Source organism: Rhizobium bangladeshense, from assembly GCF_017357245.1.
Taxonomy (GTDB): Bacteria; Pseudomonadota; Alphaproteobacteria; order Rhizobiales; family Rhizobiaceae; genus Rhizobium; species Rhizobium bangladeshense.
In genome coordinates this window covers 1,590,917-1,647,672 of record NZ_CP071612.1, presented here as the reverse complement: position 1 = coordinate 1,647,672, position 56,756 = coordinate 1,590,917, and the positions used below count along the sequence as shown (strand labels likewise).

Annotated in this window: 51 protein-coding genes, 1 tRNA gene, 1 pseudogene and 1 riboswitch (2 of these 54 running past the window's edge); of the genes and pseudogenes, 26 read left to right on the top strand and 27 right to left on the bottom strand. The window is 60.1% G+C overall.

Features of this window, described 5'->3' with window-relative positions:
* Positions 1-248, top strand: the 3' portion of a protein-coding gene (locus J2J98_RS07940; protein WP_138395127.1) for a class I SAM-dependent methyltransferase. Its footprint begins 358 nt before the window's first position; 248 of the gene's 606 nt are visible here — the last part of the coding sequence; its start codon lies off the left edge, out of view; it ends in the stop codon at positions 246-248.
* Positions 249-253: 5 nt separating this feature from the next.
* Here J2J98_RS07940 and J2J98_RS07935 read toward each other — a convergent pair whose 3' ends face one another.
* Positions 254-655 carry a (R)-mandelonitrile lyase gene (locus J2J98_RS07935; RefSeq protein WP_064706919.1) on the bottom strand — a complete coding sequence of 134 codons (402 nt, stop codon included), beginning with the start codon at positions 653-655 and terminating at the stop codon, positions 254-256.
* 145 nt (positions 656-800) lie between these two features.
* On the opposite strand from J2J98_RS07935, the gene J2J98_RS07930 reads away from it, so the two are divergent.
* Positions 801-1,787 (top strand): aldo/keto reductase, encoded by a 987-nt coding sequence (locus J2J98_RS07930; RefSeq protein WP_064707081.1) that lies wholly within the window; start codon positions 801-803, stop codon positions 1,785-1,787.
* A 71-nt stretch (positions 1,788-1,858) separates the two neighbouring features.
* Here the strand turns inward: J2J98_RS07930 and J2J98_RS07925 are convergent, their stop codons facing one another.
* Entirely contained in the window at positions 1,859-2,848 is a 990-nt protein-coding gene (locus J2J98_RS07925) for a zinc-dependent alcohol dehydrogenase family protein (protein ID WP_207602810.1), read from the bottom strand.
* 104 nt (positions 2,849-2,952) lie between these two features.
* On the opposite strand from J2J98_RS07925, the gene J2J98_RS07920 reads away from it, so the two are divergent.
* Complete coding sequence (locus tag J2J98_RS07920; protein ID WP_207602809.1) at positions 2,953-3,852, top strand: LysR family transcriptional regulator; 900 nt, start codon at positions 2,953-2,955, stop codon at positions 3,850-3,852.
* Between the two features lie 81 nt (positions 3,853-3,933).
* Here the strand turns inward: J2J98_RS07920 and J2J98_RS07915 are convergent, their stop codons facing one another.
* From J2J98_RS07915 to clpP, 6 genes are all read right to left on the bottom strand, one after another.
* On the bottom strand, positions 3,934-6,132 hold the full coding sequence (locus tag J2J98_RS07915; RefSeq protein WP_207602808.1) for an esterase-like activity of phytase family protein: 2,199 nt from the start codon (positions 6,130-6,132) through the stop codon (positions 3,934-3,936).
* 93 nt (positions 6,133-6,225) lie between these two features.
* Positions 6,226-7,134 (bottom strand): DMT family transporter, encoded by a 909-nt coding sequence (locus J2J98_RS07910; protein ID WP_425504996.1) that lies wholly within the window; start codon positions 7,132-7,134, stop codon positions 6,226-6,228.
* 80 nt (positions 7,135-7,214) lie between these two features.
* A riboswitch (FMN riboswitch) is annotated at positions 7,215-7,366 on the bottom strand.
* A 116-nt stretch (positions 7,367-7,482) separates the two neighbouring features.
* Positions 7,483-7,758 carry a DNA-binding protein HupB gene (gene hupB / locus J2J98_RS07905; protein WP_003558438.1) on the bottom strand — a complete coding sequence of 92 codons (276 nt, stop codon included), beginning with the start codon at positions 7,756-7,758 and terminating at the stop codon, positions 7,483-7,485.
* A 205-nt stretch (positions 7,759-7,963) separates the two neighbouring features.
* Positions 7,964-10,381 (bottom strand): endopeptidase La, encoded by a 2,418-nt coding sequence (lon, locus tag J2J98_RS07900; RefSeq protein ID WP_138395123.1) that lies wholly within the window; start codon positions 10,379-10,381, stop codon positions 7,964-7,966.
* A gap of 403 nt (positions 10,382-10,784) precedes the next feature.
* Positions 10,785-12,062 (bottom strand): ATP-dependent Clp protease ATP-binding subunit ClpX, encoded by a 1,278-nt coding sequence (gene clpX / locus J2J98_RS07895; protein ID WP_004680013.1) that lies wholly within the window; start codon positions 12,060-12,062, stop codon positions 10,785-10,787.
* 301 nt (positions 12,063-12,363) lie between these two features.
* Positions 12,364-12,993, bottom strand: coding sequence for an ATP-dependent Clp endopeptidase proteolytic subunit ClpP (gene clpP, locus J2J98_RS07890; protein WP_038688182.1), 630 nt, complete (start codon positions 12,991-12,993; stop codon positions 12,364-12,366).
* A 394-nt stretch (positions 12,994-13,387) separates the two neighbouring features.
* Here clpP and J2J98_RS07885 point away from each other — a divergent pair, with 394 nt between their 5' ends.
* Entirely contained in the window at positions 13,388-14,641 is a 1,254-nt protein-coding gene (locus J2J98_RS07885) for a GGDEF domain-containing protein (protein WP_207602807.1), read from the top strand.
* A gap of 147 nt (positions 14,642-14,788) precedes the next feature.
* Complete coding sequence (locus J2J98_RS07880) at positions 14,789-16,033, top strand: cytochrome P450 (protein WP_207602806.1); 1,245 nt, start codon at positions 14,789-14,791, stop codon at positions 16,031-16,033.
* 121 nt (positions 16,034-16,154) lie between these two features.
* On the opposite strand, the gene J2J98_RS07875 is transcribed toward J2J98_RS07880, so the two are convergent.
* The 6 genes from J2J98_RS07875 to J2J98_RS07850 all read right to left on the bottom strand — a co-directional run bounded on the left by J2J98_RS07875 (position 16,155) and on the right by J2J98_RS07850 (position 24,621).
* Positions 16,155-18,281: a bifunctional diguanylate cyclase/phosphodiesterase gene (locus J2J98_RS07875; protein WP_207602805.1), complete on the bottom strand. Its 2,127-nt coding sequence runs from the start codon at positions 18,279-18,281 to the stop codon at positions 16,155-16,157.
* A gap of 234 nt (positions 18,282-18,515) precedes the next feature.
* Positions 18,516-18,869 (bottom strand): cupin domain-containing protein, encoded by a 354-nt coding sequence (locus tag J2J98_RS07870; protein WP_064711203.1) that lies wholly within the window; start codon positions 18,867-18,869, stop codon positions 18,516-18,518.
* A gap of 292 nt (positions 18,870-19,161) precedes the next feature.
* Positions 19,162-19,614, bottom strand: a complete 453-nt coding sequence (locus tag J2J98_RS07865) for a DUF411 domain-containing protein (protein ID WP_207602804.1) — start codon at positions 19,612-19,614, stop codon at positions 19,162-19,164.
* Positions 19,611-22,784, bottom strand: a complete 3,174-nt coding sequence (locus J2J98_RS07860; protein WP_207602803.1) for an efflux RND transporter permease subunit — start codon at positions 22,782-22,784, stop codon at positions 19,611-19,613. Before J2J98_RS07860 ends, J2J98_RS07865 begins: the two co-directional genes overlap by 4 nt.
* On the bottom strand, positions 22,781-24,220 hold the full coding sequence (locus J2J98_RS07855; protein ID WP_246569399.1) for an efflux RND transporter periplasmic adaptor subunit: 1,440 nt from the start codon (positions 24,218-24,220) through the stop codon (positions 22,781-22,783). Before J2J98_RS07855 ends, J2J98_RS07860 begins: the two co-directional genes overlap by 4 nt.
* On the bottom strand, positions 24,217-24,621 hold the full coding sequence (locus J2J98_RS07850; RefSeq protein ID WP_138395117.1) for a FixH family protein: 405 nt from the start codon (positions 24,619-24,621) through the stop codon (positions 24,217-24,219). The genes J2J98_RS07855 and J2J98_RS07850 overlap by 4 nt, the downstream gene beginning before the upstream one ends.
* A gap of 179 nt (positions 24,622-24,800) precedes the next feature.
* On the opposite strand from J2J98_RS07850, the gene J2J98_RS07845 reads away from it, so the two are divergent.
* Complete coding sequence (locus tag J2J98_RS07845; RefSeq protein WP_207602802.1) at positions 24,801-25,181, top strand: hypothetical protein; 381 nt, start codon at positions 24,801-24,803, stop codon at positions 25,179-25,181.
* Positions 25,182-25,548: 367 nt separating this feature from the next.
* Here J2J98_RS07845 and J2J98_RS07840 read toward each other — a convergent pair whose 3' ends face one another.
* Together J2J98_RS07840 and J2J98_RS07835 are read right to left on the bottom strand one after the other, a co-directional pair.
* On the bottom strand, positions 25,549-26,832 hold the full coding sequence (locus J2J98_RS07840) for an O-acetylhomoserine aminocarboxypropyltransferase (protein ID WP_138395115.1): 1,284 nt from the start codon (positions 26,830-26,832) through the stop codon (positions 25,549-25,551).
* A 117-nt stretch (positions 26,833-26,949) separates the two neighbouring features.
* Positions 26,950-27,378 (bottom strand): CoA-binding protein, encoded by a 429-nt coding sequence (locus tag J2J98_RS07835; RefSeq protein ID WP_138395114.1) that lies wholly within the window; start codon positions 27,376-27,378, stop codon positions 26,950-26,952.
* A gap of 116 nt (positions 27,379-27,494) precedes the next feature.
* On the opposite strand from J2J98_RS07835, the pseudogene J2J98_RS30270 reads away from it, so the two are divergent.
* A pseudogene (locus J2J98_RS30270) lies at positions 27,495-27,704 on the top strand (hypothetical protein).
* A 473-nt stretch (positions 27,705-28,177) separates the two neighbouring features.
* Entirely contained in the window at positions 28,178-29,014 is an 837-nt protein-coding gene (locus J2J98_RS07825) for an EamA family transporter (RefSeq protein ID WP_064707078.1), read from the top strand.
* On the opposite strand, the gene J2J98_RS07820 is transcribed toward J2J98_RS07825, so the two are convergent.
* Positions 29,015-29,842, bottom strand: coding sequence for an enoyl-CoA hydratase (locus tag J2J98_RS07820; RefSeq protein ID WP_207602801.1), 828 nt, complete (start codon positions 29,840-29,842; stop codon positions 29,015-29,017). It lies immediately after the preceding gene.
* A gap of 97 nt (positions 29,843-29,939) precedes the next feature.
* Entirely contained in the window at positions 29,940-30,170 is a 231-nt protein-coding gene (locus J2J98_RS07815; RefSeq protein WP_138395111.1) for a YjiS-like domain-containing protein, read from the bottom strand.
* Between the two features lie 72 nt (positions 30,171-30,242).
* On the opposite strand from J2J98_RS07815, the gene J2J98_RS07810 reads away from it, so the two are divergent.
* The 7 genes from J2J98_RS07810 to J2J98_RS07780 all read left to right on the top strand — a co-directional run bounded on the left by J2J98_RS07810 (position 30,243) and on the right by J2J98_RS07780 (position 36,860).
* Positions 30,243-31,142, top strand: coding sequence for a LysR family transcriptional regulator (locus tag J2J98_RS07810; RefSeq protein ID WP_207602800.1), 900 nt, complete (start codon positions 30,243-30,245; stop codon positions 31,140-31,142).
* Between the two features lie 313 nt (positions 31,143-31,455).
* Complete coding sequence (gene rplM, locus J2J98_RS07805; RefSeq protein WP_012483399.1) at positions 31,456-31,920, top strand: 50S ribosomal protein L13; 465 nt, start codon at positions 31,456-31,458, stop codon at positions 31,918-31,920.
* Positions 31,921-31,922: 2 nt separating this feature from the next.
* On the top strand, positions 31,923-32,390 hold the full coding sequence (gene rpsI, locus J2J98_RS07800; protein WP_047616469.1) for a 30S ribosomal protein S9: 468 nt from the start codon (positions 31,923-31,925) through the stop codon (positions 32,388-32,390).
* Positions 32,391-32,692: 302 nt separating this feature from the next.
* On the top strand, positions 32,693-33,883 hold the full coding sequence (gene cml / locus J2J98_RS07795; protein WP_207602799.1) for a CmlA/FloR family chloramphenicol efflux MFS transporter: 1,191 nt from the start codon (positions 32,693-32,695) through the stop codon (positions 33,881-33,883).
* A gap of 223 nt (positions 33,884-34,106) precedes the next feature.
* Positions 34,107-35,069: an agmatinase gene (gene speB / locus J2J98_RS07790; protein WP_064711195.1), complete on the top strand. Its 963-nt coding sequence runs from the start codon at positions 34,107-34,109 to the stop codon at positions 35,067-35,069.
* Positions 35,070-35,131: 62 nt separating this feature from the next.
* A complete protein-coding gene (argC, locus tag J2J98_RS07785; protein WP_207602798.1) occupies positions 35,132-36,064 on the top strand; it encodes an N-acetyl-gamma-glutamyl-phosphate reductase in 933 nt (310 codons plus the stop codon).
* A 4-nt stretch (positions 36,065-36,068) separates the two neighbouring features.
* A complete protein-coding gene (locus J2J98_RS07780) occupies positions 36,069-36,860 on the top strand; it encodes a sulfite exporter TauE/SafE family protein (RefSeq protein ID WP_207602797.1) in 792 nt (263 codons plus the stop codon).
* A 22-nt stretch (positions 36,861-36,882) separates the two neighbouring features.
* Here J2J98_RS07780 and J2J98_RS07775 read toward each other — a convergent pair whose 3' ends face one another.
* A complete protein-coding gene (locus J2J98_RS07775) occupies positions 36,883-37,986 on the bottom strand; it encodes a COX15/CtaA family protein (protein WP_064706897.1) in 1,104 nt (367 codons plus the stop codon).
* A 114-nt stretch (positions 37,987-38,100) separates the two neighbouring features.
* Here J2J98_RS07775 and J2J98_RS07770 point away from each other — a divergent pair, with 114 nt between their 5' ends.
* Both J2J98_RS07770 and J2J98_RS07765 read left to right on the top strand, forming a co-directional pair.
* Complete coding sequence (locus tag J2J98_RS07770; RefSeq protein ID WP_064706896.1) at positions 38,101-38,310, top strand: DUF2842 domain-containing protein; 210 nt, start codon at positions 38,101-38,103, stop codon at positions 38,308-38,310.
* Between the two features lie 118 nt (positions 38,311-38,428).
* A complete protein-coding gene (locus tag J2J98_RS07765; protein ID WP_207602796.1) occupies positions 38,429-39,670 on the top strand; it encodes a GNAT family N-acetyltransferase in 1,242 nt (413 codons plus the stop codon).
* A 27-nt stretch (positions 39,671-39,697) separates the two neighbouring features.
* Here J2J98_RS07765 and J2J98_RS07760 read toward each other — a convergent pair whose 3' ends face one another.
* Positions 39,698-41,872, bottom strand: a complete 2,175-nt coding sequence (locus J2J98_RS07760) for a GumC family protein (RefSeq protein ID WP_207602795.1) — start codon at positions 41,870-41,872, stop codon at positions 39,698-39,700.
* 189 nt (positions 41,873-42,061) lie between these two features.
* Here J2J98_RS07760 and J2J98_RS07755 point away from each other — a divergent pair, with 189 nt between their 5' ends.
* Genes J2J98_RS07755 through J2J98_RS07740 form a run of 4 tightly spaced genes read left to right on the top strand, consistent with a single transcriptional unit; the run spans position 42,062 to position 46,670 of the window.
* Positions 42,062-42,637 (top strand): polysaccharide biosynthesis/export family protein, encoded by a 576-nt coding sequence (locus J2J98_RS07755; protein WP_207602794.1) that lies wholly within the window; start codon positions 42,062-42,064, stop codon positions 42,635-42,637.
* Between the two features lie 3 nt (positions 42,638-42,640).
* Complete coding sequence (locus tag J2J98_RS07750) at positions 42,641-43,810, top strand: glycosyltransferase (RefSeq protein WP_207602793.1); 1,170 nt, start codon at positions 42,641-42,643, stop codon at positions 43,808-43,810.
* 56 nt (positions 43,811-43,866) lie between these two features.
* On the top strand, positions 43,867-45,429 hold the full coding sequence (locus J2J98_RS07745; RefSeq protein WP_207602792.1) for an undecaprenyl-phosphate glucose phosphotransferase: 1,563 nt from the start codon (positions 43,867-43,869) through the stop codon (positions 45,427-45,429).
* Positions 45,426-46,670 carry an O-antigen ligase family protein gene (locus tag J2J98_RS07740; protein ID WP_207602791.1) on the top strand — a complete coding sequence of 415 codons (1,245 nt, stop codon included), beginning with the start codon at positions 45,426-45,428 and terminating at the stop codon, positions 46,668-46,670. The genes J2J98_RS07745 and J2J98_RS07740 overlap by 4 nt, the downstream gene beginning before the upstream one ends.
* Positions 46,671-46,695: 25 nt before the next feature.
* Here J2J98_RS07740 and J2J98_RS07735 read toward each other — a convergent pair whose 3' ends face one another.
* The 3 genes from J2J98_RS07735 to J2J98_RS07725 all read right to left on the bottom strand — a co-directional run bounded on the left by J2J98_RS07735 (position 46,696) and on the right by J2J98_RS07725 (position 49,887).
* Entirely contained in the window at positions 46,696-47,529 is an 834-nt protein-coding gene (locus tag J2J98_RS07735) for a carbohydrate ABC transporter permease (RefSeq protein ID WP_064706889.1), read from the bottom strand.
* Positions 47,529-48,422, bottom strand: a complete 894-nt coding sequence (locus J2J98_RS07730) for a carbohydrate ABC transporter permease (RefSeq protein WP_207603097.1) — start codon at positions 48,420-48,422, stop codon at positions 47,529-47,531. The genes J2J98_RS07735 and J2J98_RS07730 overlap by 1 nt, the downstream gene beginning before the upstream one ends.
* Positions 48,423-48,552: 130 nt before the next feature.
* A complete protein-coding gene (locus J2J98_RS07725; RefSeq protein ID WP_064711191.1) occupies positions 48,553-49,887 on the bottom strand; it encodes an extracellular solute-binding protein in 1,335 nt (444 codons plus the stop codon).
* A 177-nt stretch (positions 49,888-50,064) separates the two neighbouring features.
* Here J2J98_RS07725 and J2J98_RS07720 point away from each other — a divergent pair, with 177 nt between their 5' ends.
* Positions 50,065-50,679, top strand: coding sequence for a GNAT family N-acetyltransferase (locus J2J98_RS07720; protein WP_138395172.1), 615 nt, complete (start codon positions 50,065-50,067; stop codon positions 50,677-50,679).
* 20 nt (positions 50,680-50,699) lie between these two features.
* Here the strand turns inward: J2J98_RS07720 and J2J98_RS07715 are convergent, their stop codons facing one another.
* Complete coding sequence (locus tag J2J98_RS07715; RefSeq protein ID WP_207602790.1) at positions 50,700-52,457, bottom strand: glucosidase family protein; 1,758 nt, start codon at positions 52,455-52,457, stop codon at positions 50,700-50,702.
* A 359-nt stretch (positions 52,458-52,816) separates the two neighbouring features.
* Between J2J98_RS07715 and J2J98_RS07710 the strand changes: the two genes are divergently transcribed.
* On the top strand, positions 52,817-53,998 hold the full coding sequence (locus tag J2J98_RS07710) for an ROK family transcriptional regulator (protein ID WP_207602789.1): 1,182 nt from the start codon (positions 52,817-52,819) through the stop codon (positions 53,996-53,998).
* A 155-nt stretch (positions 53,999-54,153) separates the two neighbouring features.
* Positions 54,154-54,447 carry a helix-turn-helix domain-containing protein gene (locus J2J98_RS07705; RefSeq protein ID WP_064706884.1) on the top strand — a complete coding sequence of 98 codons (294 nt, stop codon included), beginning with the start codon at positions 54,154-54,156 and terminating at the stop codon, positions 54,445-54,447.
* Between the two features lie 60 nt (positions 54,448-54,507).
* Here J2J98_RS07705 and J2J98_RS07700 read toward each other — a convergent pair whose 3' ends face one another.
* Positions 54,508-54,720 carry a hypothetical protein gene (locus tag J2J98_RS07700; RefSeq protein WP_207602788.1) on the bottom strand — a complete coding sequence of 71 codons (213 nt, stop codon included), beginning with the start codon at positions 54,718-54,720 and terminating at the stop codon, positions 54,508-54,510.
* Between the two features lie 184 nt (positions 54,721-54,904).
* Here J2J98_RS07700 and J2J98_RS07695 point away from each other — a divergent pair, with 184 nt between their 5' ends.
* Positions 54,905-55,138 (top strand): DUF982 domain-containing protein, encoded by a 234-nt coding sequence (locus J2J98_RS07695; protein WP_207602787.1) that lies wholly within the window; start codon positions 54,905-54,907, stop codon positions 55,136-55,138.
* An 85-nt stretch (positions 55,139-55,223) separates the two neighbouring features.
* On the opposite strand, the gene J2J98_RS07690 is transcribed toward J2J98_RS07695, so the two are convergent.
* A complete protein-coding gene (locus tag J2J98_RS07690) occupies positions 55,224-55,436 on the bottom strand; it encodes a hypothetical protein (RefSeq protein WP_207602786.1) in 213 nt (70 codons plus the stop codon).
* 555 nt (positions 55,437-55,991) lie between these two features.
* Between J2J98_RS07690 and J2J98_RS07685 the strand changes: the two genes are divergently transcribed.
* Positions 55,992-56,624: a class I SAM-dependent methyltransferase gene (locus J2J98_RS07685; RefSeq protein WP_207602785.1), complete on the top strand. Its 633-nt coding sequence runs from the start codon at positions 55,992-55,994 to the stop codon at positions 56,622-56,624.
* Between the two features lie 81 nt (positions 56,625-56,705).
* On the opposite strand, the gene J2J98_RS07680 is transcribed toward J2J98_RS07685, so the two are convergent.
* Positions 56,706-56,756 (bottom strand) — tRNA-Pro (locus J2J98_RS07680); it runs 26 nt beyond the window's last position.

Below are 56,756 nucleotides of genomic sequence, written 5' to 3'. Positions count from 1 at the left end.
ACTGGGCCTATATCGACACCGACCATTCGTTCGAGCTCACCTGGCAGGAGCTCCTGCTCTGCGATAAGAAGGTGAAGCGGACAGGACGCATTGCCGGCCATGATTTCTGCACCGGCAACACGGTCAAGCCAATCGTCTACGGCGTCGTCGAGGCGGTTACGAAATTCTGCAAGGATTATGGCTGGCAATTCGAATTCCTGACGGTCGAATCGCATGCGCATTTTTCCTATTGCCTGAAGCGCCTTTGATCAGCTTACGGCTTGCCGGAATATTGTTCGTCGCTGACTTTTTCCATCCAGGCGACATGGCTGCCGTCCAATGCCTCGTGAATGGCGATGTGCGTCATCGCCGTGTCCGGGCCAGCGCCGTGCCAGTGTTTTTCGCCCGGCGCAAACCACACGGTGTCGCCGGCGCGGATCTCGCGAATGTCGCCGCCCCAGCTCTGGGCGAGGCCCTTGCCTGAGGTGACGATCAGCGTCTGGCCGAGCGGATGCGTGTGCCAGGCCGTGCGAGCGCCCGGTTCGAAGGTGACAGAGGTTGCCCTCACCCGGGCCGGCGCCGGCGGCTCGATCAGCGGATCCTGGCGCACGGCGCCGGTGAAATAGTCGGCGGGCGGTTTCATCGAGGGGCTGGAGCCGGCGGGTTTGATCTCCATGATCGTTCCTTTCCTTCCATGCTGTTGAAGCTCTGCGGTACGACGATATTTGATCGAGGCGACACGTCAAAGCCGGATCGGCAATTGCCGCACGGCCGCCCGCCTGATAGGCCAGCATTTCTTCATAACCTGGGGAGATTTTTTCATGAGACACCATGCTTTCGGCCGCATGCCTTTCACCGTCACCAATATCGGCTTCGGCGCCTGGCAGATCGGCGGCTCCTGGGGCGATATCAGCGAGGCGGACGGGCGGGCGGCGCTGAATGCCGCACTCGATGCCGGAATGACGTTCATCGACACGGCGGATGTTTACGGCGATGGTCGCTCGGAAAAGATCATTGCCGATGTGTTGAAGACGCGCGGCGGCGAGCGCCCGATGGTCGCGACCAAGGCAGGCCGCCGCCTCAACCCACATGTCGCGGAAGGCTATAGCAAGGCCAATCTCGAAGGCTTCATCGACCGCAGCCTCAAGAATCTTGCGGTCGACAGTCTCGATCTCGTACAGTTGCACTGCCCGCCGCGCGAAGTGCTTTACCAGCCCGAGGTCTTCGAGGGCCTCGACGCGCTACAGAAGGCCGGCAAGATCAAGGGTTACGGCGTCAGCGTCGAAAAGGTCGAGGACGGGCTGAAGGCGATCGAATATCCTGGCGTCGTTAGCACCCAGATCATCTACAACATCTTCCGCCAGCGCCCCGACCATCTGTTCTTCACGGAAGCGCGCCGCAGGAACGTGGCGATCATCGCCCGCGTACCGCTGGCAAGCGGCCTTCTCTCCGGCAAGATAAGTCGCGAGACGCAGTTTGCCAGCGACGACCACCGCAATTTCAACCGCCACGGCGAAGCTTTCGATGTCGGCGAGACCTTTGCGGGCGTACCTCTCGAGGTCGGGCTGCAGGCAGTCGAGGAAGTGCGCAAGCTGGTGCCTCAGGGCGCCACCATGGCCGCCTTTGCGCTACGCTGGATCCTTATGGCTGAAGCCGTCACTGTCGTCATCCCAGGCGCCCGCAATGCCGAACAGGCGAGAGCCAATGCGGCGGCCGCGGATCTCGCGCCGCTCTCGGCTGACGTCATGGCGGCGACACGCGAGATTTACGAGCGACTGATCGCGCCGCATGTGCATCAGCGCTGGTAAGCCCTGACAGCCCGTTCAAGCCCGGCTGTCCGCCTGGCCGGGCTTGAGACATTTTCCCAAGTAGGACGGAATCAGACCGTCACGACAATCTTGCCGAACTGCTCGTTCGATTCCAGGAAGCGGTGTGCCTCGACGATCTGCTCGAAGGGGAATGTCCTTGATATGACAGGCTCCAGCGCGCCGGACGCGAGCCCTTCGAGAATAAAGGTCTTTGCAGCCTGCAGCCGCGCCGGATCGCGGACAATCTCATGGACGAGATAACCGCGTAGGGTCAGGCCTTTGCCGAGCACCGCACGGAGCGGAAACGGCGTCGGCTCGGGGTCCAATCCGCCATATTCGATGACAATGCCGCCCGATGACATTGCCGCGCTCAGCGGCTCGAAGATGGGGCCGGCGACGGCATCGAAGACGACCCGCACGCCATCCGGGCCGGCGACGGCCTTCAGCTTCATTTGCAGATCTTCCTCCTGTGAAGCGAGGACATGCGCAGCACCGGCATCTTGCAATGCCTGACGCTTGACGGAGGTCCTGGTAATCGCAATCGGCGTCGCACCGACCTTGTTGGCAATCTGGATCGCAGCAAGTCCCACGCTGCTCGATGCCGCGGTCACGGCGACGAAATCACCTTTGCTCAACCTCGCAATGTCGATGAGTGCGCCGTAGGCCGTCAAATATGGCATCCAGACGGCAGCGGCGGCTTCCCAGGACAGCGTCGGCGGATGCCTGACGACGAATTCGGCGGGAAAGGTTATGAGTTCCGCATAAGCCGGCCACCGGACCATAGAGATGGGCGGGATGATGCTGACATGGTCGCCGGGCACAAACCCATCCACCCCCTCGCCCACCGCCTCGATGATACCAGCCGCTTCGAGGCCGAGGCCCGAGGGCAGCGGCGCAGTTTCGATATAGGCGCCTGACCGCAACAAAGCTTCAGCGCGATTGATGCCCAGCGCCTTGACGCGGATCTGAACCAACCCCGGCTGGGGCGCGGGAATCACTACATCCTCGATGCGGAGAACCTCGGGACCGCCAAGCTCACGAAAGCGGATTACACGTGCCATTCGATATCAACTCCAAAATGATTGAACCGAATGATCTATGCCAAGCCGCCTCCAGAAGATAAATTGGCCAAAAGGCAAGACAGAAGAAACCACGAGTTTGCAATATGGATCGTCTCACCAGCATGGCCGTCTTCGTGAAGGCCGTCGATCTGGGCTCATTCGCAGCGGCGGCCGCGGCGCTTGGCCTGTCCGGACCGATGGTCGGCAAGCATATCCGCTTTCTTGAGGAGCGCCTGGGTGTGAGCCTCCTCAACCGGACGACGCGTCGCCAGAGCCTGACGGATTTCGGACGCGCCTATTACGAGCGCTGCCGGGTGATCCTTGCGGAGACCGAGGCTGCGGATGCGCTAGCAGTCGATCATCTTTCCGAACCCTGCGGAAGGCTGCGCGTCACCATGCCCGTTCATTTCGGTCGGCGCTGCGTGGTCCCGATCCTAATCGAACTCGCCCAGCGGCATCCGAACCTCGAACTTGATCTATCGCTCAGCGATCCTGTCATCGACCTCGCGGAGGGCGGCTACGATCTCGCGATCCGCACTGGCGAGTTGGAGGACAGGTCTGGCGTCATCGCGCGCCGTGTCGCGCGCCAGCGCATGGTGGTCTGCGCCTCGCCAGCCTATCTCGATGCCCAAGGCAGGCCCGAGCGGCTCGAGGATCTCGGCAGGCACGATGCAATCGTATATGCCCGCTCCGCCCGGCTCCGCCCGTGGCTTTTTCCGCGCGGCGACGAGCCACCGACTGAAATCAGGCCCAAGGGCCGTTTGAGGCTCGACGACCTCGATGCCATTGCTGATGCGGCAACGGCAGGCATGGGGCTCGCCTGGTTGCCCTCCTGGCTTATCCGGGACCGTGTGCAGGCAGGGATGCTGGTGGTGGTGCTGCCGGACGAGCCAGAATTCCCGTATGATTGTCATGCGCTGTGGCTGCAGACACCACATCTGCCGCTCAGAACTCGTCTTGCTGTCGACGCATTGGCGGCTGCATTGCCTAAACTCATGGCGTAGGCCAGGCTGTTCAGGGGCAAACCGGCAAATGAAACCGGCCGGGAGCTAAACCCGGCCTTTCATTTTCATGGGAACGCGAACTCAGTTAGTGGCGGTCAGGTTGACCGGGAAGAACAATGTTTCGCCGGAGGAGTCGCTCACACCGTCATTGTCGGTCACGCCATAGGCCTTGCCCGATGCGTCGAAGGCAAAACCTTCCAGCTTGTCGAGAACGTAGCCGTTGGTGGCCGACTTCAGGTCGCCTATGAAATCATGGGCTTCCGTCTTCCTGACGACAGGCAGTTCGCCACCGAGCTTGCCCGGCTTCAGGTCGGAGATTGCGACCTTGTAGAGCTTCTTCAGCTTGGCGGCGTCGCCGACCAGGTTGTCGCGCTCGATGATGTAGACGCTGTCGCCGTGGGCGGAAATCTCGGACAGTCCGACCCAGCCGCTTTCCGTCTTGTCGAGCGGATAGCGCACGGCGCCCCATTCCTTTTTCTTCGGATTGTAGGAGACGAGCTTCACGAAGCCCTTCTCGTCATCACCCCACTCGCGCTGGACGGCCATCCAGAGCGTGGCATCGTCGCCGGTGCCGACAATGGTGACGCCCTCGAAGCCGTAGCGGATTTCGTTGGCGGCAAATTCCTTCGGCAGGGCGATCTCGGCCTTGATGTCGCCCTTGGCATTGACGTTGTAGAGGGCATGCGGGACGAGGCGTTCGCTATACCCTTCCGAGGCCAGCCAGAAGGAACCGTCGGCGGCAGCCGCGATGCCTTCTATGTCGAGCTTCTGGGCCGGAGTGCCGTCACGCTTGACGACCAGCGCGTCGGTGATGACCGCCGGCTTCTTGCTGGCGTCGATCGTGTAGATCGTCGGCTGCGAGCCCAGAACGCTGTCGCTGACGGCGTAGAGCATGCCCGGTTTGCCGGGAACGGCGGCGAGACCCGAAAGCGCTGCGAAACCGATCGGATTGCCATCCTTCTCGGCGGAGACGATCTGCGGATAGGCTCTTTCGCCTTCCGAACGCTCGTAGATCATCACATGCGAGCGCGCGCCGCCATCCTTTCCGAGGTCGAGTTCATTTGCGGTGGCAAAGAGATTGCGCTGGGGAATCGCGATCGCGCCTTCCGGCGAAATACCTGACGGCAGCAGCTGGACGAGTTCGGGATCGGCGCCGGTATCCTTATAGACGCCGACGATCGAGGCGCGCTCGGCGAGCAGGAAGAAATAATTATCGTCGCCGAACTTGGCGACTTCGAGACCTTCCGGCTCGACACCTTTCGATCCCGAACGGCTTTCGGGATAATGGCCGATATGGGAAACGGCGCGTTCGAAGGATGCGCCCGATTCGTAGAGGACCTTGCCCGTCTTGTCGAAGATGGTGAAGCCGCGCGAGCCGCCCTGGTAATCGCCTTCATTGGCAACGACGAGGCGGTTGTCGTCCAGCCACTTCACGGCATCAGGCTCGCGCAGCACACCTTTCGATTCGCTTGAGAATTTCAGGGCGCCGTCGCGCTTCGTGTCAATGCCGGAGAGATCGGCGCTGCCGGCGGTAAAGTGGGTCTTCACCTGAGCCGTGTTGGCGTCGATGATGACGATCTCGTTATTTTCCTGCAGCGTCAGGGCAATTTCGTTCAGGCCGTTGAAAGCGACGAATTCCGGCTCCGGATCTTCGGGGGCGACACCGGCACGCCCGGTCAGCGCCACGTGCTTGGTGGTGCCGCAATCGACTGTGCCGTTCTTGACCTGGAAGACGACGAGGTCGCCGGCCGGCATCTGCGGGATCTTGCCGTCATTGACGTCTTCGTCGCGCTCGTTTTCGATCGCGATGGCACCGAGCGTCTTATCCTTGTTGAGGGCGATCGAATCCGGCTGGCCGCCGAGATCGCAGGTACTCTCGATCTTCTTCGTCGCCACGTCGACGATTGCGAGGCGGCCTGAGGGCTTGGTCTTGCTTTGGGAGGTGTTGACGGCAACCAGCGCCTTGCCGGCGCTCGAGGTGACCGATGTCGGCTCGCCATCCATCATAAGCGCGCCGGCGGCTCTCGGGGCCTTGGCGTCGGTGATGTCAATGAAGCCGATCGCACCGAGCGGGCTGTCGCTATAGATCAGGGTGTTGCCGTCGTCGGTCGCGGTGATGATTTCTGCCGATGTCACCGACAGCTTGTCCTTGTCACCAGGCAGGTTCTGGGCGACCGGGAAGGAGGCGACGCGGTTGAAGACCGGCTCAGCCGCAGCGGGAAAGGCAACAGATGCGAGAAGCACGGCAGCAAGCGCTGCCTTGCGGGATGAAATTGTCATGGAAACCCCCAATGTCGAAAGATCGAATAGAGGGGTTTTGCGGGACTGCCATGACAGACACATGACAGGCTGCAAGATTTCAGAGGCTTGGCGTCATGCGGTTTGCCTTTCCCGCCGCAGCTCGTTCCTCATGATGAAGAGCGATGCGGAAAGAATGAGTGCAGCGCCCAACCACAGATAGCCGGCGGGCGCGTAGCCGAAGAACAGCCAGCCGGCGAACACGTTGAGCGGCAGCTTCAGATCGTCGAACGGCTGGACGTAGGCGGCGTCGGCGCTGGCATAGGCAAGGGTCAGCAAATACTGCGCCACGACCGTCAGGAGGCCTGCCAGAAGGAAGAGCGCGAGTGTGGTGCCGGTAGGCACCGCAAAATCCGCCGCAAGCGCCAGACTGCCGTTGATCGGCGTCAGCAGCACCAACAGCCAGACAGTGATTGTCTCCGGCCTCTCGATGCCCGTCAGGCTCTTGGTGATGAGCGAGGAGGCACCCCAGAGCAGCGCCGAGAGGACCGGCAGGAGCGCGGCCCAGGTGAAACCGTCCGACCATGGCTGAAGGATGATCATCGCGCCGGCAAAGCCGACACCCGTCGCTGCCCAGCGGGCCGGGCCGACGCGCTCACCGAGGAACAGGCGGGCACCGAGGATGATGAAGAAGGGCGAGGTCATGACGAGCGCGATCGCCTGCCAGATCGGCACCGAGGCAAGACCCAGAACCCAGGCCTCGACGCCGAGCGCGGCAAAGAGGACGCGCACGACATGCCGCCACGGATAGTTCGTCCGCATGGCCGAAAGTCCGGCCTTGCGCAGAAAAGGCAAAGAGAAAAAGAAGGCGAAGGCATACTGCCAGAAGGCTGCGGAGGCCGGCGGAAAGGCGAGCCTCATGGTCAGCCACTGGGTGACGACGTTCAGGAGCGAGAAGGCCACGCCTCCGAGCACCATGAAAGCTGCGCCGGCAAAGGCGCGGGAACGCGGGAGTGCAAGGGAATTCTGATTCATGTCTTCCATCCAAAACAGGGACCAACATAAATCAGGACGCATGAGGCGATGACACGCGGACGCCGGCAGTCCCCTGCCCGCTGGCGCATGCTCATTCTCTTTCATCCGGACTATACCGTCGGCTCCGGAATTGCACCGGATCTGCTGACCCCTCCCCTGCCGAAGCTTGAGAAGGCGCTCGCGGGCTCGGGCCGCAGCCCTTACCGCCGGTGGGGACTTTCACCCCGCCCTGAGAACGGCATCTTTCGTAAAACAAAGCGCTGCCTGCGGCAAGCGGCAAAACAAAAGGGGTCCGGCACGCCGAACCCCTCGAAATCCTGTTCAGCCGTTCTCGTTTACGACTGGCGGACGATCAAATCAGCCGTTAACGGCGTCTTTCAGGCCCTTGCCGGGCGTGAACTTCGGCACGTTGCGGGCCGGAATATCGACTTCAGCGCCAGTCGACGGGTTGCGGCCCTTCGTTGCAGCGCGATGAGAAACGGTGAAGCTGCCGAAACCAGCAAGGCGGATGTCGCCCTTGTTCTTGAGTTCGGCCTGGACAACGTCGAAAACCGCGTCAACAGCGGAAGCCGCGTCAGACTTCGTCAGTCCTGCCTTTTCGGCGACTGCGGACACGAGTTCATTCTTGTTCATGTTTCCACCCCTTTCAAAATGGTATGAAACGACTCAAATCTAAGCTAGGCGCAGAATAGGTTTCATCAGGCCCGCCGGGAACCCAAAAGCCCTGCAAATCAAGGAAAAGCAAGCGTCTCCATGACGTTTTCACAAAAAGGCTGGCGTTTCCGCCAGCCTTTTTGTGTCTTTTGCGCCAATTGGGCATAAATGTGGCAAATGCCACTCAATGCGCTATGGCTACGCCCGAGTCATCAAGGCCTTCCACCGATGTGATGACAGGCGTTTCCACCGTGCCATCCCACTCGATCGGCTCCGGCCGGCGGATCAGCGCATGCTTGATCACCTCGCCCATCCGGGAGACCGGGATGATCTCCATGCTGTTCTTCACATTGTCCGGAATCTCCGCCAGATCCTTGGCGTTTTCCTCCGGAATCAGCACCTTCTTGATGCCGCCGCGAAGCGCTGCGAGCAGCTTTTCCTTGAGACCGCCGATCGGCAGCACCCGGCCGCGAAGGGTAATTTCACCGGTCATGGCCACATGCTTGTTCACCGGAATGCCGGTCATGATCGATACGATGGCGGTTGCCATGGCGACACCGGCCGACGGGCCATCCTTCGGTGTCGCACCTTCCGGCACGTGCACGTGGATGTCGTTCTTTTCGAACATCGGCGGTTCGATGCCGAAATCGACGGCGCGCGAGCGGACATAAGAGGCCGCTGCCGAGATCGATTCCTTCATGACGTCCTTCAGATTGCCGGTAACCGTCATGCGGCCCTTGCCCGGCATCATCACGCCTTCGATGGTCAGCAGTTCGCCACCGACTTCCGTCCAGGCAAGACCGGTCACGACGCCGACCTGATCCTCGCCCTCGGCTTCGCCATGGCGGAAGCGCGGGACGCCGAGATAGTCGGCAATGTTGGCGGCCGTCACGTGAACGGACTTCGTCTTGCCCTTGATGATCTCGGTGACCGCCTTGCGGGCGAGCTTCATCAATTCGCGTTCGAAGCTGCGGACACCGGCTTCACGGGTGTACTGCTGGCTGATCGCCATCAGGGCGTCGTCGCTGACCGAGAATTCTTCCGGCTGCAACGCATGTTCCTTGATGGCCTTCGGCAGCAGGTGCCGCTTGGCGATCTCGCGCTTTTCGTCCTCGGTGTAGCCGGCAATCCGGATGATCTCCATGCGGTCCATCAGCGGTGCCGGAATATTCAGCGTATTCGCGGTGGTGATGAACATCACATCCGAGAGGTCATATTCGACTTCCAGATAGTGATCCATGAAGGTCGAGTTCTGCGCCGGATCGAGCACTTCGAGCAGAGCCGAGGACGGATCGCCGCGGAAATCCATGCCCATCTTGTCGATTTCGTCGAGCAGGAAGAGCGGGTTGGACTTCTTCGCCTTCTTCATCGACTGGATGACCTTGCCGGGCATCGAACCGATATAGGTGCGGCGATGACCGCGGATTTCAGCTTCGTCGCGAACGCCACCGAGCGCCATGCGGACATACTCACGGCCGGTTGCCTTGGCGATCGACTGCGCGAGCGAGGTCTTGCCGACGCCCGGAGGGCCGACGAGGCAGAGAATCGGGCCCTTGATCTTGGTGGCCCGGGCCTGCACGGCGAGATATTCGACGATGCGCTCCTTGACCTTGTCGAGACCGAAGTGATCGGCTTCAAGGATCTTTTCGGCGTTGTTGAGGTCCGCCTTGATCTTCGACTTCTTGCCCCAGGGAATGCCGAGCAGCCAATCCAGATAGTTGCGCACGACGGTGGCTTCGGCCGACATCGGGCTCATCTGGCGCAGCTTCTTCAGCTCCGCATCGGCCTTTTCACGGGCTTCCTTTGACAGCTTGGTCTTGGCGATGCGCTCTTCCAGTTCGCTCATCTCGTCGCGGCCTTCCTCGCCGTCGCCGAGTTCCTTCTGGATCGCCTTCATCTGCTCATTGAGGTAGTATTCGCGCTGGGTCTTCTCCATTTGGCGCTTAACGCGCGAGCGGATGCGCTTTTCGACCTGCAGTACCGAAATTTCGCCTTCCATGAAGCCGAGAGCCTTTTCGAGGCGCTGTTTGACGCTCGTCGTCTCCAGCATCTCCTGCTTCTCGGTGATCTTGATCGACAGATGCGAGGCGACCGTATCGGCGAGCTTGGAATAGTCGTCGATCTGGCTGGCGGCGCCGACCACTTCGGGCGAGATTTTCTTGTTGAGCTTCACATAGCTTTCGAATTCGGAAACGACCGAGCGCGACAAGGCTTCCAGTTCGACCGGATCGTCATGCGGCTCCTCGAGCACATGGCCGAGCGCCTCATAGAAATCCTCACGGCTCGTATAGGTGTCGATTTCGGCGCGGGCGCGGCCTTCGACCAGAACCTTGACGGTGCCATCAGGCAGCTTCAGCAGCTGCAGTACGTTTGCCACCGTGCCGACATTGTGGATCGCCGAAGGGTCCGGATCATCGTCGCTGGCGTTGATCTGCGTCACCAGCATGATCTGCTTGTCCGAGCCCATGACCTCTTCGAGCGCACGGATCGACTTTTCCCGACCGACAAACAGCGGCACGATCATATGCGGGAAAACCACGATGTCGCGCAGGGGCAGAACAGGGTAGGCAGTGCTGCTCGCTACAGACGTTTTCTTCGTCATTTTATGTCCTTTCCATCGTCCCGTTGCCGGGCTCTCTGCACGGCCGCTTGGGACCCGGCCGGCACTCTCACTTGGCCTACAAGTGGAGGTTCTGACTACGCTTTTCAAGCCACGCTAACGCCCGCGTTCCACGGATGTGACAGCTTTATTACAACGGAACGCCAACACTATGAAGCGCGTGGCTGGACCGGCGCTTACCACTTCCGACCCGCTAAAATACAACGCCAGCAATAGGCTTACGGAATCGCTGCATCTTCACCAAGCACCGCCCCTTGCGCGACATCGGCAAAGGCAATTCCGGTCCCCACCGGCAAGATACTAACAGCGCCTCGCATGGTTTTTCAAATAGAAAGGGGCTCGCCCATGGCAAGCCCCTCAAAATAATGGTGCGAAAGCCACAAGATTACGCGGAAGCGTTGGCTTTTTCTTCCTGACGATCGGCATAGATGTAGAGCGGACGGGCCGAGCCGCGCACCACTTCCTCCGAGATCACGACCTCGCGGACGCCTTCCAGCGTCGGCAGTTCGAACATCGTGTCGAGCAGGATCTTTTCCATGATCGAACGAAGGCCGCGGGCGCCGGTCTTGCGCACGATCGCCTTGCGGGCGATTTCGCGCAACGCATCCTCATGGAAGGTCAGTTCCACATCTTCCATCTCGAATAGGCGCTGATACTGCTTTATAAGCGCGTTCTTCGGCTCGGACAGAATCTGGATTAGCGCGTCCTCGTCGAGATCCTCGAGCGTCGCCAGAACAGGCAGACGGCCGATGAACTCGGGAATGAGGCCGAACTTGACCAAGTCTTCCGGCTCCAGTTCGCGCAGGACTTCGCCGACGCGGCGGTCGTCCTGAGCCTTGACGGTCGCGCCGAAGCCGATCGAGGTCTTTTCGCCACGGGCGGAGATGATCTTGTCGAGGCCGGCGAATGCGCCGCCGCAGATGAACAAGATGTTCGTCGTGTCCACCTGCAGGAACTCCTGCTGCGGGTGCTTGCGACCGCCCTGCGGCGGAACAGATGCAACCGTGCCTTCCATGATCTTCAAGAGCGCCTGCTGAACGCCCTCGCCCGAGACGTCCCGAGTGATCGACGGATTGTCGGACTTGCGCGAGATCTTGTCGACTTCGTCGATATAGACGATGCCACGCTGCGCACGCTCGACATTGTAGTCAGCGGCCTGCAGGAGCTTCAGGATGATGTTTTCGACGTCCTCGCCGACATAACCGGCCTCCGTCAGCGTCGTCGCATCCGCCATGGTGAAGGGAACGTCAATGATGCGGGCAAGCGTCTGTGCAAGATAGGTCTTGCCGCAGCCGGTCGGACCGACGAGCATGATGTTCGACTTCGCCAGCTCGACTTCGCCGTTCTTAGAGGCGTGCGCCAGGCGCTTGTAATGGTTGTGAACGGCGACCGACAGGATCTTCTTTGCCTGCCGCTGGCCGATGACATATTCGTCGAGGACCTTGATGATGTCCTGAGGCGTCGGGACGCCGTCGCGGGACTTGACCATCGAGGATTTGTTTTCCTCGCGGATGATGTCCATGCACAATTCGACGCATTCATCGCAGATGAAGACGGTCGGTCCGGCAATCAGTTTCCGAACTTCGTGCTGGCTCTTTCCGCAGAACGAACAATAGAGGGTGTTCTTGCTGTCGCCGCCGTTGCTGCCGCTGACCTTGCTCATATCACTTTCCTTCCAGCACGCCGCATTTCAAGGCGAAATCGCGGTCCACTCTATCACTCCTGGCGGCACTCCGTTTCCGGAGCCTTTGCCGAGAAGGGCTTCAGGGGCTACGAACCGGTCCCAATCAACCATGTCCGGGTTCCGGCGGCAACGAATTCCCCTTCGAATGCCAAATGCTATGTCATAAAAATTCAACATAGCATTAATAGTTACTATTAGCGTCTTCGTCGCCGGATGAAAGCCTTGTTCGATCACAAATGAGATAGAACTGTGGCGAGGAAAACACCATCCCAATTAATTACTAGGCCTGCTCGCCTTCCATCTCAAGGCGCGACGTCAGAACCTTGTCGATCACGCCCCAGCCTTGGGCCTCGTCCGCATCCATAAAATGGTCACGATCGAGCGTCTTTTCAACTTCCTCATAGCTGCGGCCGGTGTGCTTGACATAGACCTCGTTCAGCCGACGCTTCATCTTCAGGATGTCGCGGGCGTGACGCTCGATGTCCGAGGCCTGGCCCTGGAAGCCGCCCGAGGGCTGGTGAACCATGATGCGGGAATTCGGCGTGGCGAAGCGCATGTCCTTATGGCCGGCCGCCAGCAGCAGCGATCCCATAGACGCGGCCTGGCCGATGCAGAGCGTCGACACCGCAGGCTTGATGAACTGCATAGTGTCGTAGATCGCCATGCCGGCGGTGACGACGCCACCGGGAGAATTGATATAGAGGGCGATTTCCTTCTTCGGGTTTTCCGCCTCGAGGAAGAGAAGCTGAGCGCAGACGAGCGTTGCCATGTGATCCTCGACGGCGCCGGTCAGGAAGATGATGCGTTCCTTCAACAGACGGGAATAGATGTCGTAGGAGCGTTCACCGCGGTTGGTCTGTTCCACGACCATCGGCACGAGGGCCATTGCGGTATCAACTGGGTTTCTCATGTGCGTCCTTTGTCAACGTCATGCCGGCAGGCCGGGAATCAAAGAAATTGTCTTATCCCTACATAGAGTGTCCCTGCCCTCCTCTTCAAGACACGCGTTTGGATAACGTTAAGAAGGCGGGCAAGGCGGCAAGGCTTCGACGCCGGCAGCCTCTTTCTCGCAAACGCCTGTCGGCCGCGAGCCCTCGATCTCGGCTCCCCCCGCTTTTCTCGATGACAGGATGAAGGAAAGGTTACTCCATTCGGCAGCGCTCACGCACGTTTACCCAACGGAAAGCCTATAGCCAGATAGCAGCCGAAAATCATGCCGCAGCGCAATGGCATTAAGGAACTGGCGAACTTCCTCCGCAAGGATGCGGGCCAACAGACAAGCCGACGGGCAAGGGGTTGCTGCCGTGTTCAATATCGCTACAGGTCTCGCCATCTGGTGTTCGGAGGCCATGACGCTCGCTTTGGTGCTTTTCGTCGCCTGGCGCCACAACGTCAGGAACGAAGCCTATCTCTATTGGGGCCTCGGCTTCTTTCTGACCGGCATCGGCTTTGCGATGATCTCGCTGCGCGGCGAAATACCCAGCCTGTTTTCGATCGAGGTGGGCAATGCCATCGCGCTGCTCGGCCAGAGCGCCTGGGTAGCGGGCTTTCTTGCACTCGACCGAAAGAAGATTGAATTGTGGGCTCTGCTGCCGCCGGCAATCTGGCTGGCCGGGGTGTTTCTGCCCTGGGTCAACACCGATTATTCCAACCGCGTCGTGCTCTATAATCTCGCTTCGGCGACGGGTGCCACGGCACTGGCCATGGCAGTCGCCGCCGGCGACATGCGCCGCGAGCGCACCCGCATCAAGCTGATGGGCGTGTTCGTCATCCAGGGCTGCCTATGTTTCGGCTCGGCGCTGACGATGGCGGTGACGCTGCCAAGCGATACCGAGGCAACCAATCTCGGCGGCGTCTCGGCAATGGCTAGCGCCTTCCTGCTCACCATCGCCTTCGCGCTCACATGCCGTCTGGTCATGGAGCGCTCCGAACGGCACTTGCGTGCGATGACACTGACCGATTCCCTGACCGGCGTGCTTAACCGCCGTGGCCTGCTCGGCTATTTCGAATCCATCCAGGAGAGAGCCCATAGCGAGCAGCGGCAGGTCGCGGTGGTCCTTTTCGACCTTGACCATTTCAAACGCGTCAACGACCGCTTCGGCCATCAGTCCGGCGACGCCGTGCTCACCGCTTTCGCGCGCATGGCCCGGCAGTATATTCCAAACAACATCTTCGGCCGCATGGGCGGTGAAGAATTCGCCGCCTTCGCGGCCGTCGCGGACCAGACGGAAGCCGAGGCGATCGCCGAAGCTATCCGCACCGAATTCTGCCGCCTTCCCGTCAGCACCGGCGAGTCTATCGTTCCGGTCACCGTCAGCATCGGCATTGCGCTCGCCTCCTCGATCGAAGCCAATATGGACAAGCTGATCTCGGCCGCCGATCGGGCGCTCTATGCGGCCAAGGCCGCCGGCCGCAATTGCACGGTCACCTTCGGTGAGGCGGAAGCGGCGGCCCTGGCGCCTACCACGCCGAGCACCGCCGCCGGCGAACTCGTGCCGACGGTCGACGACCAGGTCGAGGCGCTGCGGCGCATGGGCGCGCTCTCACGGGCCGGCTAGCAGTAATTCCGAAAAACAGAATCAATCTTCAGGCTTAGACACAGATCTTAAAGTCGTTGGCGCCCGATCCCGCGCGCCTCGCTTCCGGCAGGCACTCCTCACCCCTCATCTTTTCGAGGCCCTGCAAATCCGCTAAGCCTTCGGTTCATGACGATACCGCCTTTCCTCTCGATCGACCCTGCCCTCCGCCATGTCTCGCTGGACGCCCGCAATCCGGCCTTTTACGGCAATCCGAATGCCGTCTATGCCGCACTTCACGCCCATTGTCCGACCTTCTACTGGACCGAGCAGAAACAGTGGTTCTTCACCGGCTACGACAATGTGAACGGGCTGCTGCGCGACCGCCGCTTCGGCCGGCAGATCCTGCATATTGCCAGTCGCGAGGAGCTCGGCCTAGGCGAGCCGATGGCGCATCTTGAGAGTTTCGATCTCTCGGAACGTTATTCCCTGCTCGAGCTCGAACCGCCGGAGCACACGCGACTGCGCACGCTCGTCAACCGCGCCTTCGTCTCCCGCCATGTCGAGAAGATGAAGCCGGAGCTTGTCGAGCTAGCAAACCGGCTAATTGACGACTTTGTGGGGAGGCGCGAGGTCGAGCTGCTCTCGGCCTTTGCCGACATCATCCCGGTGACGATGATTGCCCGGATGATCGGCATCCCCGAGGAGATGGGGCCGCAATTGCTCGCCTGGTCGCATGCCTACGTCCGCATGTACATGTTCGGCCGAACGCGCGAGCAGGAGGACGAGGCCGAAAGGGCGGCGAGGGAATTTTCCGACTATGTCAGTGGAGTTATCGCGGAACGCCGGGCCGAGCCGCGCGACGACCTGCTGACCCACATGATCCACACGGAGCACAAGGGTCAGTATCTCACCGAAGAAGAACTCATCTCAACGACGATCGTGCTGCTCAATGCCGGGCACGAAGCGACCGTGCACCAGATCGGCAACTCCGTGCACACCATCCTCAACAGCGGCTGCGATCCTGCGGAGCTCTTCCGGGACGAAGCCACCACCGAGCGAACGGTCGAGGAAACCCTGCGCATCTGTGCGCCGGTTCACATCTTCCAGCGCTGGGCTTTGGAGCCTGCCGAGATCGACGGTATCTCCTTCAAGCGCGGCGACAAGGTCAGCCTCATCCTCGCCGCGGCCAATCTCGACCCGGCTAGATTCACCGATCCCCTCGCCTTCCGGCCGGATCGCGACGAGGCGCCCAACCTCTCCTTCGGCGCCGGCATCCATTTCTGCATCGGCGCACCGCTGGCGCGGCTGGAGCTCAACGTCGTGCTGCCCCTCCTGTTCGAGCGGCTTTCCGGCCTCAGGCTGGCGAGGACGCCCGTGGTCAAGGACGTCTATCATTTCCACGGTCTCGACCGGCTGGATCTGCGGTGGTGAATGCCCCTTAGTAGATCAGCCGTACCGCCCGGTGATGTAATCTTTTGACCTTCATTGACTGGAAACTTTCAGGGGCCGGCCCGTATTCTACCACATAGCCTGATGTCGCAATCTCGTGGCATTAGGCTGCTTGTTCTTGAAGCTTGCTGGATATGTCGAACGCCGACATGGGTTTTCCGATTAAATAGCCTTGCAGTTGGTCGCAGCCGGCCTCCCGCAATATCGCTGCCTGGTGCATATTCTCAATGCCTTCTGCGGTGACCGGAATCTGCAGGGCGGTCGCCAGAGAGATGGTTGCCTTGAGAACATCGGCACCGTTCGAGGCCTGGTCGAGAGCGGACACGAGCGATCGGTCGATCTTCATCCGATCAAAGCCAAACTGCCGCAATGCGCCAATACTTGCATAGCCGCAGCCGAAGTCATCGAGCGCGAATTTGATACCGACCTGTTTTAGGTGATCTATCGACCGGCGGGCCTGATCCGGATTTGTCATGAGGACACCTTCGGTGATCTCCAATGTCAGGCGCCTCGGATCGAAATCGAGTTCCTGCAGGAGCGAGATCACCTCGGCGGCAAATTCCGGGTTGCAGAGCTGGACCGGCGAAACGTTGACGGACAGCGCCAGACCGGGCCAGTTCTTGGCATGCTCGATCGATGTCTTCAGCATATGCTCGCCGAGCGCATCGATGAGGCCGCATCTTTCGGCAAGCGAAATGAAAATCTCCGGGCTGATATTTCCTGTCGCAGTCCGCCAGCGGGCCAGCGCTTCAAGACCGGTGACAGCACCCGTCGTTGCAGAGACGAGAGGTTGGAAAACGGCTTCGATCGCACCGTTGCTTATGGCGCTCTTCAACTGGCTTTCCAATTCAGCGACCCTTTGGCGCTCCCGATCCAGCTCGAAATCGTATTCGATCGCCCGGCCTCTGCCATTCTCCTTGGCGCGATAGAGCGCCATATCAGCCCTGCGCAGAAGCTCCAAAGGCTCGATGTCTCCGTCACGCGCAGCAGCACCGATGCTCGCGCCAACCTCGATCGTTCGTCCATCGATTTTGAAGGGATCGGCAAACAGGGCCAGAATGGTCTCTTCTATCTCCTGGCGCGCGGCGGTTCCGACCTGCACCAGAGCAAATTCGTCGCCTCCGAGCCGCGCCGCGGCGACGACTTCTGAATGGCAGGCGCTCAGCCCGCTCGAAACGATCCGGATGAGGTCATCCCCAACCGCATGCCCCCAGGCATCATTGACCGCCTTGAAGCCATCGAGATCGACCAGATAGAGCCGAGGCGGCGAAATATCCGAGCCTTCCAGCTCTTCCAGCAGGGCGAGAAGCCCGTGCCTGTTCAGCAGGCCGCTCAGGCTATCGTGGTTCGCTTCGAATATAGCTGCCAGCGCCAGTTGGCGCAGGCGCCGCGCCTCGGATGCGCCCACCAGCAGAACGCCGACCAGGAACAGCACGAGGATGATGGTGGCGGCTGCAACATAAGGATAGACCTGCTGGAACACGGCGCTTCCCGGCGCTTTGCTCGGCCAGACGAGATGGCCCAGGACGGCCCCCTTCATGTCCGTGATCGGGGTGTTCAGAAGGCCCGGCTGGGGCGCGGCTGCAAGGCGCAAGCCCTCGAGTTCGTGTTCGTTCGAAAGTGTGCCAAGAACTTCCGAGTTGAATTCCTTGTAGAAGCTCAGCACGCTGAGCTCCGGGAGCTCGCCCTCCTCATCATAAGGCTGAATTGCCTGTGACGCGATCAGCGCGATCCCAGTTTCGGTCTTGATGAAGTTGACCACCGGCGCCTGTTCGAAATCGGCGGCTGTGTTGATCTGCCGGAAGAAGGCCTGGCCGAAGAAAGCACTCGGCTCGATCGGTTTGCCTTTGCCATAGGCGGAGATGACGGAGGAGCGGTCGGGACCGATCACGATCGCGCCGTCATAGAGCGGGTAGTCCTCGCTGGTCTTGCCCCAGTTCTCATAGGCCCAATCCGCGGCGCCGGCAGATGAAATCGCCTTATAGGCATCATCCCATACGGCGTTATCAGTCGTTGTGGCGCTCAGGCGACTGACAAAGGCTGCGATCGACGCGCGAGCGGCGCGGTTGGCCCTTGCATCGTCGATCTCGTTCGCCGACCGGGTCATGGTGGCGACGACGTGGGCCACAAGGCCAGTCAGTACGAGCGCGACGACGAGGAAGCAAACTGTTGTCACAATGATGGAAGACGTCTGGGTTCGAACGTGCCTACCCGCAAGATTTGACGACATGCCAATCCCGAAAAGAATGAATTGCAAGGCCATGTCTGTAGTGACTGCAGGAGACATCATGTCCGCAATGCGCTGCAGATCAGATCTAGCATTTTGACGATGCAGGTCCCATTAATGGGAAAGATCAAATGCCTTCTATCCGCGAAAATGAAGCGGTTATTTCAGGAGAAACAGCCATAATCGCCGCAAACCGGGACAGGCCCGGCATCGTCACAGTCCATCCGCAGCCGCTGCTCAAATCTTGATCACGTAGTCCTTGCGAGTCGTTTCAACGACTTCCCAGGTTCCCTTGAAGCCGGGTCTCAGGATCATCCGGTCGCCGCCCTTCAGGTGGACCGGCTCACCGCCGTCCTCCGTGACGATCGAATGACCGGACAGCAGGTTGAAATATTCCCACTCCTCGTAAACGATCCGCCACTTGCCGGGTGTCGCCTCCCAGATGCCGGAATAGAGGCCGCCTTCCGACTCCTCCAAGTTCCACGTACGGAACTGCGGGTCGCCGGAGATGATCCGGCCGGGGTCCGGGGCACCGAACTCCGGTTCGATGCCATCGATGTTGAAGGTGATGAAATTGGTGGCGGTCACCATGGGTCCCTCCGATCTCAGATGTTGTTCGTCACATACGTTTGACAACACCCCCGTTGAAATCATTGAGTTTCAAAGGAGACGACTTCACGTAGTGTGGCTGTTTCCTCACATTCCATTGCTCAGGTATAGGCCTTACGTCAAATACCTTGACCAACTCTGCAACCAGAACGTAGATCATTGTTTTGTTGACTGTTTTCGCACATCTTTAGTCGCCGAGGCCGGTGCCCTGGACGGTCAACCCTCGGCAACTTGCACCGTCGACATCATCGAAATTGAGCCGCATAGTTGATGGCTAAGCCTTGCCGATCCGCATGAACATTGTCGGCGTCATCTCCGGCTTGCTCAGGCTGTATACCTCATAAGCCGCTTTCGGATCGTCCCCCATTCCCAGCGAGCCGGCAGGCATGCCCGGCACTGCAAGACCGGCAATACGGGGTTTCTCGCTCATGACCTTTTCGACGGCTTCCAATGGGACGTGTCCTTCGAAGAAGTAATCGCCCACCACAGCGGTGTGGCACCCCTGCATGTTTTCTGGGATGCCAAGCTTGGCCTTCATTGCCATGAAATCCTCATCGCGAACAACGACGTTGAAATCAGCGTCGGCCATGGCTTTCGACCAAGCCTCGCAACACCCGCAGGTCGGGTCCTTGTAGACGTCCATCCGGAGCTGGGATGCGGACACAGGTCGCGTTATGGCAGCAATAGCACTTGTCGCCGCCAGGCACATGAAAGCTCTGCGTTTCATGCTCGTTTCTCCTTCCGTTGATATTCGATTTCGTCAGGCTCGGCAGTTGCGAAGCCTGCTTCAGAGAGCGACCATCCCTTTATCAATCCGTAGACTGCCGGGATGACGACCAGTGTCAGGATGGTTGAAGACACCATCCCACCGATCATAGGCACGGCGATCCGCTGCATGATCTCCGAGCCGGTTCCAGTGCGCCACAGGATCGGAAGCAGCCCGGCCATGATCGCGACGACCGTCATCATCTTGGGCCGTACGCGCTCGACTGCTCCAATCATGATGGCGCGGTTCAGGTCCTGCCGTGTGAAGTCCCTTCGTTCCGCGAGCGCTTCGGCCTTCTGCTCGTTCATCGCATGATCGAGATAGATCAGCATGATGACACCTGTCTCCGCGGCGACGCCCGCCAGTGCTATGAAGCCGACCGCCACCGCGACGGAAGCGTTGAAGCCCAGCCACCACATGAGCCAGATGCCGCCTACCAGGGCAAAGGGCAGCGACAGCATGACGATCATCGTTTCGGTCAGCCGCTTGAAGTTAAGATAGAGCAGCAGGAATATCAGGGCCAATGTCAGCGGGACGACGATTGTCAGCCGCGCTTTTGCTCGCTCCAGGTATTCGAACTGTCCACTCCAGGCGACGGAATAGCCGGGGGGCATCCTAACCTTGTTGGCGACAGCCTTCTGTGCCTCAGCCACGTAGCCGCCGAGATCGCGGTTGGCGATATCGACGAAGATATAGACCGCCAGTTGGCCGTTTTCGGTTCGGATCGTCGTCGCCCCACGTGTGAGCTTGACTTCGGCCACCTCTCCGAGGGGAACGTTCCCGCCGCCGGGCAACGAAACAAGGACGTCCCGTGCGATAGATTGAGGGTCGCTTCGGGTGGATCGCGGATAGCGGATCGCTACGCCGTACCGCTCCCGGCCTTCCACGGTCGAGGTCACGACCTCCGAACCAAGCGCCTTTCCTATCACAGTCTGAACGTCGTCTACAGTCAAACCATAGCGTCCGAGCGCGATCCTGTCGGGAACGATATCCAGATAGTAGCCGCCGATTACCCGCTCGGCATAGGCGCTTGAGGTGCCCCGGATCGTCTTCAGGACGGCCTCGATTTGCCGGGCCACCTTCTCCATTTCGCCGAGGTCGGTGCCATAGACCTTGACCCCGACGGGCGTTCTGATGCCGGTGGAGAGCATGTCGATACGAGCGCGGATCGGCATGGTCCAGGCATTCGAAACGCCCGGGAATTGCAGGGCCGCATCCATCTCCCGCTTGAGGCTTTCCGTGGTCACCCCTGGCCGCCACTGTGACTTTGGCTTCAAGGTGATGATAGTCTCGAACATCTCCGTCGGTGCCGGGTCCGTGGCAGTCAGCGCCCTGCCGGCCTTGCCGAACACGCTTTCAACCTCAGGGAAGGATTTGATGATGCGATCCTGCGTCTGCATCAACTCCGCCGCCTTGGTGACGGAAATCCCCGGCAGTGTCGTCGGCATGTACATCAGCGTGCCTTCGTCAAGGTTCGGCATGAACTCGCTGCCGATATGCTGAACAGGCCAGACGCTTGCGGCGAGGATCGCAACGGCGGCAAGGATCGTCAGCGTCTTCACCTTGAGCACTCCCGATATGATCGGTCGATAGACCCAGATCAGAAACCGGTTCAACGGGTTCTTATGCTCGGGAACGATCCGGCCCCGTACGAAGACGACCATAAGCGCCGGAACCAGCGTGACCGACAGGAAGGCAGCTGCCGCCATGGCGAAGGTCTTGGTGTAGGCTAGTGGACCGAAGAGCCGCCCTTCCTGCGATTCCAAGGTGAAGATCGGCAGGAAGGAAACCGTAATGACCAGCAGGCTGAAGAACAGCGCCGGCCCGACCTCGCTGGCCGCCGCCACCAGTACCTCGATCCTTGGCTTGTCCGGCGGCGCTCGTTCCAGATGCTTATGGGCATTCTCGATCATGACGATGGCGGCGTCGATCATCGCCCCGATTGCGATGGCAATCCCTCCGAGGCTCATGATGTTCGCACCGATCCCCAAGAATCTCATGGCGATGAAGGCGATCAGGATGCCGACAGGGAGCATGATGATGGCGACAAGAGCACTCCGCAAATGAAGCAGGAACGCGACCGTCACCAGCGCGACCACGATGGATTCCTCGACGAGCGTCCCTTTGAGTGTCTCGATGGCGGCTTCGATCAGCGTCGAGCGGTCGTAGACCGGAACGATCTCCGTCCCCGCTGGCATACTGGTCTTGACCCCGTCGATGCTCTTCTTGACGTTGTCTATGACGGTCAGTGCATTGGACCCGAACCTCTGGAGGACGATGCCGCTCGCGACCTCGCCGTCACCGTTCAATTCGGTGATCCCGCGCCTTTCATCCGGAACAAGCTCGACCCTCGCGACATCTGCCAGCCGCAGAGGCACGCCGTTAGTCGACTTCAGGGTGATGTTCTCGATATCGCTAACACTCTTGAGGTAGCCACGCCCCCGGACCATGAATTCGAATTCGGAAAGCTCGATGGTCCGGCCGCCAACGTCCGTGTTGCTTGCCCGGACGGCGTTGGCGATATCGTTCAAGGAGACACCCTGCGCTTTCAGGCGCGAGGGATCGACGACGATGGAATATTGCTTCACGAAGCCGCCGACACTTGCGACCTCGGCGACACCTTCGGACTTCGCGAGCCCGAAGCGGATCACCCAGTCCTGCAACGAGCGTAGCTCTGCAAGCGTCAGGTTCTGGGCGACAACTGCGTATTGATAGACCCAGCCCACACCAGTGGCATCGGGCCCAAGCGTTGGCGTGACCCCCTGTGGCAGTCGGTTCGACACCCCGTTCAGGTATTCCAGCACGCGGCTCCTTGCCCAATACGGATCGGTGCCGTCCTCGAAGATCACGTAGACGAAGGAGGAGCCGAAGAAAGAAAACCCACGAACGACCTTGGACTTCGGGACCGTCAGCATCGATGTCGTCAGCGGATAGGTCACTTGGTCTTCGACGACCTGCGGCGCTTGGCCGGGGTATTCGGTATAGACGATGACCTGGATGTCCGAGAGGTCGGGAATGGCGTCGAGCGGAAGGGACCGGAGTGCGTAGATACCTGAGGCAACCAGAAGTGCGGCGGAGACGAAGACAAGCAGAAGATTGTGCGCAGACCAGGAGATGGCTTTAGAGATCATGGCTTTGCCTCCTCGGTCATCGAACTCAACGCAGAATTCAAATTGCTCTCTGCATCGAGGAGGAAGTTCGCCGCAACGACGACCTTGTCGCCCGCGACGATGCCCTTGAGGATCTCCGTGTGCTCGCCGCCACGAACGCCTACGGAGACATCCTTGGGCTCGAAGCGTCCGTCGCCCTTGTCGATGAACACTACCCGGCGGTCGCCCGTGTCGATCACGGCGCTCGACGGAACACTAACCACAGGCTTGGGCGCACCCGCTTCGATCTCGACGTCGGCGTACATGTTCGCCAGAAGCAGTCCATTGGGGTTCGCCAACTCGATCCGGACCTTCGTCGTCCGCGTCTGCTCTTCGATCTGTGGATAGAACAAGCTGACAGTACCGGAGAACGACTGCCCAGGCAGGCTTCTAACCGAAACCTTGACCGGAGACCCGATCTTCACGGAGCCAATGTCGTATTCGGGAACTTCGGCAACGATCCAAACCGTGGAGATGTCGGCGATCTTGAACAGAGGGTCGCCGGGCTTCGCCATCATACCCGTGGTCGCCAAGCGCTCCAGGACGACCCCGTTGCGCGGCGACATGTAGTCTATGCTCGTCGGGACCTGGCCTTTTGCAGCAATCCCGTCGATGACCTCTTGAGGCACGCCGAGGTTCTTCAGTCGGAGCGCGGAGCCGCTTTCCGTTGCGCGGCCAGCGCTCCTTCCTGCCGCGAACTCTGCGCCGGCGGTCGCGATTTCCTGGGAGTAGAAGCTGAAAAGCTTCTGGCCCTTCGACACACGGTCGCCCGTCGTGATGCCAGCCACCTCATCTACGAAGGAGTCCGTTCGCATCGAGATGACGCTCACAAGCCTTTCGTCCCAGGTAACAGTTCCGGGAACCCGTACCTTCCGGGATATGGCCGCCATTTCGGCGACCGCAGTCTTCACGCCTGTCCGCTGCAGCTTGCCGAGGGAAACCTTGACCGTAGAAGCATCAGCCTGATCACCCTCGTAAACAGGAAGGTAGTCCATCCCCATGCTGTCTTTCTTGGGAACCTTCGACGTGTCCGGCAGACCCATGGGGTTGCGGTAATAGAGAATTTTGCGCTGTTCCTGTGCCTGCTCAAGCACGGGCGCTGCGCTTTGGGAAGCGTCCTTCGCCGCCACGACGCCAGAGGCGTCGAAGCTGATGTCGGCAGTCTGCCTGACAGCGACGAAGTCACGGCCGTCGGCAGCCTTCTTGGCCTGGCGCGAATACTCGGGGCGACCATCGGGATGGCGGTAATAGATAATGCTTCCGGTGCCGACGGGGATCACCGGCTCCGCCTCTGCAGACGCCAACCTTAGCAAATAGTCGAGCTGTTGCTGGCCAACCCCAGTGGCACCAGCCAAGTACGCTCCCCCGCCGATCACGGCGAAGGAGGTTACGGCGACCAGCCATGTGGTCGTCTTCACGGGGTAGCCTTTACGACGACTTCACCATTCACGGTTTCGCCTTCGCCCTGCACCTTGGCCCCGATCTGAAAGCGCCAACCGCCTTCCATGCTGAGGTTCGTCTTGAACTTGTAGGTTCCGGGCTGCGAAGACGGAAGCTCCTCGACCGGGGTCGCCATCATCTCCATGCCCTCGGGAGCCATGTCCATCCGGGTCGTGAAAATGACCGCATCCGAGACGAGACTGCCCGTCCTCTTGTCGACGAGGCGTACGGAGACTTCGGCTGCCGGCCCCGTCTTCACCTCGGACGGGAAAAGCTGGAACTCATAGTCTTGTGCGCCAGCGTGGGCACCGGAAAGTGAAAGAGCGGCATAGGTGATTGTTGCGAGCAGCGCCCGCGAAAGGAGGTTGGTTTTCTTCATGTTTGACTACATCTATTTTGCGGAAAGCCATAGGCATGCCGCGAACAATGGTTGCCGAACGCGTCGTGGAACCAGCGTCAGCGTTTCGCAATTGTCGATATAGTCAGGCTCTTGGGGGTCGGGCGGGCGGCTCCGGGACAGCCGATGCCAAGCTGGCATCGCGGGAAACGCGGAAGGAGATGGCCAGAGGGAGCGCCAAATCGCCAGACGGCAGCTGCAGAGGATGGACAAAGACCATTGAGGCGCAGATCAGCGCCAACGGGCAATTCTTCTGGCAGTCAGGCGCAACGGGCTGGGCTTTGGGGCAGCACGGCATGTCGTCCGCCGCCCCTGCCGTTTCCGTTTCAGCCGCAGACATGTGCATATCGGGCATCGAGTTCGACACCGACATACTAGCCGAAGCGGCCATCGCGCTTTCGGCAACGCCGATGCTCACCGGGCCAAACACGACCCCGAGCATTGCGAGCACGCCAAGCATGCGCTGGAACACGAAGATGACCCTCATACGACTATTCTGGCACGCGGTTTTCGCCTCGGGCAAGTGGCACACGAAAGATTGAACGTTGCGTTAACCTCCATCCGTCATAGTGAGAAGGCTTACAGAGGCATACATCCCACCTTTTTCTTCTTGGAATGGATGGCTATTTGAGAGAGCTCAGGCCGGTCGCCAAGCCAGTGTAGGACCCGGCCCTCTCCCTCGCCCCCCTGAATTGGGCTTCCGGGCCCGCCATCCCGCGACCGCTGTCGCGCGGCAAGGGGTTAACAAACGGCCTTCGAGCACCACAAATTTAAAATGCCGCTTTTTCAAAGTTCGAGCGCCGAAAGCGCCCTGTTTTCAGGGCTCCTCGGCGGTCGACTCAATACAACCTGCTCAAAAAAGTTGTCAAAGGTGCTGACGTACGAGTCAGATATACGTGACGAACTACATCAGATCCTCGAGAGCGCCTGCTCGAGATCGGCGATGATGTCCTTGACGTCTTCGATCCCGACGGAAAGGCGCACCACGTCGGGTCCGGCACCGGCGGCAATCTTCTGCTCGTCGTTCAACTGCCGATGCGTTGTCGAGGCCGGATGGATGACGAGCGAGCGGGTGTCGCCGATATTGGCAAGGTGGGAGAAGAGTTCAAGTCCTTCGACCAGCGTCTTGCCGGCCTCATAACCGCCCTGGACGCCGAAGGTGAAGACGGAGCCTGCGCCCCTGGGCGAATAGCGCTGCTGCAGGGCATGGTTCGGATCGTCTTCAAGGCCGGCATAATTCACCCAGGCGATCTTGCTGTGCGCCTTCAGCCATCTCGCCACGGCGATGGCATTGTCGCTGTGGCGCTGCATCCTGAGAGGCAGTGTTTCGATACCGGTTAGGATGAGAAAGGCATTGAAGGGCGAGATCGCCGGCCCGAGGTCGCGCAGGCCGAGAACGCGGGCAGCGATCGCGAAGGCGAAATTACCGAATGTCGCGTGCAGCACCATGCCGTTATATTCCGGCCGCGGGCTCGAGAGCATCGGATAATTGCCTGACTTCGACCAGTCGAAGGTGCCGCCGTCGACGATGAGGCCCCCCATGGAATTGCCATGGCCGCCGAGGAATTTCGTCAGCGAATGCACGACGATATCGGCGCCGTGTTCGATCGGACGGATGAGATAGGGTGTTGCCATCGTGTTGTCGACGATCAGCGGCAGGCCATTGCGATGCGCGACGTCGGCAATCGCGGCGATATCGACGAAGGTACCGCCCGGATTGGCAAGGCTCTCGATAAAGATGCCGCGAGTCTTGTCGTCGATCTGGCTCTCGAAGCTCGCCGGATCGGCGGAATCGGCCCAACGCACCTGCCAGCCGAAATTCTCGAAAGCATGGCCGAACTGATTAATCGAGCCCCCATAGAGCTTGCGGGCGGCGATGAAATTTTCTCCTGGGCGCATGATGGTGTGAAAGACGATCATCTGCGCCGCGTGGCCGGAGGCGACGGCAAGGGCTGCCGTGCCGCCTTCGAGCGCGGCGACGCGCTCCTCCAGCACGGCCTGCGTCGGGTTCATAATGCGGGTGTAGATGTTGCCGAACGCCTGCAAGCCAAATAGGGCGGCGGCATGATCGGAATCGTTGAAGACGAAAGCGGTCGTCTGATAAATCGGCGTTACCCGCGCGCCGGTCGCCGGGTCGGGCTGTGCGCCCGCGTGGACCGCCAAGGTGTTGAATCCAGGATCATTCTTGGCCATCTCGCCCTCCAATTATTGCTGACGGGCAGGATCATAGCCTGCCGGCAGCGAAAGTTAACCGCGATCCGTTTCAAGCCTTGGGCGTTCGGTGGAAAATCCGTCTCAGCGCAGCCCTGCTCAGGCAATGAGACGGGGATATTCGATCGCCGGGCAGCGGTTCATAACCACTTTGATGCCGGCAACCTCCGCCTTTGCCGCCGCGGCATCGTCGCGGACGCCAAGCTGAGCCCAGATGACCTTCGGCAACGGCCTCAGCGCCAACGCCTCCTCGACGATACCATCGAGATATTCGGAGGCGCGAAAGACGTCGACCATATCAATCGGCACCGGAACGTCGGCAAGCCGGGCATAGACGGTGCGGCCCTGGATCTGTTTGCCCGCCTGCCCCGGATTGACGGGTATGACCTCGTAGCCGCGCGACAACAGATAACCCATGACGCCGTTGCTCGGTCTGGCCGGATTGGGCGAGGCACCAGTCAACGCGATGGTCTTTACCGACTGCAGGATTCCGGCGAGATAATCATCCGTGTAGACGTCGTGATCCATTTCCGTTTCTCCATTCCGGGAATGCCTTTGAGCCCGCCGGCATTTTTCGCATTTCGGTTAAACCGGCTGCACATGTTTTGCGTATATAGCAGTTGAATGGCCCTGAGGATGATTCAATGAGAAAAATTGCTCTTGCCCTTCATGCTTGTGCTCGCCGCTACGCCGGCCTTGGCGATCTCGCGCCGCAACAGTAGTTATTGTGACGCGACCGCTTAGCGGAATGGACGCATATCCCTGCAAAGGACGATCCCCGCTGCCCCGTTTTGAACTGCCAAAGCATAGACAACCTTGACGGGATGCTTTCCATTCCGCATCATCAGCTTTGACATTTTTGCGCCGTGGCTGCGGCAGGCTGCATACGCGTTTCGCGTTTGCGAATAGGTTTCCGGCTCAATCGCGCGCTGCGATTTATCCATCATGATACAATCATAAGCTTTATAATTCACGTATGTCAAAGTTATAGAATAATATCTGTATTTCAGCAACATAGAAAGATCCACTCGTGAATTCCCCCAGTCTGTTTTCTTGTTATGTTCACTGCAAGATCACTTTATGTTCTCGCGTCCATTAGAAACATCTCATAGTTGAGAAGATCGCGTGGATTGAACGCATATCGCGCGCACGTAAAAATTGTCGACAGACCCCGCCATTGTCTGGGTATTGAAAGGGTGGTATTGGAGCTCGGAAAGCATCCGCACCCGCGGCAATGCATTTTCGTGCAAATCCCAGTTGTCTTTCCAAAAGTTTGCCCTGTTGGACGAAGCGCTTGCCTTCCTCCGCGCAGCACCGGATTTATCCATTGCCCCTCGACGTCATCCTGCTCGTTCTGTTCGGTGCGTTCCTGCATGCGACATGGAATGCGATCGTCAAAGCGGGAAGTGATAAATCCCTTGATGCGGCGCTGATTTCGGCCGGCGGCGCGGTGTCTGCTCTGCCGTTTCTGGCATTTTTGCCATTGCCGCAAAGCGCTGCCTGGCCGTTCATCGGCGCTTCGGCCATCCTGCAGTTCGCCTATTTCCAGCTGGTAGCCGCCGCCTACCGAGCCGGTGATATCGGCCTCGTCTATCCGCTGATGCGTGGTTGCGCGCCGTTGCTGGTCGCTGCGACAAGCGGTGTCGTCCTGCGGGAAAACCTTTCCGGCGCCGCTCTGGCCGGTATCATGACGATTTCAGCCGGCGTCCTGACGCTCGCCCTGGAGGCTCGGCGAAATAGCGGCCGTGCGGTCGCCTTCTCCATTGCCAATGCTTTCGTCATCGCCTGCTACACCTATGTCGACGGCATCGGCGCGCGCCTTTCAGGCAATGCGGTTTCTTATACGTTGTGGATGTCGCTGCTACCGCCCATGCTGTTGTTTGTGTGGGCGGCGTCCCAGCGCGGCAGCTTGATGGTGCTGCGTCACGTTCGCCGCAACTGGTGGCGTGGTCTTATCGGCGGCGCGGGATCGATTGCATCCTACGGACTGGCACTTTGGGCGATGACGAAGGCGCCGGTGGCGACGGTTGCCGCACTACGGGAAACTTCGATCCTTTTTGCGCTGGTAATCTCCGTTGCGGTATTCAAGGAAAAAGCAGGTATCTGGCGTTACGTCGCCGGCATCGTCATCGCGATGGGCGTGCTGTTTCTGAAACTCGCCTGATCATTCGCCCTTCCATTCCGGCTTGCGTTTGCCGAGAAAGGCGCCGATCCCTTCCTGCGCATCCCGCGTCAGCATGTTCTCCACCATAACCCTGGAGGCGTAGTCATAGGCCGCCGCCACCGGCATTTCGAGCTGGCGATAAAACGCTTCCTTGCCGATTTTCAGGATCAATGGCGATTTGCCGGCAATCACGGCTGCATACTTGGAAACGACCTGCGCCAGATATTGCTTCGGCACGATCCGGTTGACGAGGCCGAAATCCTTGGCGGTCGAGGCGTCGATCGTTTCGCCGGTCAAGAGCATCTCCATAGCCTGCTTGCGGTGCGCGACACGGGAAACGGCGACCATCGGCGTCGAACAGAACAGGCCGATATTGACGCCCGGCGTGCAGAAGGTCGAAGTGTCGGTGCAGATAGCCAGATCGCAGGAGGCGACGAGCTGACAGCCCGCAGCCGTTGCAAGCCCATCGACCTCGGCGATGACAGGTTTTGGCAGATGCGCAATCTTCAGCATCAAATCGGCGCAGAGCCGGAAGCTCTTCTCGAAGAAAGCGGCGCCCTGATCTTCGTCGACGCGATGGGCCGTGAGTTCCTTGAGGTCATGGCCGGCGGAAAAGACGGCGCCGGTCGAGGCGATGACAACCACGCGCACATCCGAATCCACCTCCGCCTTTTCGAGCTCGGCCATCAGCGCTTCGAGAAGCGCGATCGACAGCGCGTTTGCGGGCGGGTCGTTAAGCACGAGCCGCAGCACGCCGTCGTGCAACGAGCGGAGCAACAATCCCTCCGTTTTGCCTGCTTCCTTTCGGAAGGATACGATCTCGGCCATGATGGGTGCTCCCTGCGCTCGATTTCCATCTAGCCGTTCTGCCACAAGGCGCCGCCAATTTCGAGCAGGATCCTGCCCTGCCCCGCCGCCGTCTGGGTCAGAACCAGAACCATGATTTCGACGTCTCCGCTTTCACCTGCGCAGGGGTGAGACCGATGTCGCGAAGTTCGTCATCGCTGAGGTCCGAGAGCCTACGGCGGCTGCGACGCTTTTCGAGCCGACCCTCGATGGCCGCCAGTAGCCACCAGCCCAGGCGCCTCATCGCGCGAAGTTTCAGCCGAAGGGCGTCGCGCGGTGTCTCTAGGATTTCGCCAAATTCCACAGTCATCTCTTGATCCTTTCCTGGTGGAGGAAAGATGCGCTGGAAGGCGCGCCAAAAGAAGCTTATGGATATTATGATATGCATAAGGATTTCTTTGGTATGCCCCTTAACCTCGATCAGTTGGCAACCTTCATCAATGTCGTCGATCTCGGAAGCTTTACGGCCGCCGCCGACAAGGAAGGCGTGACGCAACCGGCCGTGAGCCTGCAGATCAAAGGGCTCGAACAGCGGCTCGGCGTCAGGCTGATCGAGCGCGTCGGACGGCGGGCGCAACCGACGGCGGCGGGCCTCGACCTGCTTTCTCATGCAAGGCGTCTGCTTCAGGAAGCGGCCACGGCGGAAGAAGCGATGATGCCCCACAGGGATGGCGCCAGCGGACGGGTGCGCATCGGCAGCGGCGGCACGGCCTCGATCCATCTGCTTCCCGGCGCCATCGCCGCCGCACGGAAATCCATGCCCGGCCTCGAAATCACCGTCTCCATCGGCAATGCAGACGATATTTTGCGCGATCTGGAGGCCAACAGTCTCGACATCGCCGTCGTGGCCCTGCCGGCATCGGGACGGAACCTGGAGATCGAACCCTTCTACGAGGAGGAATTGCTGGCCGTCGCCCCCGCGGGCAGCCCGGTGCCCGAGGGTGGACCGGACGCCGCCTTCATGCGCGACAGGACACTGCTCCTCTATGAGGGCGGCAATACGAGGCGGGCAATCGACGCGTGGCTGGCCGCCCCGGAAACCAGGATGCGACCGGCGATGGAGTTCGGCAGTATCGAGGCAATCAAGGAGCTTGTGGCGGTCGGACTCGGCTGGTCGATCCTGCCGGGGCTGGCGGTGAAGCGCGACCGAGGCAGGCCCCTGACGACGTCGTCGCTGCAGCCGAAGCTGACACGCCGCCTCGGCATAGTTCTTCGCCGCGACAAACATCTGACACGCGGCCTTCGGGAGGTGATAAAATGTCTGCGTGCGTTGGGAGATTAGCGGTCGCCCTCGGCCAAAGCGCGCTCTCCGAAAGGGGCAGGCCGACGTGAAAAATGTCAAATTCGGCAGATTTTCAAGCGACAAATTTGAGGTATGATAACACCACACTAGTAACTCATTGTTTTCCTTTTAGTTTTTTTTGAGCGACCGCAGAGCCCGATATTGACCCTATGTCACATCCGCTTTATACACCGCGCCAGAACGCAGCCTATCCGGGCTGCTTTCTTTTTGGCACGTTCGCGCTTGCCAATCCAAGCAACAAGAAACGCCCTTCCAGCCTTCGGGCCAAGGGTCCCAAAAGAGAGTATTCACTATGGCAACCTTCTCCCAGAAGCCCGCAGAGGTGGAGAAGAAGTGGGTGATCATCGACGCCGAAGGGCTGGTCGTTGGCCGTCTCGCTTCCATCATCGCTATGCGCCTGCGCGGCAAGCACAAGGCAACCTTCACCCCTCACGTTGACGACGGCGACAACGTCATCGTAATCAATGCCGACAAGGTCGTTTTCACCGGCAAGAAGTATTCCGACAAGGTCTACTACTGGCACACCGGTTATGCCGGCGGCATCAAGGAACGCACCGCACGCCAGATCATCGAAGGCCGCTTCCCGGAGCGCGTCCTCGAAAAGGCGGTCGAACGCATGGTTCCGCGCGGCCCGCTCGGCCGTCGCCAGATGAAGAACCTGCGCGTCTACGCCGGCTCCAACCATCCCCATGAAGCCCAGCAGCCGGTCGCCCTCGACGTCGCCGCGCTCAACAAAAAGAACGTAAGGAGCGCCTGATCATGGCTGACCTCTCCTCCCTGAAGGATCTCGGCACGGCTTCCGAAGCTGCTGCTCCGGCCCATGTCCGCAAGGTCGATTCGCTCGGCCGCTCCTACGCCACCGGCAAGCGCAAGAACGCCGTCGCCCGCGTCTGGGTCAAGCCGGGCTCCGGCAAGATCATCATCAACGGCAAGGAATTCGCGGAATATTTCGCCCGTCCGGTGCTGCAGATGATCCTGCGCCAGCCGATCGTCGCGGCTGCCCGTGACGGTCAGTTCGACATCGTCGCAACCGTTGCCGGCGGCGGCCTGTCCGGCCAGGCCGGCGCCGTTCGCCACGGCCTGTCGAAGGCGCTGACCTACTTCGAACCGGGCCTGCGCTCGGTGCTGAAGAAGGGCGGCTTCCTGACCCGCGACAGCCGCGTCGTCGAACGCAAGAAGTACGGCAAGGCGAAGGCCCGCCGTTCGTTCCAGTTCTCCAAGCGTTGATCGCTTCGGACAGACGGAATTACGAAGGCCGGGGAAACCCGGCCTTTTTGTTTGCTGGTTTGAAGAAACTCCTGGGATCGCCTGCGCCAGCCGCCATTGCCGCATCCCGGTTCTGCTGATAGAAATTCGGCAAAGCGCTTCGCGAACGGGCGAACCCGCAGCCAAGGTCGCATAATGGGAACAACCAAGTCCGCAGACAACTAGGCCGCAACAACTGCGCTGTTGTTGCGGCATCTGTCCCAGCAGATCCTGATGAAAAGACAGATCGCCGCCGAATGAAATCATTTGAGCGGATCTTACCCATGTCTTATCCGAAAATTCCGTCCTGGAATTATTCCATGCCTGCAGCCATGTTGCTGATGGCTCCTTTCGACGTCCTCGCGTCGCTTGCCATGGACATCTATCTCCCGGTCGTGCCGATGATGCCCAAGGCGCTCGGCACCTCGCCGGAAGTCATCCAGTTGACCCTCAGCCTTTATATGCTCGTGCTCGGCGTCGGCCAGATCGTCTTCGGTCCGATCTCCGATATCGTCGGGCGACGGCCCGTGCTGCTCGGAGGGGCGGCGCTCTTTGCTCTTGCATCCTTCCTGCTTGCCGGGACCTCCTCCGCGTCGCTGTTCGTTGCCCTGCGATTGCTGCAAGGCATCGGCGCCTCAGCGGCGCTGGTCGCCACCTTCGCGACGGTGCGCGACGTTTACGCGGAACGGCCGGAAAGCAGCGTGATCTACAGCCTGCTCGGATCCATGCTGTCGCTTGTGCCCGCGCTCGGGCCGATCGTCGGAGCGGTGATTGCCGAGCGCTATGGCTGGCAAACGATCTTTCTGGTCATCGGCCTGATCTCGATCGTCGCAATTCTCAATGCCGGTATGCGGTGGCATGAAACCCGCCCGACTACTGCGGCGGCAACCATCGCATTGCGCCCGATCTTCGCGAGCTTTCCCTTCTGGATCTACACGGCCGGCTTCAGCGCGGCGATGGGAGCCTTCTTCGTCTTCTTCTCCACCGCGCCACGCATCCTGATCGATCGAGCCGGCTTTTCCGGCATCACCTTCAGCGTCATCTTCGCCTCGGTGGCATTGGTGATGATCGTGACGGCGCGCTTTGCCAAACGCTTCGTCAGATGCTGGGGCATCGCGGGCAGCCTCGCAAGAGGCATGGCGATGCTGCTACTCGGCGCGGTGATGCTCGCCACGGGAGAGATGTTTCTGCAGGCGCCGCTTGTCGGCCTCATCCTGCCGATGTGGATCATCGCGGTCGGCATTGTCTTTGCGACAGCCGTCACGGCCAACGGAGCGCTCGCGGCTTTCGGCGATACCGCGGGAACGGCCGTGGCGCTCTACTTCTGCGTCGAAAGCCTGCTGGTCGGTATTGCAGGCACATTGTTCGTATTTCTGCTCGATGGCGACACGGTCTGGCCGCTCGCTGGTTACACCGGCGCGACAGCGCTGATAACGCTGGCCGGATTGCGCCAGCTTCCGAAGAAGGCAATCTGACGAAGCTGCTGCGGAATGGCGGCAGAGCGGTCAACCGAGGGATCGCTTGAAATCTCGGCGCACCTCGCCTACCCCTTACCTGCTCCCCGAAAGGAAACATCAGTTCCTTTCGGGGCAGGATCAGGCAGACGCCGACCGGCGGCTTGGTCGCGACCGGTGGCCGGGCGATATAAGGGCGACATCGAAAGCGACTAAGTTGGCGCCCACAGAGAAGGAGCCCCCCTTGGCGAACAGGACCATCGATCATGCCTTCACGGCGACCAGCCTCACTTCGGCTGCCAGCGATCCCACCTTTGCCGGTGCTTTGTCCTTCATGCGCCGTCGCTTCACCAAAGAACTTGCCGGCGTCGATGTCGCCGTCTGGGGCATCCCTTTCGACGCCGCCACATCGAACAGGCCGGGCACGCGCTTCGGTCCCCAGGCGATCCGGCGCGCCTCGGCGGTCTTCGACAACGACGCGCAATATCCCTTCAACCGCGAACTGTTTGCCGACATGGCCGTGATCGACTATGGCGATTGTCTGCTCGACTACGGCAACCATCAGGACACGCCTGCTGCCATCGAACGCCAGGCCAACGCGATCCTCGAAAGCGGCGCCTTTCTGCTGACGCTCGGCGGTGATCATTACGTCACTTGGCCGCTGCTGAAAGCCCATGCGGCCAAACACGGCCCTCTCGCACTCGTGCAGTTCGATGCTCACCAGGACACCTGGTTCGACGAAGAGCGGCGCATCGACCACGGTTCCTTCGTAGCGCGGGCAGTGCGCGAGGGCATCATCGATCCTGACCGCTCGATCCAGATTGGCATCCGCACCCATGCGCCGGAGGATTGCGGCATCAATATTCTCTATGGTTATCAGGTCGAAGACATGAATGCCGGCGACATCGCGTCGGCGATCATCTCTCAAACTCGCGGCGCCCCCGCCTATCTCACCTTCGATATCGATTGCCTCGACCCCGCCTTCGCCCCGGGCACCGGCACGCCCGTTGCCGGCGGTCCGTCGAGCGCCAAAATCCTCTCGGTGCTGCAGCGTCTGCATCAGCTCGATGTCCGCGGCGCCGATATCGTCGAGGTGTCGCCGCCCTACGATCATGCCGATATCACCGCCATTGCGGGGGCGACGGTGGCAATGTATATGCTGGGGCTTCATGCGGAGCGACGCGCAATCGCAGCGTCACACGACTGACTCATCCATCTCGCAAATTGAATCCGGAAACCTTCAGAACCTCTTGAAAGCGCAGGTCTAAAATGGCACCGAAAATCTTCATCGATGGCGAACACGGCACTACGGGTCTACAAATCCGCACGCGCATGGCCGGCCGCCGCGATGTCGAGCTTCTGTCCATTCCAGAGGCCGAGCGGCGCAACGCCGCCATGCGCGAGGACATGCTGAACAGCGCCGACATCGCCATTCTATGCCTGCCCGACGAGGCGTCGAAGGAAGCAGTCCAGATGGTTTCGGCCAATAATAACGTCCGCGTCATCGACACCTCGACGGCCTTTCGCGTCAATCCCGGCTGGGCCTATGGCTTCGCCGAGATGGATAAGGAGCAGGCCGAGAAAATTGCTTCGGCCCGCTTCGTCGCCAATCCCGGCTGCTATCCCACGGGCGCCGTCGGCCTGATCAGGCCGCTGCGCGCCGCCGGCATTCTGCCGGATGGCTATCCCGTCACGGTAAATGCGGTTTCCGGTTACACCGGCGGCGGCAAGCAGCTGATCGCCCAGATGGAAAATCCGGATCATCCGGACGCGATCAGCGCGCCGCATTTCCTTTACGGCCTTCCCCTCACCCACAAGCACGTTCCGGAGATGACCGTGCATGGTCTGCTCGACCGCGCGCCGATCTTCTCGCCGTCGGTCGGCAAGTTCGCGCAAGGCATGATCGTACAGGTGCCCCTGCATCTCGGCGATCTCGCCGAGGGCACGACGATGGAAAGCATCCACGCCGCGCTCGTCGCCCAATATGCCGGGCAGGACATAGTCACCGTCGTGCCGCTCGCCGAAAGCAAGGCGCTGCCCCGCGTCAACGCCGTCGAACTCGAGGGCAAGGACACGATGAAGCTCTTCGTCTTCGGTACGCCGGGCGGTTCCCAGGTCAATCTGGTGGCGCTGCTCGATAACCTCGGCAAGGGCGCTTCCGGTGCTGCCGTGCAGAACATGGACCTGATGCTCGCCAGCTGAGGTCATGATGCTGGATAGGCTTGTCGCCGACATGCAGGCGTGGTTTGCCGCCGCCCTGCCCGGTCACGGCATCTACGCGTTGATGGCATTTGCCTTCATCGCCGGGCTTGCCCGCGGCTTTTCCGGTTTCGGCGCAGCCCTGATCTTCATTCCGCTCGGCGGCGCCATCGTCGGGCCGAAGCTGGTCTCGCCGATCCTGCTCGTCATCGACGGCATCGCCACCCCGGGATTGATCCCACCCGCCTGGCGCAATGCCAACCGCTCCGAAGTCTTCGTCATGGCGGCGGGTGCTGCGCTCGGCGTCCCGGTCGGCACGGCGCTGCTTGCGCTTCTCGACCCGACGCTCCTGCGCTGGAGCATCACGGTCATCGCCATCTGTCTGCTCGCGCTCCTCGTATCGGGATGGCGCTACCAAGGCGCGCCGTCGGCGCCGCTCAGCAGTGGCGTCGGCCTGATTGCCGGACTTTTCAGCGGCGCTGTGCAGCTCGGCGGACCGCCTGTCGTCGCCTATTGGCTAGGCGGCAAGAGCGACTTCACGCGGGTCAGAGCGAATGTCGTGCTCTATTTTTCGATCTCCTCCGTCTTCAGCGCCATCAGCTATTATATCGGCGGATTGTTCGTGCCCGCCGTCTTCGCCCTCACCGCCGTCATCCTGCCGAGTTATGCGCTCGGTCTCTTTGGCGGCTCGAAGCTGTTCGGGCTTGCCGAGGAGCGGACCTTTCGCATCGCCTCCTACGTGCTGATTGGGGCCGCCGCCATCATCGGAATGCCGCTGCTCGACGGCGTGCTGCGATAGAACGAATGAAGGCTTCTCGCTTTCAATCGCGTTCGCTGATCATTGTCTCGTGCGGGTATTCCCCGTAAAAGCCGCGCCAGTTGGCGACGGCGAAACCGAATACAACAAGCGCACCGGCCTGATGCAGCAGCCCCCAGTGAAGCGGCACCTGCATCAGCAGCGTGACGATGCCGATCGCCGCCTGAACGGTAACCAGAACGAAAAGCAAGACGGCGCGACGGGCATGGGTGGTCCAAGGTGCCGCGCGAAGGGCGATCACCATGTTGATCAGCACCAGTGCGAAGAGCGTATAGGCGCCGATGCGGTGGATGAACTGCACCGCTTTCGGGTTCTCGAAGGCATTGATCCAGAACGGCTGCTGAACCAGCAGATCGGAGGGAATGACGGCACCGTCCATCAGCGGCCAGGTATTGTAGGTAAAACCGGCGTCGAGCCCCGCCACCAGCGCGCCAAGATAGATCTGGAACAGCGCGAAAACGGCGATCACGGCAGCAAAGCCGCGCGAACTGCGCGCCGGCGCCGGATCGTCCGAATGAGGGGAGAGACCGCGCATGATCCACATGCAGCCGGCAAAGATCAGGCAAGCCATGACGAGATGGGTTGCCAGCCGGTACTGACTGACGTCGGTGCGGACCGACAGGCCGGAAGACACCATCCACCAACCAATAAAACCCTGCAGGCCGCCAAGGGCAAGGATACCGACAAGCGGCCAGCGCAGGCGTTTCTCGATGCGCCCCGTCAGCCAGAAATAGAGGAGCGGCAGCGCGAAGATCACGCCGATGCCACGGGCGATCAGCCGGTGCGCCCATTCCCACCAGAAGATGCCTTTGAACTCGTCGACGGTCATGGAACTGTTCAACTGCTGAAACTCGGGAATGCGCTGGTAGAGGCGGAATTCCTCTTCCCATTCGGCGGCCGACAGCGGCGGAATGACGCCATGAATCGGCTTCCACTCGGTGATCGACAGGCCGGAATTGGTCAGCCGCGTTGCCCCGCCGACAAGCACGAGACAGAAGAGCGCCAAGAGCACGACGCCGAGCCACAGCCGCAAGGCGCGGCGATTGCGGTTCTGTTTGCGTACTTCGGTCAGGATCGCCTGTTCCATGGTGGGGTTCGCGACGGCCATGATGTCTCCTTCTATCCGGCAGTTGATTTGCCCCACCAGCTCATGCAAAACAAGCCCCGAAGCTTTGCGGCATGCCGTCGCGCCGCTCCACGTTACCCATACAAGAGATAAGCAATGCCCGTCCGTCTCCGCAAATTCATCGGCACGATCCTTATCATCGTGCTCGTGCTCGTCTATGCGCTGGTGGCGAACACGGTCGCGGTGGCGACGCTCGGCAACGTCCCCTGGTGGGGGCACCTGCTCTACTTCCTGCTGACCGGCCTGCTTTGGGTCTTGCCGGCAATGTTGATCATTAAATGGATGGCCGGGCCGCGCCAGCAGTAAGCATTAACGGCCGAATAACCGTGATCGGCGGAAAACCTCGCCGATGGACGGCCGTTAAACCAATTATACGTCCCGCATACCTACCTTCCCGTTCAGCATTTTGACCGGAGAAGTTCCCGTGCAGACGCAAAAGCTCGATGTTGATGAACAGCCGTCAGACGATGGCGCGCTGGCCGATATGGCAATCTCACGCCTACGCCAGGTGAGCATGAAACTTGCCATGGCAAAAATCGACATCTCGGTATTCGATGCGATGCAGCCGCTGGAGGATGATTGGCGGGCCTTGGAGACGGACGATCTCCACTCCCTTCATCAGAGCTACGATTGGTGCGCCGCCTGGGTAAAAGCCTTTCAGCGGCCGCTGGCGATCCTCACGGGCACCTATGCCGGAGAGACGGCCTTCATTCTGCCGATCGAGATCGTCAAATCCCGTGGATTGGCCGTCGCGAAGTTCATCGCTGCCGATCACAGCAATATCAATACCGGTCTGTTTTCGGGGAACTTTGCCGAAAGCGGCGGGAGCATCGACGCGGAGAAATTCGCGGGGCAGCTTCGGCACGCCTTAAGGGGTTACGCTGATCTGTTGCTGCTGCAAAACATTCCGTTGGAATGGCGGGGGCGGCAGACCCCGCTCACCGGACTGCCGATGGTGCAGAACCAGAACCACGCTTATCAATTACCATTGCTCTCCAATTTCGACGAGACGCTGAAACAGTTGAACGCCAAGAGCCGGCGTAAGAAATTCCGCGTTCAGTCGAGGCGTCTGGAAGCGGTCGGTGGTTTCGAATACATCATCCCCGAAACGTCGGAAGAACAGCACCACTTGCTCGATGTGTTCTTCCGCCTGAAGAGTATCCGCTTCGCAAGCCTTGGCCTGCCCGACGTCTTCGCCGATCCGGAGACGCAGAGCTTCCTGCATGGCCTCATCGACAAGCGGGATGATAGAAGACAGTATTTCGGGCTGCAGATGCATGGGTTGCGGCTGAAGGGCGAGAATAAGGACCGGATCGCTGCGATCTCGGGCATTTCGCGCAAGGGCGACCACGTCATCTGCCAGTTCGGGGCGATTGACGAAGATCTTGTGCCCGATACGAGCCCCGGCGAATTTCTCTATTGGCAGACCATCGCGGGACTGCATGGCAGGGGTGTCGCGCTGTTCGATTTCGGCCTCGGCGACCAGAGCTATAAGCGTTCCTGGGCACCCGTTGAGACCGCGCATTATGACGTGGTCCTGCCGGTCTCCCCGTTCGGGGTCGCCGCCGCCGCCGCGCACCGGATCGTCACCCGCGGCAAGGCTCACATCAAGGCGCGTCCGAAACTCTATAAGCTCGCCCAGGGCATCCGCGCACGGATCGGCTGACATAGCTGGCCATTTTTCGCGACGGCTCTAGGCGGCCTGTCCGATCTCCTGCTCGTCCGCCTGGCCGGCAGACATCAGCACGACGCGCTCGTAACCCGCCGCCTGGAATTCCGTCATCAGGGCAACGAAGATCGTCTCCTCCAGCTGCGGCAGCGAGAGGATGATCTCGACATCCCGGCTGCGCGTCAGCCGCGAGACGCCGGCGACATCGGCCGCACCGCATTCGACTACCACGAGGTCGTAGGCGGCGGCGAGCGCATCGAGCAGCAGCGACAGCCGGTCGACACCGCGCATGGCGCGCCGCGCGTCGCTCTGACCCTGCGGGATCAGATGGGCATCGGAAAGGCGATCGCCATGAATCGTATCTCCAAAGGCGGCCTCGCCGCACAGAAGGTCAGTAACGCCGAGCGCGGACTGGTCCTCTGCCATCAGTTCTGTGGGATAGCCGGAGCCGGTCATGTCGATCAGAACCACGCGCCGGCCGGCATCGGCGAGCATGCGGGTCAACGAAACCGTCGCAGCCGAGCCATTGTCACCAGTCGGAGATATGGCGATCGCCAGCGGTGCGCGGCTATCGGCCAGATAGTCCGCAACAGAGGCAATGGAGAACTCGTTGTCGTCCTCGGGCACCTCTTCGGCAGCCTCCACGTCGTCGACCTCGTCCGTTCCATCATCATCCGTGACAACGGCGAGCATGCTCGGCTGGACGGGCCTCCTGACGGCAGCAATGGCCACAGCGGCTTGCGGCACATCCTTCTCCTCGGCGACCGTTTCCGCTTCGATCGTGTCACGCGACGCATCGACGGGACGAAGCGCCCGGCCGCTGAAGAGTTCGGCGAGCATGGTGACGATGGCACTCAGGATCAGCGTCGCGACGGCCGCGACGACGACGATCGGCACCACCTTCGGGAAATAGGGATCGACCGGCTCAATGGCCCTGGAGACGATACGGGCGTCCGCCGGGCTCGAATTGCTGTCGGCGCGCGAGGCGGCTTCGCGGTAGCGAACGAGATAGGTTTCGAGCAGCTGGCGCTGGGCGTTCGCTTCGCGCTCAAGTGCGTTGAGCCCGACCTCATCTTCGCCGGCACGAGCGCTGTTGGCTTGCACCGTATCTTTCTGGCGCTCGAGTTCGCTCGCGCGGAGGTCGGCAACCTTCGCCTCGTTTTCAATGCTAGCCAGTATCTTCTGCGTCTCCTGGCGGATTTGGCCGCGGATATCGGAGAGCTGGGCGCGCAGACTCTTCAGCCTGGGATGACTGTTGAGAAGGCTGGTCTGTAGATCTGATATTTGCGATTGCAGGCCCGATTCCGTCGCCTTCAGACGCTGGATCGCCTGAGAGGACATGATGTCAGGCAGCGTGTCGGACGCTTCTCCCGATGACAGCGCATTGCGCACCGCCTGTGCCCTCGCCTCGGCATTGGCCTTGTCGCCCCGCACGCGGGTGAGTTCTGCGGAGATGTCATTAAGCTGCTGGGCGGGAAATGTGGTCGTGCCGTTCGTCTGCAGCAGACCGTGGGTGGTGCGATATTCGGCAACCTTCTTTTCGGCCTCGCTGACCCTCTGTCGCAGGTTTTCGATCTCCGGCTCAAGCCAGCGCGTCGCTTCCGAATTGGAATCGAGCTTGGCGCCGCTCTGAGTGGAAAGATAGACGTTCGCCAAGGCGTTCGGAATGGCGGCGGCGAGCTTCGGATCCTTCGACGTGAAATTGATGCCGATGACGCGCGAACCCGGCACCTGGTAGACCTGCAGCCGCTCGACGAAAGCGTCGATTACCCGTTCTTCCGGCGGGTTCTCCATCGGGTTCTTCTTCAGATGCAGCTTCACGAGGATGCTGTTCATCGCCGAGCCGTTGGCGGCGTCGTCGAATTCCGGCAGATCATAGAGCTTCAGGTCGTTGATCACCTTCTTAAGGAGATCGGCAGATTGCAGGAGCTGCACCTGGCTGGCGATATTCAGTTCGTCCATCAGTGGGCCGGCGCCGGCGTCGTTCGCCTGCTGGGTGCTGGCAAAGGCCGGCGCGCGGGGCTCGATGAGAATGCGTGTTTCGCTGCGATATTGCGGCGAGATGAGCTTGGCGCCGGCAAAGGCGACGCCGGCCGCCACGAGCGTGATCGTCAATATCCTGAGCCGGCGCGCCCAGACGGCGCGAGCCAACTGGCCGAGGTCAATGTCCACATCCTGATCACGCACTACGCCGGACATGCTCTTACTCCACAACAAAGGTGCCGCAAGAGTAAACGACCATGGTAACTCAACGGTTAATAATGATCTCGCCAAGAAATAGCGCGGGGCGGCAAAGAACTCGGAAATTGTCGCGCGTCTTTTACCAGGCATTAACCCTAACGGATCGATAACGACTGCACCAAGTTCATTTTCTGTGAGCACAAGCGGATGTCTGTCGCCCCGCCCAATATCCTTTTGGCCCTGAGCCTTGCAGCCATGACGGCAGCATTGGGCGGATGCACGACGTACAAGCCGGCTCCAAAGGCCTTCAACGAGGCGACCATCCAGCCCTACACGCTCGACAGCGGCGACCGGCTACGCATCACCGTCTTCGACCAGCAGAGCCTGACCAACACCTACACGGTGGATCAGGCCGGCTATATTGCCTTCCCCCTCATCGGCCAGGTCCCTGCCCGCGGCCGAACCCTGCAGCAACTTTCGGGCCAGATCGCCCAGAAACTGCAGCAGGGCTATCTTCGCGATCCGGACGTCACCATCGACGTCGACCGTTACCGCTCGATCTTCATCATGGGCGAAGTCGGCCAGCCCGGCCAATATGCCTATGTTCCTGGCATGACGGTGCAGAACGCCATTGCGGTTGCCGGCGGCTTCACCAGCCGCGCCAACCAGAGCATGGTCGACGTTACCCGCAAGATAAACGGGCAGGCGCTGACCGGCCGCATCAACATATCCGGCCCGATCATCGCCGGCGATACGATCTACGTACGCGAACGGCTCTTTTGAGTAATGGCACAGGAAAAGCCGCTCCGCATCCTCCACTGCTTCAGGTCGCCGGTCGGCGGGATTTTCCGCCATGTCCGCGACCTGGTCGAAGAACATAGCAAGGCAGGCCATGACATCGGCATCCTCTGCGACAGCTCGACCGGAGGCGAGCACGAGGACAGATTGTTCGACGATATTCGTCCCTACCTGTCGCTCGGCCTGACGCGGGTGCCGATCCGGCGCTCTGTCAGCCCGTCCGATATCGCGACGATGTGGGACACATACAAGAAGATCAAAAGTTTGCGGCCGGATGTGCTGCACGGGCACGGCGCCAAGGGCGGCGTGCTCGCGCGACTTGCCGGCTCAGCCTTGCGGGTGAACAGGTATCGCGTAGCCCGCCTCTATACCGCGCATGGCGGAAGCCTGCATTATTCGCGCTCCTCGCTCAGCGGACAATTCGTCCTCAGGATGGAACGCCTGCAGGAATATTTCACCGATGCGCTGGTCTTCATCTGCGAGTATGAGCGGGACACCTACATGCGCAAGGTGGGCAAGCCGCGGACGAAGACGAAACTGATCTATAACGGCATCGGAGACCGTGAGTTCGAGCCGATCCACACCCGGTCGGATGCCGTGCATTTCATCTATGTGGGAATGCTTCGGGACCTCAAGGGTCCCGATCTGTTTGTCGATGCCTTCGCCAAGACCGAGCGGCTGCTCGGCAGGCCCCTTTCGGCGCTGATGATCGGCGACGGACCTGACCGGGACCGCTACCGCGAGATGATGGTCGAACGCGGTCTCGGCAAACGTATCGGGATGCTGCCGGCAATGCGCGTCCACGAAGCCTTTGCCATGGCGCAAAATCTCGTCGTCCCGTCTCGCGCCGAAGCCATGCCCTATATCGTGATCGAGGGGCTCGGCGCCGGCAAAACGATCATTGCAAGCCGCGTCGGCGGCATTCCCGAGGTGCTCGGCAAGGACAGTCCGGCCCTTGTAGAGCCCGGCAATTCCGACGATCTTGCCCGCGTCATGGCGGAAGCGTTGAGTACGCCTGGCTGGCACTCCAGAACAATGCCGCCGCGCGAAGCAATAAAGGCTGTGTTCTCGTCGACGGTGATGGCTCAGGATGTCCTCAAACTGTACCATGAGCTGGTCAATCCCACCGCCGGACAAGCAATGTCCGGCGCGCCGTAAATATTTCTTAGGGGCTTTCTGGTATTTCGCTTGCTGACAACGAGCGATAAAACCCCATGAACAAACTGGAAAGAGGCGATCAATTCGACTTGGAAGCGCTGCGCAAGCAGGTCTCCGACGTCGAGGCGCGCGGCAACGCAGGTCAGGAGCGCTCCTCCGGACCGATCGAAATCAACCCCTATGCCCGGCAGATCGCCGAACAGTTCCGCGACGGGACGCGTTCGCCTGTCATCGTTATCGGCCAATTGCGGCTCCTGGAACTCCTGGCGCTCTTTTCGATCGCCTTGATCGTCCACTACTTCTGGCCCGGCGACGGCAGCGATACCCTGCTGGTGCGGGCGGGCATGGCGGCGATCGCTTCAGCCTTGACTGGCGTCGCCCTGCAGATCGCCGACACCTATACCATTCCCGCACTTCGCGCGAAGCTGCGGCTAATGCCCCGCATTGTCGCAGCGTGGACGATCGCGCTCGTCCTCACCATAGGCCTGTTCGCGCTCATCCGCGGCACCACATGGGCGATGGTCGATGCCTACCTTCCCTGGTTCATCGCCGGGGCGCTCTTTCTCGCAACCGAACGCTTCCTCGTCGCCTACGGCATCCGCAACTGGGCGCGCAACGGCGTCATGGAGCGGCGTGCCGTCATCGTCGGCGGCGGCGAGCCCGCCAAAGAGCTGATCCGGATGCTCGAACAGCAGGCGGATAACGACATACGCATCTGCGGCATCTTCGACGACCGCGGCGAAAAGCGCTCACCAATCATGGTCGCCGGTTACCCGAAGCTCGGCACAGTGGCCGAGCTCGTCGAATTCGTGCGGCTGACGCGCATCGACATGCTGATCATCGCCCTGCCGCTTTCGGCCGAAGCCCGCATCTTCGATCTCCTGAAGAAGCTCTGGGTCCTGCCGGTCGATATCCGCCTTGCCGCGCATGCCAACCGGCTGCGCTTCCGGCCGCGCGCTTATTCCCATGTCGGCGCCGTACCGATGCTCGACATTTTCAAGAAGCCGATCCGCGACTGGGATTCCGTGGCCAAACGCGGCTTCGACATCTTCTTCACCCTGATTGCGCTTGCACTGCTCTGGCCGCTGATGGTCGCAACTGCGATCGCCATCAAGGCGACCTCGGAAGGCCCTGTCTTCTTCATGCAGAAGCGTCACGGCTTCAACAACGAAGTCATCAACGTCTTCAAGTTCCGCTCGATGTACACCAACATGGCCGACCCCACAGGCAAGGCCGCGGTGGTCAAGGGCGATCCGCGCGTCACCCGCGTCGGCAAGTTCATCCGCAAGACTTCGATCGACGAGCTGCCGCAGCTCTTCAACGTGCTGCGGGGAGAACTCTCGCTGGTCGGTCCGCGCCCGCATGCGGTTCTTGCCCAGGCGCGCGACCGCGCCTTCGCCGATGTCGTCGAAGGTTATTTCGCCCGCCACCGCGTCAAGCCCGGTGTCACCGGCTGGGCGCAGATCAATGGCTGGCGCGGAGAGGTCGACAATGACGAGAAGATCAAGTTCCGCACGGCCTACGACCTCTACTATATCGAGAACTGGTCGCTCTGGTTCGATCTTAAGATTTTGCTCCTGACGCCGATCCGGCTGCTCAACACGGAAAATGCCTATTGAGCGCGGTCGAGGCGACATATTCGCGTGTCGCCCAGCCGCAGAGGGCAGCGCTGCGCCTGATCGGCTCGGCTGTTGTCGCCATTGGCGTTTTCCTCTCCGGCTTCGTCATCGATGAGCCGGCGCCCTATGAACTCTGGATGGCAGGGCTGATCGGCCTCTGGTTCATCCTCGGCCTGAAGATTTCGCGCGGCGTCGCGCCGTTGCTTGCCCTGCTGCTCACTTTCAATATCGGCGGCATGCTATCGCTGACCCAGATGAAGGACCTTGCGACGGCGCCGATGTATATCGCTGTCTCGACCTTCCTGGCGCTGACCGCGGTTTTCTACGCGGCAATCATCGAGGACAGCCATAAACGGCTGCCGCTGATCTTCAACGCCTGGACCCTGGCCGCCGTCGCCACGTCGGCGCTTGGCGTGCTCGGCTACTTCCACGCCTTCCCCGGCTCGGAAGTGTTCACTCTCTACGACCGCGCCAAAGGCGCATTCCAGGATCCGAACGTCTTCGGCCCCTTCCTGGTGCCGCCGTCGCTCCACCTCATCCACGGCATTCTGACCGGGGACTTGAAGAAATCGCCCTTGAAGGCAGCCGCCCTTCTGGTGATTGCGCTCGGTATCTTCCTCTCCTTTTCCCGCGCCGCCTGGGGGCTCTTTGCGCTGGGCGTAATGCTCCTGATTTTCATCATGCTGCTGAAGGAACGCAGCGGCGTCTTCCGTTTGCGAGTGCTGATCCTGTCCCTGGCGGCGATCATCATGCTGGTCGCATCACTGCTGGTGGCGCTGCAGATCCCGAAGGTCGCAGAGCTGTTCTCGGCACGCGCTCAGCTCGTGCAGCAGTATGACGGCGAACATCTCGGCCGGTTCGAGCGCCACCGGATCGGCTTCACCATGATGATGGAGCGCCCGCTCGGCATCGGTCCGCTCGTGTTCGGCACGATGTTTCCTGAAGACGAGCATAATATCTGGCTGAAATCGCTCACCTCCTACGGCTGGCTCGGCTTCGTCAGCTATGTCGGAATGCTCCTCTGGACGCTCATTCTGGGTTTCCGGAATCTGCTGTTCGATCGGCCATGGCAACCCTTCCTGATGATTGCCTGGATCTCCGTTCTCGGCCACGCGGCGATCGGCAATGTCATCGACATCGACCATTGGCGCCATGTCTATCTGCTCTTCGGCACGGTCTGGGGCTGCGCGGCGCTGGAAGCGCGTCACAGACGCGGCCGAATGCCCAGGGGAACGGCCTAGGTCCTCCCGCCTCTCGGCTGATTGTTTATTTCGTCGCCCCGGCCGTCAAGCCGGCGATGAACCGCCGCTGGAAAATCAGATAGGTCAGGATGAGCGGGGCGATAACGATCACCGCACCGGCGGTCAGAACCGGCGTGTTGACCGTGTAACGCCCCTGGAAAAACAGCATGCCGAGGGGCAGCGTCCGATAAGCATCGTCGTTGACCAGAATGAACGGGATGAGAAACTCATTCCAGGTCCATATGAACAAGAACAGCGCCAGTGTCGACATTGCCGGCACCATGAGGGGTACGACGATCTTGCGCAGGATATAGAAGCGTCCGGCGCCATCGAGGACAGCCGCCTCAAGAATTTCTTCCGGCAATTGCTGCATCGCGCTGGCAAGGAAGATCGTCGAGAATGGGATCGACATCGCAATCTGCGGCACGATCACGGCGGCATAGGTATTGATCCATCCGAGATACCGCATTTCATAATAAAGCGGGATGATGAAGGCCTCCGCCGGTACCATCATGCCGAGCGTCAGTATAGCGAACAGCGTACGTCTGAGCGGGAAAGACAGAAAAGCGAAGGCGAAGCCCGTCAGCAGGCCCAGAAAGACGCTCGCGGCTACGACGGGTATGACAACGATGATCGAATTCCAGAAGTAGATGTTGAAATGTCCGGCATTCCAGGCATCCAGGTAGTTTTCGAAATGCGGATATGCCGGCAAGGCAAACGCACCCTTCAGGACGTCGGCTTTGCTCTTTATCGACGTCAGAAGCAGAAGCAGAAATGGAGTGATCGTTACGAATGCGAGAAGCCAGAGGAGAATGCGAAGTGGGAGCGTAGCGGCGGGGATGTTGGACGAACGGCTCATCAAGCCACCCCTCTGCTCTGCGAGCCCACAAACCGGTGAATTGCATAGTTGATCGCGAATGTCAGCAAGGCGCCGACAATGGCGATGGCCGCCGCCGCTCCGAACCGATTGAGCTCGAAGCCAAGCTGATACATGTAGATATTCGGCACGAGCGTGGCGTTCGCGGGTCCGCCGCGAGTCATCGTGAAAATCAGGTCGAAGCTTTTGATCGAGGCTATGACCGTCAACAGCAGCACGACCCTTATCTCCGGCATCAGAAGCGGCAGCGTCACCCAGAAAAAGGTCTTCCGCGCCGAAGCGCCGTCGACTTTTGCGGCATCGAAGAGAGACGGGTCAATGCGCTGAATTCCGGTGAGGAAAATGACCATGCAAAAGCCGAAGAAATACCAGGTAGCGACGATCCCGACTGCGGGAAGCGCAAAATTGAAATTTCCAAGCCACGGCAACGCGAACATGCCCAGGCCCATCGCCCTGAGGAACTGATTGAACGGGCCAAAAGCAGGATTGTAGAGCCATGCCCAGATGATGCCCAAGACGGCAGTCGGCATGATGTAAGGCAGGAACAAGAAGGTTCTGAGAGCAAGTTGCTCGCGCTGCTTCAGATTCCAGACGCAGGCAGCAAGTGTGATGCCGAGCACGAGCGGCAGGACACAATAAAAGATCATCAGCTCGGCATTGTTACGCAGGGCGATATAAAAGCGACCATCTGAAAAGAGGTCGATATAATTGCTCAATCCAACCCAGCGGGGCATGCTGACGCCGTCCCAGCTGGTCAGGCTCAGCCCCAGAGCCGCAATGATCGGGCCGAAGACGAAAGCCGCGTAGAGCAGCAATCCCGGCAATAGATAAAGCAAATTGGTAGGTTGGGAGCCGTCGAGTTTGGAGCGCATCATCCCAATACTCCGTGAAGCCAAAGCTCTGGTCATCACGCAGCAAGCCGCAGCTTGCTGCGCTGGTTTTAAAGTGGTCCGCGAGACGCCGCTCACGACCGCCAAATGGCCGGCCGCGACGGCCCCTCGCCTCCTATTTCTTATCCTTCAGATAAGCCTGATAATCCTTGTCCATGGCGTCGACAAAGGCTTCGGGCGTGATATTGCCGGACAAGAGAAGTGGCGTGTTGTCGTCTATCGTCTTCAGCATCGTCGGGCTCGACCAGTCGGGATAATGGCCGAGAGCATCGTTGGCATTGAGGGTCTTCCACATTTCGATGCCCGACGTAAGCAGTGGCGTGAGCTTCGGTTTTGCGTCCGGCGCCAGCGAAGTTGCCGGGAGGTAGCCGGCATTGGCCCAGGTTTCAGCAGCCTTTTCCGAAACCATATAGTCGATATAGTCGCCGGCAAGGTCCTGCTTGGTCTTGTCTTTGGCAAGGCTCGTTATCGCCCAGGCAAGATCGACGCCGCCGACGCTGAGCGGCTTGGCGATACCTTTCGGGGCGGGAATGGCCATGAAGCCGATATCGGGATTGTGTTGCATGTCACCGAAATACCAGGTCCCGGAGATCAGGAATGCGCCCTGCCCCGATATGAAGAGCTGAACGGCGTCATCACCTGAGATGCCCTCGAAACCTGGGAAGAAATAGCCGCCCTGCGCCCATTTTTGTACGAGTTTGGCGGATTCGATATTCGCTTTGGTGTTCCAGGAGCCGCCCCGGCCGTAGATCAGATCGTCCAGTTCGGCGCGATTGCTCGCATCGATATGCGCCTGCTCGATGGCGCCGATCATGTGCAAGGCCAGATGCTGCTTGGCCGTGCCCATCATGAACGGCGCGACGCCCTTTTCCTTCAGCTTATCGAGACCGGCCAGAAACTCCTCGAAGGTTTGCGGCACCGCGACTCCCGCGTCGGCAAGAATCTTCTTGTTGTAATAAAGGCCGACGATCTCGGCGAGGCCTGATATGCCGTAGGTCTTGCCGACCCCGAACTTTGCCCCGTCCCAACGATCTCGAGCAAGCACGGAGTCCGACTGCCGCTTATCCCAGCCATATTTCTTGATGTAATCGTCGACCGGCAGGAGCAACCCTTCCTTTACCATCGCACCCATGTCGCCGGCACCCTGGTTGACCTTGGTAACGACAGGGCCGTCACCGGCCGAAACCGCGAGCTTCAGCGTCAGCTTCATGTCGTCGAAAGTGCGGGCGGTGCGTTTGATGGTGACGCCGGGATGGGCAGCTTCGAACTCCTTATTCAGTTGTTCGATGACCGCGCTTTGACCTTCATAGGTCTGGTCGTCCCAAACCGGCAGGTCGTCGGCGCGGGCGGTGGAAAGTCCGAAACTCACAAGCGCCGCGCCGGCAAGCGCGACGGCTACTTTCAATGGGTATGCAGGCAGTATGCTGATCGATTTCACGCTTCTTTTCATCTGCTCCACCTCACTTGGTTTATTCTCCACTCCCCGCTCAGGCCTCGTGCCAGGCACCGGCCGAACGATTTCTTCCCCCAGAGCTTTGCCTGACCGGCGAATCTGAGGTAATCGTCAATGCATCAGCTCCTCTCGCGACCAAAAATGACGAAGCGCCACGCAGGAGGTGGCATAGTGATGGACACCAGCTGCTTCATCCGTCCCGCGATCGAAGCGGATATCGAAACCTTTTTTGAAATCTGCCTGAAAACCGCGAATGGCGGGCACGATGCCAGCGCTCTCTATAGCGACCCGCGTCTTCCCGGCTACATCTGGTCGGTGCCGTACCTCAAGTTCGCCAAAGACTTTGCGTTTGTCCTCGTCCATGACGGCCGCCCGGCCGGCTATGTCGTGGGCGCACCCGACACCAGCCGGTTCGACCAGGACCTGGCGGCAAACTGGTGGCCGGTCGTGCGCCGAGAGATCGCCGGACTGTCGCCGACCCGCCCGCGCGACGCCGACGTCCTGGAACGAATCCAAAATCCGCGCAGCGGGACGGTCTGGCTTCAAGACCAGTATCCGGCGCATCTTCACATCAACATCCTCCCCGGGCTTCAGGCCAGCGGCTGGGGACGAAAAATGATAAATACCGAGCTGCAGGCGCTTCGAGATCACGGGGTTACGGCCGTGCATCTCGGCGTCGACCCCGCCAACGAGCGGGCCAGAGGCTTCTACCGTCACCTGGGGTTTTCCGAGTTGGAACGCGATGGCGCGGTCGCCTTTGCAATGCGGATCGATGAGGGTTCCCGCTAAAGTCGACGGCGCCAGATCGCTCATGACATCGGCTCCGAATTTGCGGCGTCAAGCCCATATTTCAAAACGACGGCCGCCGGCATGGCGCTCCAGCCTTGAAGCAGTGAGCCGCGTCCATATGGCGGCGAGAAATATTCCACCGCGCCGAGCCAGCCGTTGTCAAGGCAGGTTTCCCACCAGCGTGTCAGCGCATAACGGGCGCCTCCAAGCCCGAGGCGCAGGCGCTCCTCGGCATAGACGCCATCCCAATAAGGCCAGTCCGAGCCATTGTGATAGCGGTAGGGAAAGGCGGTTTTGGATCGTAGATCGGCTTGCCGCTTGAACGGCGGATAGGCGCACATCACGCCCCAGCTGCCATAGGGTTGGTGTTGATTGTGACGCGTTTCCAGTCTGGTTTCAAATGCTTTGAGCAGGCCTATAGCCTTCTGCCGCGAGATTGCACCGAACCGCGACAAGGTGAGGCTGTCGAGGGCCAAATGATCTTCGACAAAAGCGCCGGGCATTCCATAGTCGAGATATCCACCCGTTTCCGGCACGAAGAGCCTGGCTTCAATTTCGGCGCGGGCGAGATCTGCTGTTTGGCGCGCACGACGGGCAAGCGCCGGATCGAGCTTCTCGCCGAGCCTTGCCACCGCGTCCATGGCACCGACGAAAAGGCCGAGATCATACGAGACAAGACCCTCGCGAAAGACGTTGTCCGCCCAGTCCCGATCATTACGCGGTTTCAGCGGCAGAACGCTGTTGGGGCCAGCCAGGCCGAAGTAGCGGTCGGTGATTGCCTTGACGAGCGGCCAGTGCAGCTGCACCTCGGCCAGATCCTGGTTTGCGACGACATAGTCATTCAGGAAAAGAATGAAGAACAGCGGGCTGTCGAAGTGGTCGCTCCACCAGTCCTGCGGACGGTTGTGGTATTCCGGAACCGCCCTTTTGTGGGTTTTAGGATTGGCACTGCAATCGCCGACGAAACGTTGCCAAGCGTCTGATTGTGCAGGCCCTGTCACGATCACGCCACTTGGAGCCTCCCCATCCGGCTGCACCCCCTTGGCGAGCAAGCGGATCTCCTCGCGCACGGCCTCCGGTGCAAGCGTCAACAACGGCTGCATCGTCCAGTAGCCGTCGCGGTAATAGGTCCGCGCCGGAGCGCTATAGGCCTGTCCGGCGGCAAGACCCGCGAAGGCGCCGTTTTCGTCGAGCCTTATGCTGGATAGGGCTGCATGTACGCCCTGGCTGACCATGCTGCGCATCAGCGGGTCGGCCTCGGGCGTCATGTCGCAACGTGTCACATATTCAGCGGCTTCGGCGATAATGGCAGCTTTGGTGAGATCGAGCGCTTTCTCGGCTTCGTCTCTCGAGGCGCCACCGACAATCCGCAGTTCGGAATCGAGAGCATCCACGATAAGGACACCCCAGCCCATTTCGAAGACCTGCCGATGATCGCTCCGAGACATCTTCGCTTTAGCGCCCTGCCCATCCGGTTCGTGCCACCAGGCGCAACGGCGCGCCGGGTAGATGCCCTGCAGCCTCACTCCGCTGATCAGCATCACAGGCTGCGACTGCGCAACAAAAACACCGCCCCGTTTCGAGACGAGCCGGTTCGGAGCGTACGTATAAGGGCCGGAAATCGGAGAAAACCGCACACGCCCCAGGCTGCCGGCACCCCAAAGGGCAAGATCGGCATATCCGCCCGGGTGGACATCGCCCTGAAGGCGGGGCGCCATGATCGGCAGCAAGACGGCTGCATCGGCTGAAAGCTGTCCATCCGTCGAGGGCTTTATCATCGGCAGGTCCCCGACAGCCTCGTTGAGAAACCTGCAGAATGCAAAACGGAAAAATAGCTGAACCAGTCTGAGCCAATTGCTCCTTGGGCGATCTTGGCGCGTGTGCGGCGACCCAGACAATATGTATGGCGCATACTTGTCCTCGACCCTCTTCAGATCGCGCATTTGATTGCGCGTTAAACTCAGCCTACAGGGGGCTCCCAGTTTGTCAAGGACGTAGACAAATTGTCAGCTTGCGTGTTACTGAACCCAGCTATGAAGATAGGGTTGAAGGTCTACACCCGTCATTTCGTGATGGTTGAGAACCGAACCATCTTTCATTAGGTATATGCTTCGAACTAATTGGGATGAGCAGCCGGATGGCAATACCGTCGTCTCTCGTACAGACTCCCATCGCGCGAAAGATTTCGACGAACGCGGTGATCCGGACCGTGTTAGCCAAGGGTAGGATCTCCCGCGCCGACATTGCCAAGCTGACCGGCCTGTCGAAGCAGACGATTTCCGATGTCGTGCGCGATCTTGAGGATGACGGGTGGCTGAAACCCGTCGGGCAGACCGATGGTCGTCCCGGCCGGAACGCGATCATCTACGAAATCAACGCAAGGGCGGCCCTAGCCGTTTCGATCGATCTGGGAGGCACCAAGATCGCTGCGGCTATTTGCGATCTGTTGGGCAACGTTGTTGCCGAAACCACAGTTCCCACCGACCCGCGCGGCGGGCCGCATCTCGTCAACCAGTTCAGTGACCTCATCACTCAACTCGCGCTCGCGGCCGGGACCAAGGCCGACAAGCTGCGTCTCGTCGTTCTTGGCAGTCCCGGCGTACTCGATCCCGCCACCGGACATATCAACGTCGCACCAAACATTCCTGGCATCGACGCAATGGATCTGCGGCAAGTCTTCAGCGATAAGATGGGCATACCTCTGATCGTCGAGAATGACGTCAACCTTGCCGCGCAAGGGGAGAGATGGCGGGGACACGGGATCGAGGTCGGCAATTTTGCTTTCGTGGCACTTGGGACGGGCGTCGGCATGGGCATCATCGCCAATGGCGCGCTGTTGCGCGGCGCGCGCGGCGCGGCCGGCGAAATCGCTTATCTTCCACTTGGCGGCGATGCTTTTGATCCCGGCGGTTTTATGCTGGGAACCTTTGAGAGTGCGGTCGGCAGTGCAGCGATGTTGCGCCGCTATGCCGGTTTTGGTGGGCGCAACGCCTCTACGGTGGCCGATCTCTTCGCTGCATTCAATGCGGGCGAAACGAGCGCCATCGCCGCAATCGAAGAGACGGCACGGCTGGTGGCGGTCGCCATTGCTGCCATCGGAGCAATGCTCGACCCCGAACTGGTGATCACTGGCGGCAGCATCGGCGCAAGGCCGGAGCTCGTAAATGCCATCCAGCGCTTTCTCCCACGTTGCACGCCTTACCCGCCGCGCATCGAGATCAGCCGTTTTGGCAACCGCGCCGCCCTGATAGGAGGCATGGGGATCGCCGTCGAGCGCATGCATGATGATCTGTTTGGTGTAAAATTGCAGGATACTTGAAGACTGCAGGGTCACGGATAGCTCGCCCATCGCGACCGTCCCAAACGGGCCGCGGATCATTCGAGCCCGTACGCGCCAAATCATCGCCGCCTTATGAGTGCATTCAAACCGCCGCCCCACTTGCGAAGCCCCGCAAATGCGCTAGATTTTCCACCATGATAACAGCAACGCAGATACGCGGCGCGCGCGCCATGATCGGAATGAGCATCGAAGAGCTCGCCACCGCAAGCGGCCTTCCGGTCGAGACCGTGACGGCATTGGAAAAGGGTGAGTTTGAGGGCGAGCCGCATGCGCTGTTCGATCTGCGCAGCACGCTCGAGGCGCAGGGCATCATCTTTCTTTCGAGCGGCAACCAAGATGAAGGCGGCCCTGGCATCCGCCTGCGGGCACGGACATCAAGCGATGACGGCATCCGGCCAGAAAATCTCAATGCCGCGAATGACGATTAACTGAAGGCAATCGTCGTCGTCACGTCTTATTGTCCCATCCATTGTCGCGGAAACCGCGTATCAGAGATAAGTCTTGGCAAGGTCGGCGAGTTTGCCGCCGTCTTTCACGCCCTGCCTGTAAAGCTGAATGATGACCGCACCGATCCTCTCGGCCTCCGGCGTCGTCCTGACGAGTCCGCGTTCGTTACATACCTTGTCAAGCACCTGCGAAAGCAGATCGAGATCTTCCGAAAAGAGCGGTAAATCATGCGGATGAATTGTTGATCGTAACATCACGCCGCACTTCCCTCCGAGGGCAAACGCCTACACGCTTGCATCGCCGGCCGCCCTCCGCAACCGGCAATGAAGTTATTATGCGCGAGGGTCCGAATTTTAGCAACTGCGCAAATTCCTGTGGAACAATATTTTTGCGCGCGCGTTTGCCGCGTTTTGTAGCAAGAAGTAGCGAGTGCAAACGTTGAGTGATAAACGCTTTCCCTACCCTGTCCGAGTCCATTCTCCAACCAGCAGTCTGATCGTTTCCACCGCCTGGGATGCCGTCGAATATCTGAAACGGTGGCCGGGCAAACGCGGGCGCGATTATCGGATCGCACTCCAACATTGCCTTGATGCGCTCGATGGGCTGCGCAGTCCGCGGACCGCACAGGTTTCCTTTGTCACGGCGGCGAAGACGGCAGGATTGCTGCTGTGAGACTGGCTCAGGCGCGTCGCGATCCTTCGGACTCGCTCTTAGCGGTACAATCCTGATCCAGTGGACGGCGTTGTCGCAACATGCCTTAGCGATTGCGGCCGCCGCCGGCTGCGATGAACGGCGGCTGGATGGACCCTTCCATGATCACCTTGGCAGTCACCTCGATCACCCGCTCTTCAGCGAGCTCGGCAAGTGCGAGGGCGACGTCACCCTCCGGCCAGCCGGCCTTGACCGCCTCGTCCGACAAAGCTTGGAACGCACCGGCGAGAGCCTGCCTGCAAGTTAGATTCCGGTTCATATCCGATGCGCTCACACCAGGTCATCCGTGAGAGGAACAATGTTAATCTACACGCATTCGCAAAAATGCGAAGTGCAATAAGCCGCCTTCAATTCAAAATCTGTTTTTTAAACAAAAACTCCGTATAGACTTAACAAGAATAAACTATTCGTCCATCGCAGTGATGGATTCTCAAAGAGAATTAGAGGGATTATTTTTGAACCTCTCCCGTTATGGGAGCACGTCATCTCGCCATTTACTTGGAATGGCCAAAACTGATACACGGGCTATTTTTCCGCCGAATGGCGTAGATCCGAAGTGTGGCCCGTTTTCAGCATCTTCGCGGCACCCCTGTCAATCAACTTCGAGACATTCCCCGGCGCGGACATGACTATCAAGCATCGTGATGAAGAGGGTCTTAAAGGGTTCGGGCCAATGCGCATCGGAGGGTGCCGCCCGATGACGCAGCTGACCCACGCCTATCGGCGTTTATCACCGTAATGCCATAACGGCACCACACTGCCGTCAAAGTCCGCCGTACGATTGCGCTGGGAGGCTATTTTTTCAGGAGGTAAAATGTCTATCGAACTGGACGCTACTACCTATGTTCACACCAAGCCAACGACCGCTCATTCCTATATCTTGCCAACCGTTGTCGATGTTCTTGAAAGCAGTTTCCACGAGGCAAACGAAACGGCGGTCTTCGATCTCGGCTGCGGCACCGGCGGCGCTGCTTCGGTGCTCGCGGAGAAAGGTTACGATGTCGTCGGCGTCGACCCCTCGGAGGACGGCATCGCAAAAGCGAAAGCGGTCCATCCCGATCTACCGCTGGAAATCGGTTCTGGCTACGATGATCTTTCCAGCCGTTACGGCACCTTCGATGCGGTAATCAGCCTGGAGGTCGTGGAGCATGTTTACGACCCGAAGGCTTTCTCGGCGACCATGTACGATCTGGTGAAACCGGGAGGCATCGCAGTCGTATCGACGCCTTTTCACGGTTACTGGAAAAATCTGGCTTTGGCGGTAAGCGGGAAAATGGATGACCATTTCATGCCCCTCAAGGACCACGGTCATATCAAATTCTGGTCCCCTGAGACACTCAGCACGCTACTGCTCGACACAGGCTTCGAAGACGTCGACTTCGAATATGTCGGGAGGATTCCGCTTCTGGCAAAATCGATGATTGCAATCGCGCAGAAACCGCACTGACGACGCGTTCTCAGCCGCGGCCACGTACACGCTGCACTCACCATCAACATGGTGTTCTGACTGGGATTTCAAGGGGATAAATGGTCGGGGCGACTGGACTCGAACCAGCGACCCCTTGACCCCCAGTCAAGT

Excerpts from the sequence above, each read along its gene's own strand:
- J2J98_RS07930 (WP_064707081.1), top strand. The coding sequence starts at position 801 with ATGAGACACCATGCTTTCGGCCGCATGCCTTTCACCGTCACCAATATC.
- lon (WP_138395123.1), bottom strand. The coding sequence starts at position 10,381 with ATGACGAAGAAAACGTCTGTAGCGAGCAGCACTGCCTACCCTGTTCTG.
- J2J98_RS07840 (WP_138395115.1), bottom strand. The coding sequence starts at position 26,832 with ATGGCCAAGAATGATCCTGGATTCAACACCTTGGCGGTCCACGCGGGC.
- J2J98_RS07910 (WP_425504996.1), bottom strand. The coding sequence starts at position 7,134 with ATGGAAGACATGAATCAGAATTCCCTTGCACTCCCGCGTTCCCGCGCC.
- J2J98_RS07690 (WP_207602786.1), bottom strand. The coding sequence starts at position 55,436 with ATGAACCGGAATCTAACTTGCAGGCAGGCTCTCGCCGGTGCGTTCCAA.
- J2J98_RS07870 (WP_064711203.1), bottom strand. The coding sequence starts at position 18,869 with ATGGTGACCGCCACCAATTTCATCACCTTCAACATCGATGGCATCGAA.
- J2J98_RS07880 (WP_207602806.1), top strand. The coding sequence starts at position 14,789 with ATGACGATACCGCCTTTCCTCTCGATCGACCCTGCCCTCCGCCATGTC.
- J2J98_RS07810 (WP_207602800.1), top strand. The coding sequence starts at position 30,243 with ATGCATAAGGATTTCTTTGGTATGCCCCTTAACCTCGATCAGTTGGCA.
- J2J98_RS07780 (WP_207602797.1), top strand. The coding sequence starts at position 36,069 with ATGATGCTGGATAGGCTTGTCGCCGACATGCAGGCGTGGTTTGCCGCC.
- J2J98_RS07755 (WP_207602794.1), top strand. The coding sequence starts at position 42,062 with ATGTCTGTCGCCCCGCCCAATATCCTTTTGGCCCTGAGCCTTGCAGCC.
- J2J98_RS07760 (WP_207602795.1), bottom strand. The coding sequence starts at position 41,872 with ATGTCCGGCGTAGTGCGTGATCAGGATGTGGACATTGACCTCGGCCAG.
- J2J98_RS07750 (WP_207602793.1), top strand. The coding sequence starts at position 42,641 with ATGGCACAGGAAAAGCCGCTCCGCATCCTCCACTGCTTCAGGTCGCCG.
- cml (WP_207602799.1), top strand. The coding sequence starts at position 32,693 with ATGTCTTATCCGAAAATTCCGTCCTGGAATTATTCCATGCCTGCAGCC.
- clpP (WP_038688182.1), bottom strand. The coding sequence starts at position 12,993 with ATGAGAAACCCAGTTGATACCGCAATGGCCCTCGTGCCGATGGTCGTG.
- clpX (WP_004680013.1), bottom strand. The coding sequence starts at position 12,062 with ATGAGCAAGGTCAGCGGCAGCAACGGCGGCGACAGCAAGAACACCCTC.
- J2J98_RS07850 (WP_138395117.1), bottom strand. The coding sequence starts at position 24,621 with ATGAAGAAAACCAACCTCCTTTCGCGGGCGCTGCTCGCAACAATCACC.
- J2J98_RS07710 (WP_207602789.1), top strand. The coding sequence starts at position 52,817 with ATGGCAATACCGTCGTCTCTCGTACAGACTCCCATCGCGCGAAAGATT.
- argC (WP_207602798.1), top strand. The coding sequence starts at position 35,132 with ATGGCACCGAAAATCTTCATCGATGGCGAACACGGCACTACGGGTCTA.
- J2J98_RS07835 (WP_138395114.1), bottom strand. The coding sequence starts at position 27,378 with ATGGATCACGACGTCTACACGGATGATTATCTCGCCGGAATCCTGCAG.
- J2J98_RS07730 (WP_207603097.1), bottom strand. The coding sequence starts at position 48,422 with ATGATGCGCTCCAAACTCGACGGCTCCCAACCTACCAATTTGCTTTAT.
- J2J98_RS07715 (WP_207602790.1), bottom strand. The coding sequence starts at position 52,457 with ATGATAAAGCCCTCGACGGATGGACAGCTTTCAGCCGATGCAGCCGTC.
- rpsI (WP_047616469.1), top strand. The coding sequence starts at position 31,923 with ATGGCTGACCTCTCCTCCCTGAAGGATCTCGGCACGGCTTCCGAAGCT.
- J2J98_RS07860 (WP_207602803.1), bottom strand. The coding sequence starts at position 22,784 with ATGATCTCTAAAGCCATCTCCTGGTCTGCGCACAATCTTCTGCTTGTC.
- J2J98_RS07865 (WP_207602804.1), bottom strand. The coding sequence starts at position 19,614 with ATGAAACGCAGAGCTTTCATGTGCCTGGCGGCGACAAGTGCTATTGCT.
- J2J98_RS07815 (WP_138395111.1), bottom strand. The coding sequence starts at position 30,170 with ATGACTGTGGAATTTGGCGAAATCCTAGAGACACCGCGCGACGCCCTT.
- rplM (WP_012483399.1), top strand. The coding sequence starts at position 31,456 with ATGGCAACCTTCTCCCAGAAGCCCGCAGAGGTGGAGAAGAAGTGGGTG.
- J2J98_RS07920 (WP_207602809.1), top strand. The coding sequence starts at position 2,953 with ATGGATCGTCTCACCAGCATGGCCGTCTTCGTGAAGGCCGTCGATCTG.
- hupB (WP_003558438.1), bottom strand. The coding sequence starts at position 7,758 with ATGAACAAGAATGAACTCGTGTCCGCAGTCGCCGAAAAGGCAGGACTG.
- J2J98_RS07820 (WP_207602801.1), bottom strand. The coding sequence starts at position 29,842 with ATGGCCGAGATCGTATCCTTCCGAAAGGAAGCAGGCAAAACGGAGGGA.
- J2J98_RS07875 (WP_207602805.1), bottom strand. The coding sequence starts at position 18,281 with ATGTCGTCAAATCTTGCGGGTAGGCACGTTCGAACCCAGACGTCTTCC.
- J2J98_RS07700 (WP_207602788.1), bottom strand. The coding sequence starts at position 54,720 with ATGTTACGATCAACAATTCATCCGCATGATTTACCGCTCTTTTCGGAA.
- J2J98_RS07685 (WP_207602785.1), top strand. The coding sequence starts at position 55,992 with ATGTCTATCGAACTGGACGCTACTACCTATGTTCACACCAAGCCAACG.
- J2J98_RS07735 (WP_064706889.1), bottom strand. The coding sequence starts at position 47,529 with ATGAGCCGTTCGTCCAACATCCCCGCCGCTACGCTCCCACTTCGCATT.
- J2J98_RS07915 (WP_207602808.1), bottom strand. The coding sequence starts at position 6,132 with ATGACAATTTCATCCCGCAAGGCAGCGCTTGCTGCCGTGCTTCTCGCA.
- J2J98_RS07770 (WP_064706896.1), top strand. The coding sequence starts at position 38,101 with ATGCCCGTCCGTCTCCGCAAATTCATCGGCACGATCCTTATCATCGTG.
- J2J98_RS07725 (WP_064711191.1), bottom strand. The coding sequence starts at position 49,887 with ATGAAAAGAAGCGTGAAATCGATCAGCATACTGCCTGCATACCCATTG.
- J2J98_RS07720 (WP_138395172.1), top strand. The coding sequence starts at position 50,065 with ATGGACACCAGCTGCTTCATCCGTCCCGCGATCGAAGCGGATATCGAA.
- J2J98_RS07745 (WP_207602792.1), top strand. The coding sequence starts at position 43,867 with ATGAACAAACTGGAAAGAGGCGATCAATTCGACTTGGAAGCGCTGCGC.
- J2J98_RS07845 (WP_207602802.1), top strand. The coding sequence starts at position 24,801 with ATGGCCAGAGGGAGCGCCAAATCGCCAGACGGCAGCTGCAGAGGATGG.
- J2J98_RS07935 (WP_064706919.1), bottom strand. The coding sequence starts at position 655 with ATGGAGATCAAACCCGCCGGCTCCAGCCCCTCGATGAAACCGCCCGCC.
- J2J98_RS07925 (WP_207602810.1), bottom strand. The coding sequence starts at position 2,848 with ATGGCACGTGTAATCCGCTTTCGTGAGCTTGGCGGTCCCGAGGTTCTC.
- J2J98_RS07775 (WP_064706897.1), bottom strand. The coding sequence starts at position 37,986 with ATGGCCGTCGCGAACCCCACCATGGAACAGGCGATCCTGACCGAAGTA.
- J2J98_RS07705 (WP_064706884.1), top strand. The coding sequence starts at position 54,154 with ATGATAACAGCAACGCAGATACGCGGCGCGCGCGCCATGATCGGAATG.